Here is a 56,856-nt window from a genome sequence, read left to right on the forward strand (position 1 = left end):
TCGCTCGCCACCTTGGCTTCCCGCACGATCTTGCCGTTGGCGTCAACCACACACACGCTCGAGCATTCCAATGACACGTCGATTCCGGCATAGTGCTCCATGGTCGTCTCTCCTCGATGCTTGGAGCGAGGTCCATCCTCGACTCCGTCACACCATCAATGTGAGGGACGACCGCCCGCCCTCCAAGCAAGCCGCGCGCAGCGCGCCACCCATAGCGCCGTAGCAAGCGCGGCTTGCTTGGAGGGCAGACCGCGGCCCGTTACCCCATCTACGATTTCGAGCTACTCCGCCTTCAGGTCTTCCGGCCGCGGCATCGAGATCACGTTGTAGCCGGAATCGACGTAATGGATTTCGCCGGTGACACCGCCGGAGAGATCGGACAGCAGATAGAGCGCAGAACCGCCGAGCTCATCAAGCGTCACGCCGCGGCCGAGCGGCGAATGCTTCTGCTGGAACGCGAACATCGCACGCGCATCGCCGATGCCCGAGCCGGCGAGCGTGCGCACCGGACCCGCTGAAATCGCGTTGATGCGGATGGCGCGCGGGCCGAAATCGGCGGCGAGATAGCGCACGGAGGCTTCCAACGCCGCCTTCGCGATCCCCATCACGTTGTAATTGGGCATCACGCGCATCGAGCCGCCGAAGGTCAGTGTGATCATGGCGCCGCCGGTTTCCGGCATCAGCTCGGCTGCGCGCTTGGCAATCTCGGTGAACGAAAAGCAGGAGATCAGCATGGTGCGCGAGAAATTCTCGCGCGTGGTGTCCGCATAGCGGCCCTTGAGCTCGTTCTTGTCGGAGAAGGCAACGGCATGGACGAGAAAATCGAGCTGGCCCCATTTCTCGCGCAAGGCTGCGAACACCGCATCGACGCTGGCAAGATCCTCGACATCGCAGGGCAGCACCGTGTCGACGCCGAGCGACTGCGCCAGCGGCTTGACGCGCTTGCCGAGCGCCTCGCCCTGATAGGTGAAGGCGAGCTCGGCGCCCTGCGCGTGGAGCGTCCTGGCAATGCCCCAGGCGATCGAATGATCATTGGCGACGCCCATGATCAGTCCGCGCTTGCCTTTCATCAGGTCCTGCATCGTGCTCACCACTCTCTTTATTCGTCATGCCCGGGCCTGTCCCGGGCATCCACGCGCTTTCGGCGCCTATGGCAAAGACGTGGATGGCCGGGACAAAGCCCGGCCATGACGGTGAATCAGCCAGTCACCTGGCAAACAATCTCACGCATCCAGCCGCTTGAACACCAGCGTCGCGTTGGTGCCGCCGAAGCCGAACGAATTCGACAACACGGTGCCGAGCTTCGCATTGTCGATGCGCTTGCGCACGATCGGCATGTCGGCAAAAACAGGATCGAGCTCGGTGATATGCGCGCTCTCGCAGATGAAGCCGTTGTTCATCATCAAGAGCGAGTAGATCGCCTCCTGCACGCCGGTGGCGCCGAGCGAATGGCCGGTCAGCGCCTTGGTCGCCGAGATCGGCGGGCATTTCTCGCCGGTGCCGAACACTTTGCGGATCGCCTCGATCTCCGGCGGATCGCCGGCAGGCGTCGAGGTCGCGTGCGGATTGATGTAATCGATTGGAGTATTCACCGTCGACAGCGCCATGCGCATGCAGCGCTCGGCGCCTTCGCCCGAGGGCGCCACCATGTCGTAGCCGTCGGAGGTCGCGCCATAGCCGACGATCTCGGCATAGATACGTGCGCCGCGCGCCTTCGCGTGTTCAAGCTCTTCCAGCACCACGACGCCGGCGCCGCCGGCGATGACGAAACCGTCGCGGTTGATGTCGTAGGGGCGCGAGGCGGTGGCCGGCGTATCGTTATATTTCGACGACATGGCGCCCATGGCGTCGAACAGCACCGATAGCGTCCAGTCGAGTTCCTCGCAGCCGCCGGCGAAGATCACGTCCTGCTTGCCCATCTGGATGATCTCGGAGGCATTGCCGATGCAGTGGTTCGACGTCGCGCAGGCCGAGGAGATCGAATAGTTCACGCCCTTGATCTTGAACCAGGTCGCAAGCGTCGCGGAAGCGGTCGACGACATGCCCTTGGGAACCGCGAACGGACCCACCCGCTTCGGTCCCTTGGTGCGCGCGATGTCGGCGGCCTCCACCAGCGTGCGCGTCGACGGCCCGCCCGAACCCATGATGATCCCGGTGCGCTCGTTGGAGACTTCGTCCGCCTCGAGCCCGGCATCGCGGATCGCCTGCTCCATCGCGACGTGATTCCATGCCGCACCGTCGGCCAGAAACCGCATCGCGCGGCGATCGATCACCTCAGCCGGCTTGAGCGTCGGCGCGCCTTGCACCTGCGAACGGAAGCCGAGCTCGGCATATTTCTCCGCGCGGGAAATCCCGGACTTCGCCTCGTGAAGGCTCGCAAGCACTTCCTGAGTGTTGTTTCCGATGGACGAGACAATGCCCATCCCGGTGATGACAACCCGCCTCATGATCGCCTCGCCCTGCCGTTAGTTTTCTGTGCGATGGTTTCGGTCACGCCGGGGCCGTGCCCTGCTTGAACAGCCCAACCTTCAAATCCTTCGCGCGATAAATAATCTCGCCATCCATGGAAAGCCAGCCATCGGCAATGCCGAGCACCAGCCTCGAGCGCATCACGCGCTTAATATCTACGTTGTACACAACCTTGCGCACATTCGGCAGAACTTGGCCGCCGAATTTCAGCTCGCCAAGACCGAGCGCCCGCCCGCGTCCCTCGCCGCCGATCCAGCCGAGGTAAAAGCCGACCATCTGCCACATCGCATCCAGGCCAAGGCAGCCGGGCATGACGGGATCGTTCTTGAAGTGGCAGCCGAAGAACCAGAGATCCGGCTTCACATCGAGCTCGGCACGCACCAGTCCCTTGCCGAACTCGCCACCGGTCTCGGAGATCTCGCTGATGCGGTCGAACATCAGCATCGGCGGCAACGGCAACTGGGCATTACCAGGACCGAACATCTCGCCCCTGCCGCACGCCAGCAAATCCTCGTACTCATAACCGCTGCGCCGCTCCAGCATCGTCTTTCCACTCTCCTCAATGTCCCGGTGAAGCGCTCTCGAACGAACCGGACCGTTTCCCCGGCGGGACAAGATTTCCCGCAACGCGGCGCTACCTTGGGCGCGAACGGCGTCTCTACCGAATTCGCATATGTGGTCCGCGCGCTCTGTAACATAGGCATGAAGGCGCGGCAAAGTGTAGGAATGGGTTAAATTGCTGCATCCCCAGAGGGTTCCGGTCGAGCCGCGTTGGCCGGCACAGTTGCGAGAAACTTGCATCTGAAGGATTTCCTTCTTATAGTCTTTGGAATATTGCCCGAGTTAGGTGTCTAGAGTGCATATGAGCGACGAAGTTCCGCATGTGAGCGATGACGCTGGTCAGATCGCCCGCGGCCCCGGTCATCAGCCGGCGCTGACCGGTTGCCCATGGCATGACGTCAATGAGATGCTGCAGGCGGCAGGCCTTCGGCCGACCCGTCAGCGCATGGCGCTGGGCTGGCTCCTGTTCGGCAAGGGCGCTCGCCATCTGACCGCAGAAATGCTTTACGAGGAGGCGACCCTCGCGAAGGTTCCGGTGTCGCTGGCCACCGTCTACAACACACTGAACCAGCTTACCGACGCCGGTCTGCTGCGCCAGGTCAGCGTCGACGGCACCAAGACCTATTTCGACACCAACGTCACCGCGCACCACCATTTCTATCTCGAGAACAACCACGAGCTCGTCGACATTCCCGACCCGCATCTGGTGCTCTCCAAGATGCCGGATATCCCGGAAGGCTACGAGATCGCGCGCATCGACATGGTCGTGCGGCTGCGCAAGAAGCGCTGATCCTTGTCCCCGCGAAGGCGGGGACCCATAACCACAAATTTCGGTTTGTTGCGAAGGCGTCTGCCAGCGCGCCCTATCGTGAGATCACGCGGGATAGGTCCCGGCTCAAGGCCGGGATGACACCGTTAATCTGTCTTCCTGGCTAATCCACCTTCTCGTCGGCGTAGACGCCCCACAGGCGCTGCTGCTCGATCCAGCCATCGAAGCCGTTGCCGGTGACGCGGCACCAGCTATTGGCGCATTTCCTCACCTGCGCGATGACGCCGGCCTGCAGCCGCGCCGCCACCGCACTCGTCGGGTCTGGGCGATCGTAGAGCGAAGCCAGGTCGTCCTTGTGCTTCATCGTGACGACAGCAGTGCGGCGGCCCGACAGCAGCGAATGATAGACCCAGCCTTCGGCGCCTTCGGAATCGCGCACCCGGCGCCAGTTCTCGAACTCGGCAGTGATTTCGACCGGCAGGCCGGAGCGGGTATAGACCCAGGCGACGTCGTTGTCCTTGGTTGGGCCGGCGCGGACGTTCACATGATCGGACTTGAGGCTGACGTAACGGGGTATCGGCAGGCCGCTAGTGGTCGGGCTTGCATCCTTGGCCGAATGTCCTGGAGATACCGAGGTGCCGAGCATGCAACCTACCAGCATCGCCAACCAACTCAACCGCCCCAACGCCATCAACTCGTCTCCTACTGAGAACGCCAACTCAAGTTCTGCGAGTTGAACCCGTGAACGCCCAGAACCCCAGACCCTTGCGCCGCGCGTCGATGCCCCAGCCCGTCTTGCCGAGGGGTTCTTGTGTTGGCCCGGTCTTCTGCTAGAGAGGACGGAACGTTGAGAACCAGAACGCCCGACTTTTCCTTGGAAACCCGAGGCAATCATCGGGGAACCCAGGGAAACGTGAAGGAAACGCCGGGACCGCGCAGCAACCGCAGTTTCGAACAACCGGGTTAATGAGGCCTGAACGGCGAAGCCTTTGACGGGCCGAAGCCTCATGAGAGCAGGACATGTCGGTTAAGAAGAAGCCTCTCGTCGTCGTCACCCGCAAGCTGCCGGATTCGATCGAGACCCGGATGCGCGAATTGTTCGACGCAAGGCTCAATCTCGACGACACGCCGATGACGTCGGAGCAGCTCGCGGAGGCCGTGCGCACCGCTGACGTGCTGGTGCCAACTGTCACCGACCTGATCCGTGAGGACGTTCTCAACCAGAATGAAACCAAGCTGCGGCTGATCGCCAATTTCGGCAACGGCGTCGACAATATCGACGTCACGGCAGCGCATGCGCGCGGCATCACCGTGACCAACACGCCGAAGGTGCTGACCGAAGATACCGCTGACATGACCATGGCGCTGATCCTCGCCGTGCCGAGACGGATGATCGAGGGCGCCTCGATCCTGACCGAGGGCAAGCACTGGCCGGGCTGGTCGCCGACCTGGATGCTCGGCCATCGCATCGGGGGAAAACGGCTCGGCATCATCGGCATGGGCCGCATCGGCCAGGCGGTCGCGCGCCGCGCCCGCGCCTTCGGCCTGCAGATCCATTATCACAACCGCCGCCCGGTGGCGCCGCGCATCGCCGACGAGCTTGGCGCCACCTATTGGGAGAGCCTCGACCAGATGCTGGCGCGGATGGATATCCTCTCGGTGAATTGTCCGCATACGCCTGCGACCTTCCATCTGCTTTCTGCGCGGCGGCTGAAGTTGATCCGCAAGGACGCCTATATCGTCAACACCGCGCGCGGCGAGGTGATCGACGAGGACACGCTGATCAAGCTGATCGAAGCCGGAGAGATCGGCGGCGCCGGCCTCGACGTCTATGAGCACGAGCCCGCAGTCAATCCGAAGCTGGTGCGACTCGCCAAGGCAGGCAAGGTGACGCTGCTGCCGCATATGGGGTCGGCCACCATCGAGGGCCGCGTCGAGATGGGCGAGAAGGTGATCATCAACATCCGCACCTTCCTCGACAACCACAAGCCGCCGGATCGCGTGCTGCCGAGCATGTTGTAACGAATATCTGTGGTCGTCCCCGCGAAGGCGGGGACCCATAACCACAGGGAGTTGTTGTGGCGCGAGCAAGCGCTTGCAGCGGAGCACATCACGAAATCCTGTGGTTATGGGTCCCGGGTCAAGCCCCATAGGCGCTAAAATAGGGTTGAGAGGTAGGTTTGTTTGTGATTCCAACCTGGAATGACAGACGAATCGCTTGTGAATGAGGACTGGGCAACGGTTGTTGCCCGGCTTGGCGGAGCGGAGATGCTCAACGCTACGGCGCGCGAGACCAGGGCTTTCGTTCGCCCGCGCGAGATCAGCAATGCAGTGGATTTGCTGCGGCTGATCTTGGCCTATTGCCTTGGCGAACGGGGCCTGCGGTTGACGGCGGCATGGGCGACGTCGGTCGGCCTTGCCGATGTGTCCAACGTCGCTCTTTTGTACCGCCTGCGTCAGTGCGGAGATTGGCTGGCACTGCTGGTGGGTCAGGCGCTGGCCGCCGCGGCCCCGAAGGCCAGCCAGGGTCGGCTGATCCGCATCGTCGATGCCACCACCGTGCGGAAGAAAGGACGAGGTGCGAAGAATGGGTTATGGCGCATTCACAGCGCATTCGATCTTCCGCAGGAGCGCTTTGGGCACTTCGAGCTGACCGATCAGCAGGGCGGCGAGAGGCTTGACCGCATCCCGGTGGTCAGAGGCGAGATCCGCATTGGTGATCGCGCTTATCTCCGACCGGACCGTATGGCGACACTGAACGAGGCCGGCGCGGACTTTGTCATCCGGGCGGGCTGGAAAAGCGCCTGCTGGCGTGATGCTGAAGGCCGTCCGGTCGATCTTGTGGCGGTGCTGCGAGAGGCGCGAAGCGATCAAATCGACCGCCCGATCTGGATCAAGCTCAAGCGTCGTCCTCCGCTTGCCGTGCGTCTGGTGGCCATCAAGAAACCGTCGGAGGCGGCTAGCGTCGCGCGGCGCAAAGCGCGCCAAGAGGCACAGCGGGGAGGTCATCAGCTCTGCGGACAAACGCTCGATGCTGCCGATTGGGTCATCCTGGTGACGTCACTGCGGCCGACCGACTTTGCGACCGCTGATGTTCTGGCGCTCTATCGACTGCGATGGCGCATTGAACTCGGCTTCAAGCGGTTGAAAAGCCTGATCGGCTTGAAGGGACCGCCAGCAACCAGCGAGCGTTCCGCCAGGCCGCATATCCTCGCCCATTTGCTGGTTACTCTCTTGCTCGAGCCGTTCGTCGACGAACTCGAGGACTCTCCCCGCTTGGCGAACGCCGCCTGACCCGACCCGGCGCCTGGCGGCTGCTTCAGCAACTGATCGCCTCACTCCTGCAGGCGATCATCCCTCAACCGACAATCGCCTGCCTCCGCCAAACCCGCCGCGTACTCTGGCGGCACCTTCGAGAGCCGCCAAGACGCGCGCGCCGATATCAAACCATGATCCAGCTAATTTAGCGCCTATGGGGTCAAGCCCGGGACGACGGAGATGCCTCCTTCGATCTCCGCCGCTCCCGCTTGCGCCACTCCGCGACGAACGCCACGAAGGCGGCGAGTGCCGGCGGCGGTTGGCGCCGGCTCGGGTAGTAGAGAAACGGGCCTGGGAATGGCCCACACCAATCATCGAGCACGCTGACCAGCGCGCCGGATTTGACGCCATAACGCACATATCCCTCGAACGTGGCCCAATAGCCGACGCCGTCATGGACGGCGCGGAGCGCAAGCCCGAGATAGGTTGCGATCAGCTTGGCCGGCGGCGACACCTTGACCACGCGTCCTGCTTTTTCGAACTCCCAATCGTACATCGCGCCGCTGCCGAAGCGGGTGCGGATACAGGGATGGTCGAGCAGGTCCCTTGGCTGCGTCGGCCGGCCATGCTGCGCGACATAGTCGCGCGAGGCCACGACCGCGTAGCGCTGCGGCGGCCCAAGCGATACCGCGATCATGTCCTGCGCGAGATGCTCGCCATAGCGCACGCCGGCATCGAACCCTTCCGCGACGATGTCGACGAACGCGCTCTCGGCGATGATCTCCAGATCGACTTGCGGATATTTTGCCAGGAACGGCGCCACCATCGGTGCCAGCACCAGGTCAATGGCCGGCGGCGGCGCATTGATGCGCAGGCGACCTGACGGCACGCCGCGCAAGCCGCGCACCTGATCGAGCGCCGCGCCGACGTCGCGCATCGCAGGGCCCACGCGCGCAAGCAACAATTCGCCGGCCTCGGTCAGCGCCACGCTGCGCGTGGTGCGGTTCATCAGGCGGACGCCGAGCCGCTCCTCCATGTCGCGCAGCCGCTGGCTGAGGCTGGAAACCGAGACGCGCTGCTCCAGCGCCGCGCGCCGAAAATTCTGCGTGCGGGCTACGGCAAGGAAGGCTTTGAGGTCACGAAGGTCGAAATCCTGCATTGTTCGATATAGTGAACAAGCTATTCTCAATTGTCCAGCTTATCGAAATAATCAACGTGGCGCATATCAGCCTCGTCACGTGCGGCCTCCCGTCCCGCCGCCATTTCGAGGAGAAACTGCCATGGAAAAACGCAAACTCGGCTCAACTGGCCCGGAGGTCTCGGCGATCGGTCTCGGCTGCATGGGCATGTCCGACTTCTACGGCCCCGCCGATCGCAGCGAGAGCATTGCCACCATCCACGCCGCGCTCGATGCCGGGATCACCTTGCTCGACACCGGCGACTTCTATGGCATCGGCCACAATGAGATGCTGATCGCCGAAGCGCTTGCCGGCCGCAGCCGCGACAATCTGCAGATCTCGGTCAAGTTCAGCGCGCTGCGCGATCCCAACCGGGGTTTTCTCGGCTACGATAGCCGGCCAGTCGCGGTGAAGAACTTTGCCGCCTATTCGCTGCAGCGGCTCCGCACCGACCATATCGACATCTATCGGCCGGCGCGGCTCGATCCCAGCGTGCCGATCGAGGAGACCGTCGGCGCGATCGCCGACCTGATCAAGGCCGGGCACGTCAGGCATATCGGCCTTTCGGAGGTCGGCTCGGAGACTATCCGCCGTGCGCACGCCGTGCATCCGATCGCCGATCTGCAGATCGAATATTCGCTTGTAGCGCGCGGCATCGAGGACGACATCCTGAAGACCTGCCGCGAGCTTGGCATCAGCATCACGGCTTACGGCGTCCTGGCGCGCGGATTGATCAGCGGCCACTGGTCGAAAGAGCATTCCGGCGCGCAGGATTTCCGGCTGATGAGCCCGCGTTTCCAGGCCGGCAATATCGACACCAACCTGGCGTTGGTGGATTCACTTCGCACCATCGCCAAGGAGGTCGGCGCATCTCCGGCGCAGGTCGCGATCGCCTGGGTTGCCGCGCAGGGCAAGGATATCGTGCCGCTGGTCGGCGCCCGCCGTCGCGACCGTCTCACCGAGGCGCTCGGCGCGCTTGAGGTGAAACTGACGGATGCCCATCTTGCCGCGCTGGCAAAAGCCTTCCCGCCCGGCATCGCCGCCGGCGGCCGCTATCCGGAGGAGCACCTCAGGCACATGGGCAGCGAGAAGCGCGCTTCCTGACACTCAAAGATGCCCGCTCAGATCGGTGATGACGGGGTTGTCACCGTTGAGCGGATTGGCCGGATCGCGCGCGTAACGCAGGGTCTCGAAGCGCATCGCGCGCGCATCCACCATTAACAAACGCCCGACCAGGCCCTCGCCGAAGCCGACGATCTCGCGGATCGCCTCCAGCGCCATCATCGAGCCCAGCATGCCCGCGAGCGCGCCCATCACGCCGGCTTCCGCGCAGGCCGGCACCGTGCCCGGCGGCGGCGGTTCGGGAAACAGGCAGCGATAGGTCGGATTGAACTCGCCGGCAGCGTTCTTCTCATGCGCGCGGATCGTGGTCAGCGAGCCGTCGAACACGCCGAGCGCGGCCGTGATCAGCGTCTTGCCGGCGAGGAAGCAGGCATCGGAGACGAGGTAGCGCGTTTCGAAATTGTCGGAGCCGTCGAGCACGAGATCGTAGCCGCCGACCAACGACATCACGTTGTTTGCGTCGAGCCGCGCCGCATGCGCCTCGAAATTGACATGCGGATTGAGCGCATGGATTTGCTCGGCGGCGCTGTCCACCTTGCGTTTGCCGATGTCCGGCGTCGCATGGATGATCTGACGCTGCAGATTGGAGAGCGACACGATATCGTCATCGACGACGCCGAGCGTGCCGACGCCAGCCGCCGCCAGATACATCAGCGCCGGCGCGCCAAGGCCGCCGGCACCGATCACCAGCACGGAAGCTTCTTTCAGCGCCGCCTGTCCAGGCCCGCCGACCTCGCGCAGCACGATGTGACGGGCGTAGCGTTCGAGTTCGTCAGCAGTCAGCATTGTTGCTTACATCCTTATCGCCACCGCCAAACCCTCATGGTGAGGAGCCGCGAAGCGGCGTCTCCTGACGATGCTATCGCATCGCCGGGCGAACCATGAGGCCCGGACCTCGCCCGTGGCCCATCCTTCGAGACGGCCGCTTCGCGTCCTCCTCAGGATGAGGTCGGAGTCGTGAACCCAGGTGTGGTTGTTGCCGACCAAGCAGATGTGCATAATCGACCCACCGCGCAATAACCTCCCGGATTTGTCATGAGATCGGTGCTTTCGGCAACATTGATGGTCGTGACAATGGGGAGCGCACAGGCGCAGGTGACCCCGCCGTCCACCGCCGGCGCCAAACCGAAGACAGTCGCGGCCGTGCCGGTCCGCCCCGCGCTGCAGAAGCCCGAGGAGACGGCCAACGGGATGGCGCAGGCCGAGCGGCTCGCGCTGCAATCCGATCTCGCCTGGGTCGGCCAGTATAATGGCGCGATCACGGGCGATGTCAGCGAGCGCATGGTCAACGCGATCAAGGAATTCCAGAAATCGCGCGGCGGCAAGCCGACCGGCGTGCTCAACCCGCAGGAGCGTGGCGTGCTGGCCGAGACCGCGCGGCGCAAACAGGAGAGCGTCGGCTGGCGGATTGTCACCGAGCCCGGCACCGGAGCGCGGCTCGGCATTCCCTCAAAACTGGTTCCGCAACTCGCAAGCGGTGTCGACGGCGCCAAATGGACGTCACCGACGGGGACGATCCAGGTCGTGCTGGCGCGCCGCAAGGAGGCGAGCCCGACCACCGCAAAACTTGCCGAGCGCGAGAAGAAGGAGCCGGGGCGGACCGTCGACTATACCGTCGTCAAGCCGGATTTCTTCGTGCTGTCGGGCCTGCAGGGGCTGAAGAAATTCTACATCCGCGGCACGTTCAAGGGCGACGAAGTTCGCATCCTCACCATCCTCTACGACCAGGCAACTGAAAATACCGTCGAGCCGGTGGTGATCGCGATGTCGAGCGCGTTCAACCCGTTCCCATCAGGTCCCCAGGTTGCAGGCCCCCCGCCGCGCAAGACGGTGGAATATGGCACTGGCGTTGTCGTCAGCGACGACGGCGCGATCGTGACCGACCGCTTGGCCACCGACGAATGCATCGCGATCACGATTGCCGGTTACGGCAATGCCGACCGGATCGCCGAAGACAAGGAACACGATCTCGCGCTGCTGCACGTCTATGGCGCGCCCGGATTGAAGCCGCTGAATATCGGCGCCACTGGCGCAAAGCCGGCGCTCGACCTTACCGGGATCGCCGATCCGCAGAATCAGGGCGGCGGCAACGCCGTGAGCAGTGCCAAGGCGACGGCGATGGCTGTCGGCAACGATGTCACGCTGACGCCGGCACCTGCGATCGGCTTCTCCGGCGCGGCGGCGCTCGATACCGACGGCAAGTTCGCCGGTCTCGCTTTGCTGAAGCCGGTGGTCGTCGCCGGTGCGGCGAATGCGGCACCCGCATCGCAGGCGATGCTGGCGCCGGCCGAGACGGTGCGCGGCTTCCTGAAAGCCCATGGTGTGACCGCGAATGGCACAGCGACCGACGCAAAGGCCGCCGTGGTGCGCGTGATCTGCGTGCGGAAATAGCGCTCGCTCCTCGCCTCGCCCCGCTTGCGGGGAGAGGCCGGATGCATCGGCAGATGCAATCCGGGTGAGGGGCTGCCTCCGCGAACTCATCTCTTACCGAATTTGCGGAGACAGCCCCTCACCCCAACCCTCTCAGGGCGAGCTCTGCTCGTCCCTCCCCCGCAAGAGCGGGGAGAGGGAGCCGACGTCACGCCAATCTGAACCTTACCCCCGCACGCGCCAGCCCACCGGCGATCCCGATCGGCGTGCCGTCGGCGCGCCAGCAGGCGGCGCCCAGCATGCGGCCATCCTCATCAAATTCGATCGCGTTCATGCCGCCGGCGACGGAAGATACCGGCGCGACCGTATGGCCCATCGCGGCAAGTTTCTCGCGCACGCTCTCGGGAACGGCGAGTTCGACTTCGAGCGCATTGCCCTCGGTCCATACCCGCGGCGCCTCGACCGCTTCCTGCAGGCTCATGCCGTGATCGATCAGGTTGATCAGCGCCTGCATTGCGCTGGGGAAGATGCGTTTTCCTCCGGGCAGGCCGAGCGCATATCTCAGTTTGCCATCGCGCAGCGCCATCATCGGCGACATCGAGGTGGTGACGCGCTTGCCGGCCGCCAGCGACAGCGCGTGGCCGGGACGCGGATCGAACAGATGCATGTAATTGTTCGCGATGGCACCAAGGCCGGGGATCAGGATCTTGGCGCCGAACAGATTGTTGATGGTTTGCGTGGTCGCAACCACATTGCCGAACGCATCCGCCGCCGTCAGATGCGTGGTATGCGCGCCTTCGAGCTGCGCAACGCCCGCGCCCCAGGCCTGCGCCCGATCGGCATCGATCGCATGGCGGCGCTCTTCGGCATAGGCTTTCGACGTCAGCCGCTCGACGGGCACGTTGACATAGGCGGGATCGCCGCTTGCCGCTGCGCGATCGGCGAAGGCGATCTTCAGCACTTCGGCGAGATAATGAATCGTCTCGGCGCTGCCGAAACCGAGGCTCGCGATGTCGTAGCCTTCGAGGATGTTCAGCATCTCCGCGATGTGTACGCCTGATGCGGCCGGCGGCGGCGGTCCCAGGATGGCCCAGCCGCGATAATCGGCGCGGATCGGTTGGCGCTCGACGGTCTTGTAGGCCGCGAGATCGGCGCGGCGAATGTATCCGCCATTCTTCTCCATGTAGTCGACGAGGATATCGCCGAGCGAGCCCTGATACAGCGCGGCCTCGCCGTGCTCGGCGATATGGCGCAACGTCTCCGCATATTCGGCCTGCATCAGGCGTTCGCCGATCTTCAGCGGCTCGCCGTCCGGAAGATAGATCGCCGAAATCGGCTTGTCCTTGCGCATATCGGCAGCGCTCTCGCGGATGCATTCGTGCAAGTAAGGCGTCACCGCATAGCCGCGGGCGGCATGCCTGATCGCGGGCTGCATGACATCGGCAAGGCTCATGGTGCCGAATCGCCGCAGCGTCTCGCACCAGGCCATCAGCGTACCCGGCACCGCCACCGCCTTCGCACCCACGCAATTCTCATTGTCGATGGTGTCGAACACGTCATGCGCCGAACCCGGCTTCGAACTGTAGGTGTCGGGACGGACCGCGAGCGGCACGGTGCTCTGGCCGTCGATGAAGCGATGCGTGCCGTCAGCGAGACGGATATGCGCCATGCCGCCGCCGATGATGCCGACCATCATCGGCTCGACCACGGTCAGCGTGAACAATGTCGCGATCGCCGCATCGATGGCATTGCCGCCAGCGGCCAGCATCTCGGCGCCCGCGCTTGAGGCCAGCGGATGATTGCTGACCACCATACCGCGGCTGGAGATGGCTGGTTGCTTCTCGCACTCGAAATGTGTCGCCGCGCGATCTCGCCAATTCTCGCTCATGACGTCGCTCCCATTATTGTCGGTTATTTTTGGCATTTCGGGCACCAGAACGTCGAACGACCATTCTGGGTGAAGCGTTTCACGGTGCCGTCGCAGCCCGGAGTCGGGCACTTCTCGCCTTCGCGGTCGTAGACCTGGAACGAATGCTGGAAATAGCCGAGTTCGCCATTGGTCTGGCGATGGTCGCGCAACGATGAGCCGCCGGCCTTGATCGCCTGGTTCAACACATCGTGGATCGCAGTGACCAGTCGTTCTGCGTGCTCCGTCGGCTCCTCCGTCTTCTTCCTGGCAAGCGTGGCCGCCAGCCGGCGCGGCGACAGGCGTGCGCGAAACAGCGCTTCGCAGACGTAGATATTGCCGAGCCCTGCGACCACGCGCTGGTCGAGCAGCGCCGCCTTCAGGCTGGTTTTCTTGTTGGCGCAGGAGTGCGCCAGCATCGCGGCATCGAATTCGTTGCCGAGCGGTTCGGGGCCGAGGCCCTTCAACAGCGGCTCGTCCTCGATCGCGTTGCGCGCGATCACTTTCATGTAGCCGAAGCGGCGCGGGTCGTTGAAGATGATCGCAGCCCCCGACGACATGTGGAAGATCACATGATCGTGCGCGCGGTCCTGATTGCGCTCGTAATGGAAATGTCCCGGCGCGTCCTTGTCATCGTCCTTGAGCACGCGGAACGAGCCGGACATGCCCAGATGCATCAAGAGCACGTCGCCCGAGGTCAGGTCCGCCATCAGATATTTCGCGCGACGGCCGAGACCCGCGACAGTTTGCCCTTCCAGCCGCGCGACAAAGTCTTTTTGAAAGGGAAACCGCAGGTCCTTGCGGCGGGCTTCCGCTTTCAGGATTTTCGCACCCTCCATGGACGGCTGCAGGCCGCGGCGGACGGTCTCGACTTCGGGGAGCTCGGGCATGGAAATGTCATTCACACGGGACGGGATCGGCAAAAGTGTAAGCGGTTTTGCGCCCCTTCGCCCGCCAAATTAACAATTTGCCAACAATCCGCCAGATCACAGCCGGTTTGGCGGATTGTGCGCGGAGGTGCTGACGTGATAGCGCCATTGCGGCGGGCGCGCTATGGTCGCGCTCCTTAAGGTAATGCGTTGATGGATCGGCGGGACCAAACCACCCATTTCGGCTACAGGGACGTTCCCCTGGGCGAAAAACAGACGCTGGTGAACGAGGTGTTCCACAGCGTGGCGTCGCGTTATGACTTGATGAACGATCTGATGTCGATCGGCCTGCACCGGGTCTGGAAGGACATCATGATCACCCAGCTCAATCCGCCGAAGAGCGAAGCGCCGTTCGCGCTGCTCGACGTCGCGGGCGGCACCGGCGATATCTCTTTCCGGGCGGCGAAGGCGGGCGGTCCCGGTTTCCGCGCCACTGTCTGTGACATCAATGCCGACATGCTCGAGGTCGGCCGCAACCGTGCTCGCGCCCAGCATCTCGATGACCGGGTCTCGTTCGTCGCCGGCAATGCCGAGGCGCTCAGCTTTCCGGACCGCTCGTTCGACGCCTACACGATCGCGTTCGGCATCCGCAACGTGCCGCGGATCGATGTCGCGCTGCGCGAGGCCTATCGCGTGCTGCGACCCGGCAGCCGCTTCCTCTGTCTTGAATTTTCCACTGTCGACGTGCCCGGCCTCGACCGGCTCTACGACATGTTCTCGTTCAGGGTGATCCCGCCGCTCGGCCGCGCCGTGACCGGCGACGCCGAGTCCTATCAGTATCTCGTCGAATCGATCCGCAAGTTTCCACGGCCCAGCGCCTTTGCCGAGATGATCACTGCCGCCGGCTTTGCGCGGGTGAAATGGGAAATCCTCTCGGGCGGCATCGTGGCGCTGCATTCGGGCTGGCGTTTGTGATCTCTGCAACAACACACATCGCGCGCCTCGCCCGCGCCGCCTACGTCTTCGCGCGCGAGGGCGTGTTCGGCGTCGTCGATCCGGCCCTGGTGCCGCCGCCGGCACAACTCCTGGTGAAGCTCGCCCGCTTGGTCGAACGGCGCGGCGCCAAGTCCGGCCCGCGATTGTCGCGCGCGCTGACGCGGCTCGGGCCGGCCTATCTCAAGCTCGGCCAGTTCCTGGCCACACGGCCCGACGTGGTCGGCGTAGTGTTGGCCAAGGATCTGGAGAGCCTGCAGGACCGGCTGCCGCCGTTCCCGCAGGCCGAAGCCGAAGCTGTGATCGTGCAGTCGCTGGAACGCCCGCTGGCGCAGAGTTTCGTACGGCTCGGCCCCGCAGTCGCCGCCGCCTCGATCGCGCAGGTGCATCGCGGCGAGATCGAGCGCAACGGCGTGCGCCAGCAGGTAGCCGTGAAGGTGCTGCGGCCGAACGTCGCCTCCCGCTTCCGCCGCGATCTCTCCGATTTCTTCTTTGTCGCGCACAAGGCGGAAGCCCATTCGGCCGAAGCGCGGCGCTTGCGGCTGGTCGAGGTCATCAACACGATGTCGCGCTCGGTCGCGATGGAGATGGACCTCCGCCTGGAGGCTGCCGCCCTCTCCGAGATGGCGGAAAACATCAAGGACGATCCGGATTTCCGTGTGCCGGCGGTGGACTGGGACCGCACCACCCACAACGTGCTGACGATGGAATGGGTCGACGGCATCCCGCTGAACGACCGTACCAGGCTGGAGCAAGCCGAGGTCGATCTGCCCGATCTCGGCCGCAAGGTGATCCAGAGCTTCCTGCGTCACGCGCTGCGCGACGGCTTCTTCCATGCCGACATGCATCCCGGCAATCTCTTCCTCGACGATAACGGCCGGCTGGTGGCGGTCGATTTCGGCATCATGGGCCGGCTCGGGCAGAAGGAGCGGCGCTTCCTCGCCGAGATCCTGCTCGGCTTCATCACCCGCGACTATCGCCGCGTCGCCGAGGTGCATTTCGAGGCCGGCTATGTGCCGGGGCATCACTCGGTGGAGAATTTCGCGCAGGCCATCCGCGCCATCGGCGAGCCGATCCACAATCGCACCGCCGAGGAGATCTCGATGGCGCGGCTGTTGACGCTGCTGCTCGAGGTCACCGGCCTGTTCGACATGCAGACGCGTCCCGAATTGATCCTGCTGCAGAAGACCATGGTGGTGGTCGAAGGCGTGGCGCGCGGCTTCGACCCCAAGCTCGACATCTGGAAAATTGCTGACCCCGTGGTGCGCGAATGGATCGAGCGCAATCTCGGCCCCGTGGGGCGCATCCAGGGCGCGATGTCGGGGGCGGGCGAGTTCGCCCGCGTGTTGGCGCATCTGCCCGATATCGCCTCGCGCGTGGTCGCGGTGCTGGGCAATCTGGAGAGGATGACGCGCGAAGGCGTCACGCTGTCGCCGGAAACGATCGCGGCGATGGGACAGACCGAGGGCCGCAAGAACCGCTGGCGGACGATCGCGCTCTGGATCATCGCGGCCACTTTCATCGGAATCCTGATTGCAGTTCGGAATCTTTGATTGCAATGACAGCGTACGACGCTAGCATTGCTGTCGAATCGATGGTGCGGCCATGGCCAATCTGACTATTCGCAAGCTCGATGACGCCGTCCGAGATGAATTGCGCCTACGCGCAGCCCGTAACGGGCGCTCGGTCGAGGACGAGGTCCGGGTGATCCTGGGCGAGGTGGTTGCTGGGCAGCCCTCCGAGGTCCCGCCGGCAGCTCCCGCGTCGCGCCCGCAGGCCGCTGTAGCATCGGCCAACGGCCTGGCCCGCGTCACCCTGATCATCGGCGGCGGCATCGCCGCCTACAAGGCGCTGGACCTGATTCGGCGGCTCAAGGAGCGCCAGATTCACGTCCGCTGCGTGCTGACCAAGGCGGCGCAGCAGTTCGTCACGCCGCTTGCGGCCAGCGCCCTGTCGCATGAGCGCGTCTATGCCGACCTGTTCGATCCCCAGAGCGAATTCGATGCCGGCCACATCCGCCTGGCGCGCGAGTGCGACCTGATCGTGGTGGCGCCGGCGACCGCGGACCTGATCGCCAAAATGGCGCATGGCCATGCCGACGATCTCGCCTCCGCGATCCTGCTCGCCGCCAACCGCCCGATCCTGCTGGCGCCGGCAATGAATCCGCTGATGTGGAACAACGCCGCCACCCGCCGCAACGTGCTGCAGCTCCGCCGCGACGGCATCCTGACCGTCGGCCCCAACGCCGGCGAGATGGCGGAGGCGGGCGAAGCCGGCGTCGGGCGGATGGCCGAGCCGACGGAAATCGCCGCCGCTGCCGAACATATCCTGCGCCCGCCGCATCGGCGCCCGCTTCAGGGCAAGCGCGTGCTGATTACCGCAGGGCCAACGCATGAGGCGATCGATCCGGTGCGCTATATCGCCAACCGCTCCTCTGGCAAGCAGGGCTTTGCCATCGCCGCCGCCGCGCGAGATGCCGGCGCCGAGGTCGTCCTGGTCTCAGGGCCGGTCGATCTCGCCGATCCCCCCGGCGTGTCGGTAATCTCTGTGGAATCCGCGCGCGACATGCTGCACCGGGTGGAAGCGGCGCTGCCGGTGGATGTCGCGATCTTCGCGGCCGCGGTCGCCGACTGGCGGGTCGCCAATGAAGGCGAGCAGAAATTGAAGAAGACCACAGCCGGCGTGCCGTCGCTGCAACTGATCGAGAACCCCGACATCCTCGCCACCATCGCCAAGCTGCAGGACAAGCGCCCGCCGCTGGTGATCGGTTTCGCGGCCGAGACCGAGCATCTGATCGACAATGCGAAGGCAAAGATCGCCCGCAAGGGCTGCGACTGGATCGTGGCCAATGATGTTTCGCCGGCCACCGGCGTGATGGGCGGGGACCGCAACACCGTCCATCTGCTGACGCGCGAGGGCGAGGATATCAGCGTCGATTCCTGGCCGGTCATGACCAAGGAACAGGTCGCCACCGAACTGGTGGCGCGGATCGCGAAGGCTGTGGAGGCGAAATCGTGAGTGCGACAATCAAGGTCGATGTCAGGCAATTGCCGCATGGCGAAGGCCTTCCGCTGCCGACCTACCAGACCGCCGATGCCGCCGGGCTCGATCTGCTCGCCGCAGTGCCCGAAGAAACGCCGCTGGTGCTCGCATCAGGCAAGTACGCGACGGTTCCGACCGGGCTGACGATCGCGCTGCCGCCGGGCTATGAGGCGCAGGTGCGGCCACGCTCGGGACTTGCCGCCAAGCACGGCGTGACCGTGTTGAATTCGCCTGGTACCATCGACGCCGACTATCGCGGCGAGATCAATGTGCTCCTGATCAATCACGGCGAGGCGCCATTTTCGATCCGACGCGGCGAGCGCATCGCGCAGATGGTGATCGCACCGGTCGTGCAGGCGGAACTGGTTCCCGTGACCGTGCTGTCCAGTACCGAACGAGGCAGCGGCGGCTTCGGCTCGACCGGGCGTTAAGCCATTCGAATGCGGATAAAATTTGCGCTGGCGCATGAATTGAGCCCCGCATTTTTCACAGCGCGTCTTGCGTTCACGATCTGGACTCTTACTCGCTGAGTCAGCTTGAGGATATGCTTCCTCGATTCGTGAGCACGGCGGGGGTCTAACGCCGGGCTGAAGTCGTGCGTTCTGGGGCAAATTATGTCAGGCGTGGTCGCCGCAATGCGTCGAAGCCTGCTGTCGTGCACCTCACTGGCGCGCGACGGCCTGATGGGGCTCGCCGCTACATTGGCGCTGCCCACGGGATCGGCGCGCGCCGGTGACTGGCTGTTCGAGCCGGCGATCTCGGCGTGGTTCGACCTCGATCACCAGGAATTCGTTCTTTTCACCGCCGCGGTTGCGTTGCTCGGCTTTTCCGTGGTCGCCGCGATCCTCTTGATGCGCACGCGCGCTCGCGCCAGCCGGAGCGAGGGGCGCCTGCGCGCCGAGATCGCCGATCTGCAGGCCCAATCCGATCGTCTGCGCGCGCTGCTGTTTGCCGAACCGCAGGTCCTGATTTCCTGGGCGGCCGGCAACAATCGCCCCGAGATCAGCGGCGACATCGCATTGCTGACGTCGCAGGAGGCGACCCAGAACTCGCCCCAGCGCGTGCTGGCATTCGGAACCTGGCTGCCGCCGGAACCAGCGCTGCAGATGGACCACGCCGTCGACGCGCTGCGCGAGGCCGGCCAGGGCTTTCTGCTCAACCTCACGACCGCGAACGGCCGCGCGATCGAGGCCATGGGTCGCGCCATCGGCGGCCAGGCGATCGTGCGGATGCGCGAGCTCGGCGGCTTGCGCCGCGAATTGGCCGAGGCCAATCTGCGCTACAAGATGCTGCAGGAGGAAACCGAGCTGCTGCGCGATTTCGCCGCCGCCGCACCCTGGCCGATCTGGGCCAAGAATGCGCAGGACGATCTGCGCTATGCCAATACGGCCTATCTGCGGGCGACCGAGGGCGCGAGCATCGCGGATGCAATCACCCGCAATCTCGAGCTCCTGGAGAACGATCAGCGGGTCGAGATGGCCAAGGCGCTGCACGAATATGCAACCTATGCCGCGCGACTGCCGATCGTGGTCGGCGGCGAGCGCCGGATCTACGACGTGCAGGCGATGAAGCTTGCCGGCGGCAGCGCCGGCATCGCCATCGACGCCAGCGAGGTTGCCGCCCTTCGCGCCGCGCTCACCCGGATGGCGGAAGCGCATCGCCGCACCCTCGACCAGCTCTCTTCCGGCGTCGCCGTGTTCGACGCCGACCGGCGGCTCGCCTTCTACAACGAATCCTATCGCCGCCTCTGGGATCTCGATCAGGCATTCCTCGATAGCAACCCGGACGATTCCAGCGTCCTCGATCGGCTGCGCGCCGCGCGCAAGCTGCCGGAGCAGCCGGACTTCCGCGCCTGGAAGGCCAAGCTGCACGAAGCCTATCGCGCGGTCGAATCGGAGAGCTACACCTGGTTCCTGCCGGACGGCCGCGCGGTCAGTGTCGTCACCACGCCGAATCTCGAAGGTGGCGTCACCTATCTCTTCGACAACGTCACCGAAAGCCTTGATCTGGCGCGTCGCTTCGACGGCCTGATCCGGGTCCAGCACGAGACCCTCGACAACCTCAACGAAGCAGTCGCGGTGTTCGGCAGCAATGGCCGGGTGCAGTTGTTCAACCCGGCATTTGAGAAGATGTGGCGGCTGGCGGCGGATGCGCTGCGCGAGCAGCCGCATATCGAGACCGTGGAAGCGCTGTGCAGGCCGCTGTTCGACGATCCGATCGTCTGGCGCGCGCTGCGCGAGGCGATCACCGCGATCGAGAACCGGGCCCAGGTTGCGCTGAAGCTCGAGCGCAAGGACGGCAGCGTGCTGCATTGCATGACCATGCCGCTGCCCGACGGCGCGACCATGCTGACGTTCCAGGACATCACCGACACCGAGAATGTCGAACGCGCGCTGCGCGAGCGCAACGAGGCGCTGGAAGCGGCCGACCAGATGAAGGTCGATTTCGTCCACCACGTATCCTACGAATTGCGCGCGCCGCTCACCACCATCATCGGCTTTGCGCATTTCCTGTCTGATCCCTCGACCGGACCGCTCAACGCGAAGCAGGCCGAATATCTCGACTACGTCACCAAATCGACCAACGCGTTGCTCGCGCTCACCAACAACATCCTCGATCTCGCCACCATCGATGCCGGCGCGATGACGCTCGAGCTCGGCTCCGTCGATATCGGCAAGACGATCGAGGCCGCGGCCGAAGGCATCCAGGACCGGCTCGCGACCGACCGCATCACGCTCAAGGTCGACATCGAGCCCAATATCGGCGAATTCATCGGCGACGAACGGCGCGTGGTGCAGGTGCTCTATAACCTGCTCGCCAACGCCGTCGGCTTCTCCCCGCATGACGGGACGGTCACGATCTCTGCGCGACGTGCCGACCACAGCGTCGTATTCGCGGTGACCGACACCGGCCCGGGCATCGCGCCTGAGGTCAAGGACAAGGTATTCAACTGGTTCGAGAGCCATTCCCATGGCTCGCGGCACCGTGGCGCCGGCCTCGGCCTGTCGCTGGTGCGCTCCTTCGTCGAGTTGCATGGCGGCAAGGTCCGCGTCGATTCGACTGTCGGCAACGGCACGACCGTGACCTGCATCTTCCCGGTCGACCAGAACGCGCATCGCAACGCCGCCGAATGATTGTCATCAGCACATTCTCGGTCGCACTCGCCAATGAGGCGGCGACCGCGCATCTGATGGCGGATCTCGCGCTCTTGATCGGCCCCGGCGAAGTCATCGCGCTCTCCGGCGATCTCGGCGCCGGCAAGACCGCCGCGGCCCGCGCGCTGATCCGCTATCTCGCCACCGATGATACGCTGGAAGTGCCGAGCCCGACCTTCACGCTGGCGCAAACCTACGAGTTGCCGGCGTTCCCGCTTGTTCATGCCGATCTCTACCGCATCAATGACGCGAGCGAACTCGAGGAGATCGGGCTGTCGCCCTTGCCTGACGGCGCGGTAGCGCTGATCGAATGGCCGGAGCGCGCACCGGATGCCTTGCCGCCGGATCGTATCGACATCGCGCTGAGCCACCGGCCGGCGCTGGGATCGAACGCGCGGGCGGCCGAGATCACCGGCCACGGCAAGGCCGCCGTCGTCGTCACGCGGCTGAAGGCGCTGCGCCAATTCCTCGACAATGCCGGCTACATCGACGCGCGGCGCGAGCGCATGCCGGGCGATGCCTCGACCCGCTCCTACGCCCGGCTGTTCGACGACAATGGCAGCGTCATCCTGATGAACTCGCCGCGCCGCCCCGACGGGCCGCCGATCTATGACGGCAAGTCCTACAGCGCCGCCGTCCATCTCGCCGAGGACGTCAAGCCGTTCGTCGCCATCGACAACGGACTGCGCGAGCGCGGCTTCTCGGCACCCGCGATCCGCCACTCCGACATCGATCTGGGATTCCTGATCACCGAGGATTTCGGCAAGGACGGCGTCGTCGAAGGCAACCCGCCGGCGCCGATCACCGAGCGCTATGAAGCCGCGACCGACATGCTGGCAGCCCTGCATCGCGAGAAGCTGCCAGAGGAGCTGCCACTGTCGCCGCAGCTCACCTACGACATCCCCGTCTTCGACATCGATGCATGGCTGGTCGAGCTGGGCTTGATGATCGAGTGGTACTTGCCGCAGCGCGGCGTCACCCTCGCATCGGATTTACGCAATGAATTTCTTGCGATGTGGCGAACGCTCCTGGAAAAGCCGGCCGCGGCGCCGCGGACCTGGGTGCTCCGCGACTTCCACTCGCCCAACCTGATCTGGCTCGGCGAGCGCACCGGCATCCTGCGGGTCGGCCTGATCGACTTCCAGGACGCGGTGCTGGGACCTGCCACTTACGACCTGGTGTCGCTGCTCCAGGACGCGCGGATCGACGTGCCCGAGCAGCTCGAGCTCACACTGCTCTCCCGCTACATCAAGGCGCGGCGAGCCACCGAGGAGCATTTCGACGCGGCCAGCTTCGCCGAGCTCTACGCGATCATGTCGGCCCAGCGTAACACGCGTCTGCTGGGCACGTTTGCGCGGCTCAACGGGCGGGATGGCAAGCCGCATTATCTCAAGCACCAGCCGCGGATCTGGACCTACCTCACTCGTTCACTGGCCCACCCGGCGCTGGCCGGCCTTCGCGAATGGTACGCGGCCCACGTTCCGCCGCCGGTTTCCTGATTTACCCCCTGTTAGCCCGAGCCGCCCTAGTGTGACACACGCTCGGGATGCAGAGCGGCTGGATCATGTTCAGGATCATGATCGAGGTTAAGGATTGAGTCGGCCATGAAAGCAGAACGGCGCCGCGGCGAGCGTGTCACCTTCGAACGCGGCATTCCCGCGCACATGATGGGGATCGACGGCACGTGGCGGCGCGACTGCACCATGGAAGACGTTTCCGAGACGGGCGCCAAACTGACGGTCGAGGGCTCCGTGGAGGGCCTGCACCTGAAGGAGTTCTTCCTGCTGCTGTCATCGACCGGGCTTGCCTATCGCCGCTGCGAATTGTCCTGGGTCAACGGCGATCAGATCGGGGTCAATTTCCTCAAGCAAGGCGACAAGAAAAAGAAGGCGGGCAAGCGCGGCTCGCAACCCGCCGAGGTCTGAAGACTGCTGTTTTAGAGCACGATCCGGAAAAGTGGAGACCGGTTTTCCGAAAAGATCATGCTCAAACAAGGAGATGAGATCATGATCCCGATTTTGTCGAATCGGATCATGATCCAGGACGTTTTCCTTCCCGTCGCACGGGCGTCATGTCCGGCGACTATCGCGTCGACCTTATGCGCGCCCCAAATCGGCGTGATAGGATAGCGCGCGTCACGATTTGAACGGTTCGAGAGCCCGGAAGAATGTCCGTCACCCCCCGTAGAGCCATGGTCCTCGCCGCCGGTCTCGGCCTGCGCATGCGGCCTTTGACCGACCATATGCCGAAGCCGCTGGTGAGCGTGGCGGGGCAGCCGCTGCTCGATCATGTCCTGGACAAGCTTGCCGCTGCCGGCGTGAGCGAGGCCGTGGTCAACGTGCACTATCTGCCCGACCAGATCATCGAGCACGTCAAGACGCGGAAGCAGCCGCGCGTGATCATCTCGGACGAGCGTGACAACGTGCTGGGCACCGGCGGCGCGGTGGTGAAGGCGTTGCCGCTGCTCGGGCGTGAGCCGTTCTTCCACGTCAACTCCGACACCATGTGGATCGATGGCGTGCGGCCGAACCTGGCGCGGCTCGCGGAGACCTTCGATCCTGCGAAAATGGATATCCTGCTGCTGATGGCGCCAACCGCGAGCAGCATCGGCTATGGCGGCCGCGGCGACTATTCCATGCTGCCGGACGGCGCCTTGCGCAAGCGGCGGGAACAGCAGGTGGTGCCGTTCGTCTATGCCGGCGCCGCCATCATGTCGCCGTCGATCTTTGCGGACGCCCCCGCGGGCGAGTTCTCGCTGACCAGGCTTTTTGACCGTGCCAACGAGCAGGAACGGCTGTTCGGGCTCAGGCTCGACGGTGTCTGGATGCATGTCGGAACCCCCGACGCCGTGCAAGCCGCGGAAGAAGCGTTTTTGGAAAGCGTGGCCTAGGCTAAGCCAACCCCAGCAATCGTCATGCCCCGCGCAGGCGGGGCATCCAGTACGCCGCAGCCTCTCGACTTATTCACTGGTGTCTGTGGAATACTGGCTCACTCGCCTTCGCGGGTGATGACCGGTGAACGGCGGTTCGACCGCGCGGCGATGGCCGCCTATATTATTGCCTGATTCCGAATCAGGCTCCTCATGCGCGTTTTCAGCGTTCCCCTCTCCGTCCCGTTCCTGCGTACCGTCATCGCCGCGCTGGTTGACGGTCGCCTAGTCAGGGGATTCGACGCGCGCGGCAATCCCGAACGGCTGGCTGACGCGACGCTCTATCTGCCGACCCGGCGCGCGGGCCGGCTTGCGCGGGAGATCTTCCTCGATGTCCTGGATACGGATGCCGCTGTGCTGCCGCGCATCATTGCGCTTGGCGACATCGACGAGGATGAACTCGCTTTCGCGGAAGAGGCGGAACAATTCAGCGGCGCAGCGCCGCTGGAGATTCCGCCCAAGCTTGGCGAGCTCGAGCGGCGGCTGACATTGGCGAGGCTGGTCGCGGCCTGGGCCAAGAGCCCGGTGACCGCGCCGCAGGTGGTCGGCGGCCCCGCATCGACGCTGCAGCTCGCCGGCGATCTCGCGCGGCTGATGGACGACATGGTGACGCGCGGCGTCGAGTGGAGCGCGCTCGACAGGCTGGTGCCCGATCAGCTTGACCAATATTGGCAGCATTCGCTGGATTTCCTGCGGATCGCGCGCGTGGCTTGGCCAGCCTATCTCGCCGAGGTCGGCCGTATCGAGCCGGCGGCGCGGCGCGACCTCTTGATCTCGGCCGAAACCGCGCGACTGACCGCACAATCCGGTGGTCCCGTGATCGCGGCGGGCTCGACCGGTTCGATGCCGACGACCGCCAAGTTTCTCCACGCGGTCGCCAAGCTGCCGCACGGCGCGGTCGTGCTGCCCGGGCTCGATACCGATCTTGATGAAGAGTCCTGGGACATGATCGGCGGCATGCGCGACGCCAAGGGCAAATTCACCACGCCGCCCGCATCGAACCATCCGCAATTCGCCATGCACGCGCTGCTCGATCGCTTCGCGATCAAGCGCGACGAGGTGGAGATTCTGGGCGCGCCGGCACCACGCGGGCGCGAGATGCTGATGTCGGAAACGATGCGGCCGTCCAGTGCCACGGCGCAATGGCACGACCGGCTGGAGCAGCCCGAGATCGCCGAGAAGATTTCCGCCGGCATGAACGCCATCGCCGTGGTGGAGGCGCCGAATCCGGAGATGGAAGCGCTCGCCATCGCCATTGCCATGCGCGAGGCGAGGCATCTCAATAAATCCGCCGCACTGGTCACGCCGGACCGCGCGTTGGCGCGGCGGGTGATGGCGGCACTGACGCGCTGGAATCTCGAATTCGACGATTCCGGCGGTGAAGCGCTGATGGACACGCCATCGGGCGTTTTCGCCCGCCTCACCGCGGAAGCCGCGACCAAAGGATTGGAGCCACCGACGCTGCTCGCGCTCTTGAAACATCCGCTGTTCCGGCTCGGCGCCGCGCCGGGCGCCTACCTTCGCGCGACCGAAGTCTTGGAGCTGGCGCTCTTGCGCGGCACGCGGCCGCAAGCCGGCAGCGAAGGCCTTGCCCGCGACTTCGAACGCTTCCGCAGCGAACTCGCCAAGCTGCGCCGCGGCGAGACCTCATCGCTTCATGCCCTCGAACAACGGACCCGGCTCCGCGACGTCGAGCTCGACCAGGCGCAGTCGCTGATATCAAAGCTGAGGGCCGCGCTTGCACCGCTTGAAAGTCTCAGCGCATCCAAGCCGTACGATTTTGCCGAGTTGGCGCTCCGTCATCGCGAGGCTCTCACTGCGTTGTCCTGCGATCAGCACGGCATCGCCGTCGCCTTCGAAGAGCAGGCCGGTTCCGTGCTCGCATCCGCATTCGATGATCTCGTGGGCGCCAAGAAGCTGAGCGGCGTGATGGTCCCGCTCTCCGATTATCCCGACGTCTTCCAGACTGCGTTTGCCGACCGCATGGTGCGTCGCCCGGAATCGCCGCGCGCGCAACTGCACATCTTCGGCCAGCTCGAAGCGCGACTGACGGAGACCGATCGCGTGATCCTTGGCGGGCTCGTCGAAGGCGTCTGGCCGCCGGCGCCGCGGATCGATCCCTGGCTCAGCCGGCCGATGCGGCACGAGCTCGGTCTCGACCTGCCGGAACGGCGTATCGGCCTTTCCGCCCACGACTTTGCGCAACTGCTCGGCACTGACGATGTGATCCTCACCCATTCGGCCAAGGTCGGCGGCGCGCCGGCGGTGGCCTCGCGCTTCCTGCACCGGTTTGAGGCGGTCGCGGGCGAGGCGCGCTGGAAGGCTGCGAAAGCAGCGGGCGAGACATACGTCCATTACGCCGCCGAGCTCGACCGGCCGGACAAGGTCGAGCCGATCGCACAGCCCGCGCCGAAGCCGCCGCTTGCGACTAGGCCGCTCAAGATGTCGGTGACCGCGATCGAGGACTGGCTACGCGATCCCTATACGATCTACGCAAGATATATCCTGCGGCTCGATCCGCTCGATCCCGTCGACATGCCGCTGTCGGCGGCCGATCGCGGCTCGGCAATCCACGCTGCGCTCGGCGAATTCACGCAAAGCTTCGCCGCCGCGCTGCCGGACGATCCGCTTCGCGCCCTGCGCGAGATCGGCGGCAAGCATTTTGCGCCGTTGATGGAGCGGCCGGAAGCACGGGCGCTGTGGTGGCCGCGCTTCCAGCGCATCGCGGCATGGTTTGCCGAATGGGAGACCGCGCGGCGCGGCGCTATCGCGGCGATCAATGCCGAGATCCGTGGCGAGATCGGCATCCCCCTCGACAATGCGCGCACCTTCACGCTTTCGGCGCGCGCCGACCGGATCGAGCACCACGATGACGGCTCGTTTGCGATCCTCGACTACAAGACCGGGCAGCCGCCGACCGGCAAGCAGGTGCGCATGGGACTGTCGCCGCAGCTCACGCTGGAAGCCGCGATCCTGCGCGAGGGCGGCTTTGAGGGAATTCCGGCCGGTGCATCCGTCGGCGAGCTCACCTATGTCAGGCTCAGCGGCAACAACCCGCCGGGCGAGCAGCGGACCTTGGAATTGAAGATCAGGCAGGGCGATACGCCGCAATCGCCCGACGATGCCGCCGACCACGCGCGGAAGGAGCTGGAAAAACTGATCCGTCAATTCGAGGACGAGAACCAGGCCTACACCTCGCTGAATCTCTCGATGTGGGCCAACCGCTACGGCACCTATGACGACCTCGCCCGCATCAAGGAATGGTCTGCGGCCGGCGGCCTGGGAGTAGAGGAATGGTGAAAGCGCCGCGCCCCATTCCCGACGCGGTGCGCGCCACGCAGGCGCGCGCGTCCGATCCCAAGGCGTCCGCCTTCGTGTCCGCCAATGCCGGTTCGGGCAAGACCCATGTGCTGGTGCAGCGCGTGATCCGGCTGTTGCTGGAGGGCACCCCGCCGGAAAAGATCCTCTGCATCACCTTCACCAAGGCGGCCGCGGCCAACATGGCCGAGCGGGTGTTCTCCACGCTCGGCCATTGGGTCACCCTCGACGATACGGCGCTGGACGCGGCGATCCGCGAAGCCGGCATTGCCCATCCCAATGTGAGGCTCCGACGGGAAGCGCGAAAACTGTTCGCCTGCGCGCTGGAGACGCCGGGCGGGCTGAAGGTGCAGACCATCCATGCGCTATGCACCCGCCTGCTGCAGCAATTCCCGTTCGAAGCCAACGTGCCGGCGCGGTTCGCCGTGCTCGACGAGCGCGACCAGAACGAGATGATGGAGCGCGCCAATCTCGCGGTGCTGCTGGAAGCCTCGCGCAATCCCGACAGCGCCACCGGGCGTGCGTTGATGGTGGCGATGGCGAGCGCGGCCGACGTCACCTTCAAGGACGTGGTGCGCGAAGCCTGCCTCAGCCGCGATCATTTCATGGCCTGGACCGATGCCGCGGGCAGCGCGGTGGCCGCCGCCGGCCAGATGTCGGCAGCACTTGGCGTCGCCGCTGATGATTCGATCGAGGACGTCGAGCGCGCGATCCTGGATGGTCCCTATCTGCCACGCGCGCGCTGGGAGGACATTGCGCTCGTCCTCGACACCGGCAACAAGTCCGACCAGGATCAGGCGTCACGCCTGCGTGAGGCGCTGGTCTTCACCGGCAGCGCGCAGGTCGACGCCTATCTTGGCGTCTTCCTTACCGACGCCGACCGCACGCCGCGCAAGTCGGTGGTGACGAAGAAATTCTTCGACAACAATCCCGCCATCGGTCGACTGTTCGAAGCAGAAAGCCAGCGCATCCGTCCGCTGATCGAGCGCCGCCGCGCCGTAACGATCCGCGACCGCACCGAGGCGCTGCTGCATATCGCGACTGCGGCGGCCGCGAACTACCGCCGCGAAAAGCTGGAGCGCGGGCTGCTCGATTATGACGACCTCATCGACAAGACGCTCGAGATGCTCGACCGCGTCTCCTCAGGTTGGGTGCACTACAAGCTCGACCGCGGCGTCGATCATGTGCTGATCGACGAGGCGCAGGATACCAGTCCCAAGCAATGGGACATCGTCGCGCACATCATCTCCGAATTCACCTCCGGCGCCGGCGCGCGCGACGGTGTGGTCCGCACCGTGTTCGCGGTCGGCGACGAGAAGCAGTCGATTTTCTCGTTCCAGGGCGCGGCCCCGCATGAATTCGATCTGCGCCGCCGGGAGCTGAAGAAGAAGTTCGAGGATGCCGGGCTGAAATTCGATCCTGTTTCCTTCACCTATTCGTTCCGTTCGGGACCCGCGATCCTGCACTCGGTCGACCACGTGTTCCGTGAGCAGGAGATCTATCGCAGCATCCATGCGGTCGAGAACGGCTATCCGCTCCACAATGCGCTCGCCGACGCCGGTCCCAGCATGATCGAACTCTGGGAGCTCGCGGAAGCCGACGACAGGCAGGACATCGAGGGCTGGCGCGCGCCGTTCGACGGCGTCTCCGTCACCAGCCCCGAAGTGAAGCTTGCGAAGCGCGTCCAGGCCGAGATCAGGCGGCTGGTGGAAAGCGGCACCATGACCGGCAGCCGCGGCAACCGCCGGCCGCTCACCTACGGCGATGTGCTGGTGCTGGTGCGAAGACGCGGCAACGCGTTTGACGCCGTGATCCAGGCGCTGAAACACGCCAATATCCCGGTCGCCGGCGCCGACCGGCTGAAGTTGACCGAGCACATCGCGATCATCGATTTGATGAACCTCGCGGACGCGCTGCTGCTGCCGCAGGACGATCTGGCACTGGCGGTCGCGCTGAAGAGCCCGCTGTTCGGCCTCGACGACGACGATCTGTTCAAGCTGGCCTGGGAGCGCAACGGATCGCTGCGCCACGCGCTGGCGCTGCATGCGGCGACCGATGAGCGCCTCGCGGCCGCGCTGAAACGGCTCGAACGATGCGAGCGACGCTTTGCCGATTCGACCCCGTTCGCCTTCTATGCCTGGCTGCTTGGCGGCGAAGGCGGGCGGGCGCGCATCCTGCGCCGGCTCGGCCATGAGGCGAACGATGCGCTCGACGAATTCCTCGAACTCGCACTCGCCCACGAGCGCAAGGCGCCCAGCTCGCTGCAGGGCTTTGCGGCCTGGCTGCGCGCGGCCGACACCGAGGTGAAGCGCGACATGGAAATTTCGCGCGACGAGGTTCGCGTGATGACGGTGCACGGCGCCAAGGGGCTGGAAGCCTCCGTCGTGTTCCTGGTGGACACCACCACCTCGCCCGCGGACACGCAACGGCTGCGGCTGATCCATCTGCCACAGGGCAACAGCGCGCCGCACGGGCCCGGCGTCGTGGTCTGGGCCGGCCGCAAGGCCGAAGATCCCGGTCCCGTCGCCAAGGCACGCGAGGCGATGCTGGAGGAGACGGAAGACGAATATCGCCGCCTGCTCTACGTCGCGATGACCCGGGCCGCCGATCGATTGATCGTTGGCGGCTGCCTGCCCGGCAACATGAAAAAGGTCCGGACCTCCTCCTGGTATGACCTGATCGACAAGGGCCTCGCCCATTCCGACCTCAGCTTGCAGGAGATCGAGGCCCCGGCGGGCCTGGTGAAGCGTTATTTCCGGCCCGATGATGCCGATGCGACGACCGGCGTCACGGTGTCGGGGGCGCCGCAGCCGATCGAACTGCCGTCCTGGCTGCAGCGGCCGGCGCCGACTGAACTCGCCGCCGACAGCCGGCTGCGGCCATCCGACCCCAGCGACGACAGCCGCCGCGTCCGGAGCGGCGAGCAGCTCGTGCTGCGTGCCCGCGCCATCCAGCGCGGCACGCTGGTGCACCGGCTGTTGCAGTCGCTGCCGGATATCGCACCCCAGCGCCGACGCGGTGCGGCGCTGGCCTATCTCGAACGCAATGCCGAGGATTGGACCGCCGAGGAGCGCGCGGCGCTGGCCGAAAGCGTGCTGGCCTTGATCGGCGATCCGCGTTTTGCCGCGGTGTTCGCCGCCGGAAGCCGGGCGGAAGTCTCCGTTGTCGGCCGGCTCGAACGGCTCGGACAATCGCCGGCGCTGGTATCCGGCCAGATCGACCGGCTGGTGGTGACGCCGAACGACATCCTGATCGTCGATTTCAAGACCAACCACGCCCCGCCGACAACTGCGGCCGAGGCCCCAAGGGGCTACATCCGGCAGCTCGCGCTCTACCGGGCCGTGCTGCACAAGCTTTATCCCGGACGTCCTGTCCGTGCCGCCCTGCTCTGGACCGAAAGTACTGAAATGATGGAGATTTCTGCCTCCTCGCTGGACAGGGAGCTGGCATCCCATCATGCTGGCGTGACCGAGCTTGACCCGGCAGGGGTGCGTTCATAGGTTTGTCGTACGATCCCGGCGCGACTCAAATCCCGCCTTTTTCTTCCAACCGAACGAGGTACCCCATGGCCGTTGGCAAGGTTTCTGACGCCAATTTCGAAGCCGAAGTGCTCAACGCGACCGGACCTGTCGTGGTCGATTTCTGGGCCGAATGGTGCGGCCCCTGCCGCATGATCGCGCCCGCGCTGGACGAGATCGCGGGCTCGATGGGCGACAAGGTCAAGATCGTGAAGCTCAACGTCGACGAGAGCCCGAAGACGGCTTCCAAATATGGCGTGATGTCGATCCCGACCCTGATGATCTTCAAGGGCGGCGAGATGGCCTCGCGCCAGGTCGGCGCGGCGCCGAAGGCGAAGCTGCAGCAGTGGATTTCCGCTGCGGTCTGATCCGTCTCCTTAGAATAATTTTCGACAACGGCCGGCGGATAGCCGGCCGTTTGCGTTGAGGGGGGGTGTGTTGCGTTTGAGCATGATCCGGAAAAGTGGAAACCGGTTTTCCGAAAAGATCATGCTCAAACAAAAGGATCTAAAGGCCCTCGCCCGTGCCGTCTCCCCGCCGAAAGACCGCTTCCGATTCCGCCGCGCTGGTCGCGATGGAGGCCCGTTCGGTCGATGCCATCCCGCGCGGGGACGAATGGCAATATGAGCCGAAATGGGATGGCTTCCGCTGCCTGCTCGCGCGCCAGGGTGCGAAGGTCGACCTGCGCTCGAAGTCCGGGGAAGATCTCGGCCGCTATTTTCCGGAGCTGATCGCCGCAGCGCTCAAGTTGAAGGCAAGCTCTTTCCTGCTCGACGGCGAAATTGTCGTGCCGCATGGCAAGACGTTCTCGTTCGACGATCTGCTGCAGCGGATTCATCCCGCTGCCAGCCGCATCAAGAAGCTGGCGCACGAAACACCGGCGCTGTTCATCGCCTTCGACCTGCTCGCGACGGCCACAGAGAAGAAGCTTTCCGCCGAGCCGTTGAGCCAACGACGACCAACGCTCGAAACCTTCGCCAAAGCGCACTTCAAGTCCACTCCAACATTTCGGCTATCGCCCGTCACCACAAGCTACGCCACGGCGGTGAAGTGGCTGAAGCAATCGGGCGGCGGGTTCGACGGTGTGATCGCCAAGCGCATCGACCTGCCCTATCAGGCCGGCAAGCGCGAGGGCATGCAGAAGATCAAGAAATTCCGCAGCGCCGATTGCGTCGTCGGCGGCTTTCGCTACGCGACCAACAAGATAGGCGGCCGGAACGTCGTCGGCTCGCTCCTACTCGGCCTCTATGACGATGACGGCCTGTTGCACCATGTCGGCTTCACCTCCGCGATCAAGCGCGAGGAGAAGCCGGCGTTGACGTCAAAGCTGGAGACGCTGATCGCAAAGCCCGGCTTCACCGGGAATGCGCCTGGTGGCCCGAGCCGCTGGTCGACCGAACGCTCCGCGCAATGGTGTCCGCTGAAGCCGAAACTGGTGATCGAGGTCTGCTACGATCATTTCAGCGGCGAGCGCTTCCGCCACGGCACCTCGATCCTGCGCTGGCGCCCGGACAAGGCACCGCGGCAATGCACCTTCGAGCAGCTGAAGCAGAAGGCCGTCGATCCGATGAAGCTGTTGAAGACGTAGCGGCCGTAGCCCGGACAGAGCGGAGTTAACGAATCCAGCCGGTCGCCAGGGCAGATGCCAGTTCCAACTGGCGGTGCTCGCGCGCCAGCGCCGCCATCGCGTCGTGGTCATAGGGCACATGACGGAAAGTGACCCGCCAGGCACCCTCGGCCAATTCCAGGATCGCGTAGCGCGCGTCGGGCGTGCCCGCCTCCACGACATGCTTGTACGGATGGACGTCCCGATAGCCAGGCGAGCCGACGCTGCCGGGATTGACGATCAGGCGCCCGTCGCGCAGCCGCACCGCGCGTGCCAGATGACTGTGGCCGCAGAGGATCAGCGGCTGCGTGACGCCACTCGCGGCCTGCTCGATCGCCTCCAGCGCCGCCATCCGCACGGTGCCGTCGGGCAGCACCGTTTCCAGCCAATAGACCTCGTCGCTTGCCGGCGTCGCATGGCAGAGAAAGACCTGATCGCGAAACACACGCGTTGCCGGCACCGCGCGCAGCCAGTCGAGATGGCTTTGATCGAGTTGCGCGTACGCCGGCCGGTCCCACGAACCCATCTTCTCCGGCGGCCGATCGATGAGATAGCGATCGTGATTGCCAAGTACGTGAACGGCACCGAGCGCCATCAGCGTGTCCATCGTCCGCCGCGCGTCCAGCGGACCGCTCGCCATGTCGCCGAGATTGACGATCTCGGCAATCCCCTGCGCGCGGATATCAGCAACCACAGCTTCCAGCGCCAGATAGTTGCCGTGCACGTCGGCGATGGCGGCAAAGCGCAGCGTCATGCCGGCGGCGTGCCGTTCACGTCGAGCACATGGCCGGCGAGATAGAGCGAGCCGGTGATCAGGATGCGCGGCGGCACCTCGTAAGCAAACTGCGAAAGCGCATGCAGCGCGGCCTCCACGCTCGCTGCGATCTCGACGCGCATGCCGAACGCGCGCGCCGCATCCGCCAGCCGGTCCGGCGGCATCGCGCCCGCACGGCCCGGAATCTCGACCGCGATGATGTGGCGCGTCAGACCGGCGAAATTGGCCAGGAAGCCGGATGCATCCTTGTTCGCCATCATGCCGGCGATCACCACCAGCGGACGCGACACGCGCTCTTCGAGATCGCCGACCGCAGTGGCCGCCACGCGCCCGCCTTCGGCATTGTGTCCGCCATCGAGCCAGATCTCGGAGCCCGGCGGCGCCAGATTGACCAGCGCGCCCGAGGCCAGACGCTGCATTCGCGCCGGCCATTCGGCATTGACGATGCCGGCCTCGAACGAAGCGATCCCGATCTTGAACGCGTCGATCGCACGCAGCGTCGCGATCGCCAGCCCCGCATTGTCGAACTGATGACGGCCGAACAGTTTTGGCGCTGCCAGATCCATCAGGCCGCGGTCATCCTGATAGACCAGCCGGCCGCGCTCGACCCCGACATGCCATTGCTGTCCGGCCACGTGCAGCGGCGCGCGCCGGCGCGCCGCCTGAGCCTCGACGACGGTCATCGCATCAGGCGACTGCTCGGCACAGATCACCGGCACGCCACGCTTGATGATCGCGGCCTTCTCGCCTGCGATCGCGGTCAGCGTGTCGCCGAGGAATTCGGTGTGATCCATGCTGATCGGCGCGATGACGGAGGCGAGCGGCGTCTCGACCACATTGGTCGAATCCAGCCTGCCGCCGAGACCGACCTCCAGCAGGGTGACGTCGGCCGCATGCTGGGCGAACAGGCAGAACGCCGCCGCGGTCTCGATCTCGAAGATCGTGATCGGCTGGCCGTCATTGACGCGTTCGCAATGCTCGAGCACCGCGCGCAATTCATCATCGCTAACAAGCACGCCGCCACCGATGCGGCCGAGCCGATAGCATTCATTCAGCCGCACCAGATAGGGCGAGGTGAAGACATGCACACGCAGGCCGGCCGCTTCCAGGATCGCACGCAAATAAGCAATCGTGGAGCCCTTGCCGTTGGTGCCGGCAACATGGATCACCGGCGGCAGCTTGCGCTCGGGATGATCGAGCCGCGCGAGCAGCCCATGCATGCGATCAAGGCTGAGGTCGATCGTCTTCGGATGCAGCGCCGACAGGCGCGCAACCAGCTCGCCGAGCGGCGGCGATGGCTGGGCGGCCGGTACGCTCACGCGTGCGGCGCTGCCGGCACGGTTTCCGGTGCCGAGACGATCTGGGTGGGTGCCGTGACCTCGGGCGCAGGTTTCGAGGGCACCTGCAACGGCGGTGATTTGGTGAGCAGGCGGCACAGCCGTGCCAGCGTCGCGCGCATGTCGTGGCGATGCACGACCATGTCGACCATGCCGTGGTCGCGCAGATATTCGGCGCGCTGGAATCCGTCCGGCAGTTTCTCGCGGATGGTCTGCTCGATCACGCGCGCGCCGGCAAAGCCGATCAGCGCGCCGGGCTCGGCGATATGCACGTCTCCCAGCATCGCATAGGAGGCGGTGACGCCGCCGGTGGTCGGATTGGTCAATACGACGATGTAGGGCTGCTTGGCTTCGCGCAACATCTGCACGCCCACGGTCGTGCGCGGCATCTGCATCAGCGACAGAATGCCTTCCTGCATCCGCGCGCCGCCCGAGGCGGCGAACACGATGAAGGGCGACTTCTTCTCGACCGCGAGCTCGAGCCCGCGCACCATCGCCTCCCCGGCAGCCATGCCGAGCGAGCCGCCCATGAAGTCGAAATCCTGCACCGCGATCACGACGCCCGCGCCCTCGAGCTTGCCGTATCCGACCTTGATCGCGTCATTGAGACTGGTCTTGGCCCGCGCATCCTTGATGCGGTCGACATATTTGCGCTCGTCGCGGAACTTCAGCGGATCGGGTGTTACGTCCGGCAGCGCCACGTCGAACCAGGTCTCATTGTCGAAGATCGACTTCAGCCGCGCCACCGCGCCCATGCGCATGTGGTAGTTCGAGCCGGGAATGACGAACTGGTTGGCTTCGACGTCCTTGTAGAACACGAGCTGCCCGGAATCCGGGCACTTGATCCAAAGATTCTCCGGCGTCTCGCGCCGCAGGATGCTGCGGATCTTCGGCCGGACGACATTGGTGAGCCAGTTCATGCTTCGCTCCGAAATGCGGTCGGTTCCGCATTGGCTGAATATATGGCGGGCCGGGTAACGCCCGGCAAGCCGCCTGCAACGACGGTAGCGGCCTATTCGGCCGCTTGTTTGGCGCCCCGTACGCCCTGTGACAGCGCGGCGGCAAGGTCGGCCACGGCGGTCACAGTCTTGGCGGTAGCCCGCCCCTCCGCGTCGAGGCTGCCGCGCAAGGCATCGACCAGCGCGGTGCCGACCACCGCACCATTGGCGCTTTCGGCAATGGCCCGCGCGGCTTCCGGGGTGCGGATGCCGAAACCGACGCAAACCGGCAACTTGGTATGCCGCTTGATGCGCGCCACCGCTTCGCCGACCGCCGTAGCGTCCGCCGCCGCGGCGCCGGTGATGCCGGTGATCGAGACATAATAGACAAAGCCCGAGGTGTTCGCGAGCACCGCCGGCAGACGCTTGTCGTCAGTGGTCGGCGTCGCCAGGCGGATGAAATTGAGCCCGGCCTTCATCGCCGGCAGGCACAGCTCGGTGTCCTCCTCCGGCGGCAGGTCGACGATGATCAGACCATCGACGCCCGCGGCCTTGGCATCGGCGAGGAACTTGTCGACGCCGTAGATGTAGATCGGATTGTAATAGCCCATCAGCACCAGCGGCGTGGCGTTATCATCCTTGCGGAAGCTGCGCACCATTTCGAGCGTCTTCTTCAGCGTCATGCCGCCCTTGAGCGCGCGCAGCCCCGCTGCCTGGATCGACGGCCCATCCGCCATCGGATCGGTGAAGGGCATGCCGATCTCGATGATATCAGCACCGGCATTCGGCAGAGCCTTGAGGATGTCGAGCGATGTCGCAGGGTCGGGATCGCCGGCCATCACGAAGGTCACAAACGCGGAGCGGCCCTGCTTCGCGAGCTCGGCAAAACGTGCATCGATACGGGTGGTCATGGCGCGGCATTCGCTGTGCTATACCTCTCCCCTCCGGGGAGAGGTCGGCTGCGCAGCAGCCGGGTGAGGGGGATGGAGAGGTTCAAGGCAAGAGCACGAAGCCTCCGCGCGTCGCAAACCAGCGCCGAGGCCAAACTTTGGCAGGCATTGCGCAACAGGAAGCTGGCGCGATGGAAATTCCGCCGCCAGCATCCAATCGATCGGTACATCGTCGATTTCGTCACGCTCGATGGGAAATTGATCGTCGAGGTCGACGGAGCGACCCATTCCAGGGACTCAGAGATCAAGTACGACGAGGCGCGAACAGAGCTTCTCGAAGCCTGCGGCTTCCTCGTCGTGCGCGTCTCGAATACGGACGTATATGAGAATCTCGACGGGGTGCTTGAGACGATCGAAACCTCACTTCGGTTCGAGTGAGCGGAGAGACCCCTCACCCGGCTGCTGCGCAGCCGACCTCTCCCCTGCGGGGAGAGGTCAGAAAGGGAGCGGCGGCGAGAGGTCACTTGTTTCGGCCCTTCAAGATGTCGCCGACTTGCGGCACGTCCTTGTCGCCGCGGCCGGAGAGGTTGACCACCATCATGTGATCCCTGGGCCGCTTCGGTGCGAGCTCCATTACCTTGGCGATGGCATGTGCGGGCTCGAGCGCCGGGATGATGCCTTCGAGCCGCGACAGCAGCTGGAAGGCTTCCAGCGCTTCCTCATCGGTCGCCGAGAGATAGTTGACGCGGCCGGTCTCGTGCAGCCAGGCGTGCTCCGGCCCAATGCCGGGATAGTCCAACCCGGCCGAGATCGAATGTGCCTCCTGGATCTGGCCGTCTTCGTCCATCAACAGATAGGTGCGGTTGCCATGCAGCACGCCGGGCCGGCCCCCCGCGATCGACGCCGCATGCAATTGCGTCAGTCCGTGGCCGGCAGCTTCGACGCCAAAGATCTCGACCGAGGGATCGTCGAGGAACGGATGGAACAGCCCCATAGCATTGGAGCCGCCGCCGATGCAGGCGACGAGCGAATCTGGCAGGCGGCCCTCGACCTCCTGCAATTGCTGGCGCGTTTCGATGCCGATGATCGACTGGAAGTCGCGCACCATCATCGGATAGGGATGCGGGCCAGCCACCGTGCCGATGCAGTAGAATGTGTCCTGCACATTGGTGACCCAATCGCGCAGCGCATCGTTCATCGCATCCTTCAGGGTGCGCGCGCCCGACTGCACCGGGACCACGTTGGCGCCCAGCATCTCCATGCGGATCACGTTGGGCTGCTGCCGCGCGACATCGACCGCGCCCATATAGACCACGCATTCGAGCCCGAACCGCGCGCACAGCGTCGCGGTGGCGACGCCGTGCTGGCCGGCGCCGGTCTCGGCGATGATGCGCTTCTTGCCCATGCGGCGCGCCAGCATGATCTGGCCGAGCACATTGTTGACCTTGTGCGAGCCGGTGTGGTTGAGCTCCTCGCGCTTGAAGTAGATTTTTGCACCGCCGAGATGCTCGGTCAGCCGCTCGGCGAAATAGAGCGGCGACGGCCGGCCGACATAATGCTTCAGATGGCCGTCCATCTCCCTTTGGAAAGCCGGATCGGCCTTGGCCTCGGCATAGGCCTTTTCGAGGTCGAGGATCAGCGGCATCAGCGTTTCCGCGACGAAACGCCCGCCGAAAATGCCGAAATGCCCGCGCTCGTCGGGACCGCTGCGGAAAGAGTTGGGTAGTGCTGGGCTCATCGAACCATCAATTCTTCTGTGGCGCGCGCGGGCGCGCTGTCTCTACTCCCTCGCCCCGCTCTTGCGGGGAGAGGGTCGGGGTGAGGGGCTCTCGCCGCAAATTCGCTAGCAGTTGTGATCGCGGAGACTCCCCCTCACCCGGATCGCTAACGCGATCCGACCTCTCCCCGTGAACGGGGAGAGGTGAAGGGACGCCACGCGCGGCGCGGATGAAAGCGCGGATCAGCTCGGGATCCTTGATGCCGGGCGACCGTTCGACGCCGGACGAAATATCGACGCCGCCGGCACGGGTGACACGGACGGCCTCAGCGACATTGTCGGCATTGAGCCCGCCTGAGACCATGAAGGGCAATGCAAGCTCGAGCTGTTCCAGCACGTGCCAATCGAACACCGCCCCGAGCCCGCCCGGCCGGGTCGCGCCCTTCGGGGCCCGCGCGTCGAACAGGATGCGGTCGGCGACGGCGGCATAGCCTGCGAGCGGCGCGAGATCGGCCGCCGTTTCGACGGCGAGCACCTTCATCACTTGCAGGCCGAACCTCTGCTTGATGTCGCGCACGCGCGCCACCGTCTCCTTGCCGTGCAGTTGCAGGATGTCGGGCTGCAGCGTCTCGACGATGTTTTCGAGGGTGGCGTCATCCGCATCGACGGTGAGCGCCACCTTCACGGCGCGGCCTTTCGCCTGCCGGCCGAGCTCCCGCGCGGTCTCGAGCGAGAGATGCCGCGGCGAGGGCGGAAAGAACACGAAGCCCACCATGTCGGCACCGGCCTCGAGCGCGACGTCGAGCGTCTCGCGCGTGGACAGGCCGCAGATTTTGACGAGCAGGGACATGGTCTCTCAGGAGCGCTGCAACGGCCGAAACTGGCAGCTCCGGCACGGGGCGGGTTCTACAACGTCGCGCCCTGCTTGTCTCGCCCGACGACCCCCGCTGAACCGCCATTTGACGGGGCTGTGAGGCGACGCCGTTCGGCTTGAGCTGCGGCCAAGGTCGCCCGCAGATCGGCCAGCTCCGCCCGGGCCTGCCGGGCGTCAGCCTCATGCTGTCGCGCCGCGCGGCGCCAGCGATGCTGCTGGAACCAGGTCGCCACCCCGCCCGCGAGCACGCCCAGGATCGCCACGATAATGAGCACGAGGAATAACGGCAGCGTTATCGCCACCGTCGGAGTGGTCGAATTGAACGGATCGAATGAAACCGTCACCAGGTGACGGTTCGCAACAGCGAAGATGATGAAGAACAGGCCAAGCAGGATGACGAGCAGCGTCGTGAAGAACTTTCGCATCACCATCCCTCGCATCGGCCGACAATCGCGTGCCGATCTATAGCAACCGGAGACGCCGATGCGCCAGCGAACTCCGCGAGATCAGGCGCTCGATTCCGGCGAGCTGCCGCCGCTGGCATCGGTGTCGCGGTTCAGGCGCTCGCGCATTTCCTTGCCGGTCTTGAAGAACGGAACGCTCTTCTGATCGACCGGCACATGCGCGCCCGTTCGCGGATTGCGGCCGGCCCGCGCCGGACGATGCTTCACCGAGAACGCGCCGAATCCACGCAGCTCAACCCGATCGCCGCGCGCCAGCGCAGCCACGATCTCATCGAGGATCGCATTGACGATGTTCTCGACATCCCGCTGGTAGAGATGCGGGTTGTGCTCGGCGATACGCTGAACAAGTTCGGATTTGATCATCGAGAGTGTGACCCGGGACCTTGCGGATATCCATTTCCGTGAAAATGCCTTGAACTGTCAAGACGCTAAATCACTTTTGGCGCCGATGAAAAGCCGTGACAAATGGCCCGGGACCGGCTTTTCGCGATTCCCGCAATACGGGAGTGCGGCCAGAGACCGATTGTGCGCATCTCAATTGCTCCCCGACGGCTGCCAAAGCGCCAGCAAGCCATCCATGCCGAACCGATCGACTGCCTGGACCAGGCCGGCCTGCTCAATGCGGCGCGCAATCGCGCTCAAACCAAATGCATCAAGCGTGACCGAAGCGGCCGTGCGCAGGAATGTCAGATCACCGAAGCGCGGATTGAGCTTGTAGTCGCGGACCGGCAATTCGCTCTTGATCTTCTTCTCCTGAACCAGCCAGGCGACCGCAGCCCTCTCATCGCCGAGCTGATCGATGAGCTTCAATTCCACCGCCTGCCGGCCGGTGAAGACACGCCCGTCCGCGACCTTTTCAAGCAGGGCATCATCCATGCCGCGTCGCTCCTTCACGAGGCCGCGGAACCAGGCATAGGAATCCTTCACCAGCGCATCGATCGCGGCGCGTGCTTCCGGGCTGGTTGGCTCGAAGCCGTTGGGCGCGGCTTTCAGCGGCGAGGACTTTATCTCCTCGACCTTCACGCCCACGGTTTTCAGGAGTTCGCTGACATTCGGAAACTGGAACAACACGCCGATCGAGCCGACCAGCGAGCTCTGCTGCGCGACGATGTGGTCCGCGGCAATCGCGGTAATGTAACCGCCGGACGCCGCCAATCCCTCGACCACGACGACCAACGGCTTCTTCGCCTTCAGCCGCGTCAGCGCGTCGTAAAGCTGCTCGGAACCGGCGGTGGTGCCGCCGGGCGAATTGATATGGACGATGACGGCCGCAGCTTGCGACTTCTCGAGCCGCTCCAGCGCCTCGACACGATCCTGGTCGCTGCGGATCAGGCCCTCGATATTGATGCGCGCGATCGATCCCGCCGCCGTCAGCGAGCCGCGCCCACCCGCGACGATCACGCCGACGCCTACAAGGGCCGCGACCGCAACCACCGCAGCCGCGACGCGCCAGAAGGTCAGCTTGCGGCGAATCCGACGACGATCGACGATCACGTCTGAATCAAGCGACATCGAAAATCTCCAAAAGAGCTCAGCGCGTTCTTGCAATCACGGGATGACGGAGAGGTTATCAAAATACATCAATTGCGGTGCAATATGAAGAAAGCAAGGCTGGCACAGAGTTACAAGCGTAGCATGGCTGGAATATGCCGAGCTACGCAGCCGTAGTCCGTAGCCCGGCGTATTCCATCCGGGCTACGAGGAAACCGCAAACAAAAAAGCCCCGGCTAAAGCCGGGGCTTGATGATGCGACGAAGAAAGCAAGTGCTCACTTCTCGTTGGCACGATTCTTGAGCGCGGTGCCGAGAATGTCGCCGAGCGTCGCGCCCGAATCCGAGGAGCCGTACTGCGCGATGGCTTCCTTCTCTTCGGCCACTTCCAGCGCCTTGATCGAGACCTGCACCTTGCGGGCCTTCTTATCGAACTGGATCACCCGCGCATCGACCTTCTCGCCGACGGCGAAACGTTCGGCGCGCTGATCGTTGCGGTCGCGGGCGAGTTCCGAGCGCTTGATGAAGGTGGTGAAGTCGGTACCGGAGATCTTCACCTCGACGCCGCTCTCCTTCACTTCGAGCACTTCGCAGGTCACGACCGCGCCCTTCTTGACGTCGCCCGGCTCGGCGAAGGGATCGCCCTCGAGCTGCTTGACGCCGAGCGAGATGCGCTCCTTCTCGACATCGACGTCGAGCACGACAGCCTTCACCAGGTCACCCTTCTTGAAGTTGTCGATCACCTGCTCGCCCGGAAGCTTCCAGTCGAGATCGGACAGGTGCACCATGCCGTCGACATCGCCTTCGAGACCCAGGAACAGGCCGAACTCGGTCTTGTTCTTGACCTCGCCCTCGACCACCGAACCGACCGGATGCTTCTCGACGAAGACTTCCCAGGGGTTGCGCATGGTCTGCTTGAGGCCGAGCGAGATGCGGCGCTTGACCGAATCGACTTCGAGCACCTGCACCTCGACTTCCTGCGAGGTGGAGACGATCTTGCCGGGATGCATGTTCTTCTTGGTCCACGACATCTCGGAGACGTGGATCAGGCCTTCGATACCAGGCTCGAGCTCGACGAATGCACCGTAGTCGGTGATGTTGGTGACGCGGCCGGTGAAGCGGGCACCAAGCGGATACTTCGCCTCGATGCCCTGCCACGGATCGTCCAGGAGCTGCTTCATGCCCAGCGAGATGCGGTGCGTCTCGTGGTTGATCTTGATGATCTTGACCTTCACGGTCTGGCCGATGGAGAGCACCTCGGTCGGGTGATTGACGCGGCGCCATGCGATATCGGTGACGTGCAGCAGGCCGTCGATGCCGCCGAGGTCCACGAACGCACCGTAATCGGTGATGTTCTTGACCACGCCGTCAATCACCTGACCCTCTTCGAGGTTCTGCACCAGCTCCTGGCGCTGCTCGGCGCGGGTCTCTTCCAGCACGGTGCGGCGGGACACCACGATGTTGCCGCGGCGGCGATCCATCTTGAGGATCTGGAACGGCTGCGAATTGTTCATCAACGGCGCGACGTCGCGGATCGGACGGATATCGACCTGCGAGCGCGGCAGGAAGGCCACCGCACCGTCGAGATCGACCGTGAAGCCGCCCTTGACCTGGTTGAAGATGACGCCGGTGACCTTCTCGTTGTTCTGGAACGCCTTCTCGAGCTTGCCCCAGCTCTCCTCACGCCGCGCCTTGTCGCGGGACAGCACCGCTTCGCCCAGCGCATTCTCGATGCGGTCGAGGAACACCTCGACCTCGTCGCCAACCTTGAGATCGCTTTCGCGGCCGGAGCCGGCGAATTCGCGCAGCGCCACGCGGCCTTCGGTCTTCAGGCCGACATCGATGACGGCCATGTCCTTTTCGATGGCAACCACCTTGCCCTTGACGACCGAGCTCTCCTGCAGATTGCCGCCGGCAAAGGATTCATCGAGCATCGCGGCGAAATCGTCGCGGGTAGGACTATAGGAAGCAGCAGTATTCGAAGCCATATGTTCTCCAGATGCGGGTGTCTTGCCGGCCGTTCGGGTTAAGGGCGCACCGCGCATGTGGTGTCAGGTCCGCAAATCCTGACGACCGCTCCTTGCGCGAGGGCGCAAAAGCGGGCCGGCAGCAAGCCACATGTTCGATACGTTGATGGCGCGCATTCCGCAAAAGTGGAAACCGGTTTTGCGAAAGAATGCGCGTGACGTAGATGTCCGAGCCCGGAAACGAAGGATCGACATCAGGAACCGATGGAGCGGGCGCTCCTCCAATATCGGCCGGGGCTCATACCCCGCTGCCGGCCCGCTCGGGCGGCCCCGACATAGTCGATGGCGGCACGGACGCTGTTGATATAATATCCACCGCTATTTTCGGCAAGCCAGAAATGCCCGATTTGCGGGGCTTTTAAGGCTGACACAAGCCTTAACAATGCCGGACTGCATTTGAACAATTGTTGACCGTGTCGCGCGAAAGGCATCTGGCAGGGCGTGTGGTGGAACCCGGGCTTAAGTGAGCCCGCGCAGAGTGGGGCCCACCCAAGAGACAGGGAAACAACCATGAAAAGCCTGATCGCCCTGGCCGTCGTCGCTGCGTTCGCACTCGGCCATGCCATCGCCGCGATGCCTGGCGCGGCGGCGTCGATGCGGACCTTTTCGGCTGCACAGTCTTCCTCCGGCCTGGCTGACCAGGAATCCTCGACGCGCTAGACCAGTCCACGCGCCGCGCGCACCGCTTCGACAATGTCGATCGCGGCGCGCACGCCGGCCTCGATATCGAGATCGGAATTATCCAGCGTATGCGCATCTGGCGCCGCCTTCAGTGGGGCCACCGGGCGGTTCTTGTCGCGCTCGTCGCGCTTGAGAATATCGGCCAGCACCGCGGCCTCGTCAGCGTCCTCGCCGCGCGCGCGGGCCTCCAGCGTCCGCCGCCGCGCCCGCACACGCGGATCGGCGACGACAAAGATCTTCACATCGGCATGCGGGCAGATCACGGTCCCGATGTCGCGCCCGTCAAGCACCGCGCCGGGCGGATCGGCGGCGAACTGGCGCTGGAAATTGACCAGCGCCTCGCGCACTTTCGGGATCGCCGAGACCACGGAAGCCGCATCGCCGATCCGCTGAGTCTTCAACTCGGGATGGCCGAATTTCTCGGGGTCCAGTTCCATCGCCGCCTTGATCGCGCGCGCTTCATCGGTGAGGTCGACGCCGGCGTCGAGCAGCGCCTTCGCCACCGCGCGATAGATCACGCCGGTGTCGAGATGGCGGTAGCCATAGTGGGCGGCGAGCCTCTTTCCCAGCGTACCCTTGCCGGATGCGGCCGGCCCGTCGATAGCGATGATCATGAAAACTCCGCGCCGAGCGAGCGCATCATCGGAATGAAATCCGGGAAACTGGTGGCGATGAAGGCGGTGTCGTCGATCGTCACCGGCCGGTCGGCGGCGAGCCCCATCACCAGGGCCGACATCGCGATGCGATGATCCATGTGGGTGGCGACCACGCCGCCGCCGGGCACATGGCCCTTGCCCTCGACGATCAAATCGTCGCCTGAGATCTCGACCTTGACGCCGTTGACACGCAGCATGTCGGCGGTGGCTTCGAGGCGATCGGATTCCTTGACGCGCAATTCCTGCAGGCCGCGCATGATGGTGGTGCCCTCGGCGTAAGCGGCCGCCACCGCGAGCACCAGATATTCGTCGATCATCGACGGCGCGCGTTCCGGCGGCACCTCGACCCCGCGCAATTTGGAAGCACGTACGCGCAGGCGCGCCATCGGCTCGCCGCCGTCCATGCGCAACTCGTCCTCCTCGATCGCGGCGCCCATCTCGCGCAGCGTGGTGAACAGTCCGGTGCGCAGCGGATTGGTCATGACGTCGGGCAGCACGATATCGGAGCCGCCAACGACCAGCGCCGCCACGACCGGGAACGCGGCCGAGGAGGGATCGGCGGGAACGACGACCTCGGCGCCGTGCAGTTCCGCTTGGCCGGTCAGCGCGATCCGGCGGCCGTGGCTGCCTTCCTTGCTCGAGGTGAGCGCGGCGCCAAAATGCTTCAGCATCAGCTCGGTGTGATCGCGGCTGGCCTCCTGCTCGATCACAGTGGTGACACCGGGCGCTGCCAGCCCCGCCAGCAGCACCGCGGATTTGATCTGGGCCGAGGCGACAGGGGTCTTGTAGACGATCGGCACCGGGTTGCGGGCGCCATGCAGCGTTAATGGCAGCCGGCCGCCCTCTCTCATGTCCCCTGCCCTCGCGCCCATCAGTTCCAAGGGATCGAGGATCCGCCGCATCGGCCGCGAGCGGAGCGAGGCATCGCCGTCGAAGATCGCCGCGATCGGACAGCCGGCAACCGCTCCCATCACCAGCCGGCAGCCGGTGCCGGAATTGCCGAAATCGAGCGGCCCGGCAGGCTCCGCGAAGCCCCCGACACCGACGCCCCGGACTGACCAGGCAAACGGGCCGGTACGCTCGACCTCGGCTCCGAGCGCCCGCATCGATTTGGCGGTATTGAGCACGTCCTCGCCCTCAAGCAGCCCGGAAATCCGGCTTTGGCCGACCGCCAGCGCGCCCAGGATCAGGGCCCGGTGGGAGATCGACTTGTCGCCGGGGACGCGGGCCTTGCCGCTCAGGGGACCGCTCGCGCGGGCCTCCAGGGGGGTCTTGGAGGGGGTCTTTTCGGGGTTCTGGTGGTCGGAATGGGCCAAGATCACGTCCTCTCGCGGCGCGGCAGGTAACATATCGAACCCCCGGCGTCACCCGGTGACAAATGCCCGCAAACCGCTATTGACAGCGGCCCCTCAACTAGCCAAGTGAAGCACCGCTTTTCAGAAAATTCCTGGGATCACCACGTGGCCAAGTCCGACCTCGGAACCAAACGCATTTGCCCGACCACGGGCAAGAAGTTCTATGATCTGAACAAGAACCCGGTTATCTCGCCTTACACCGGCGAAGTCGTGCCGATCGCCCCCGTGGCGCCGCCGCGCACAACCCGTGGCGCCAGCGCCGCTGCGGCCACCACCGCTGCGGATATGCCGGAGCCCGCGGAGGCCGAAGAATTGGTCTCGCTCGAGGAGGCCGACGCCGAGGAGAACACCGGCAAGGTCAAGGCCGTCGTTCCCGAATCCGAGGACGACATCGAGATCGACGAGACCCTCGAAGACGATGACGATGATGATTCCACCTTCATTGCCGACGAAGAAGAAGGCGATGAGGACGTCACGGACATCATTGGCGACGTCGGAGGCGATGAAGAGACTTGAGATCGATCCAGAACTGTGTTCTGGGTCTCTCCGCGCGAGTCGGATGCGGCTCGCGATCCCTTAAGGGGCCATAGCTCAGCTGGGAGAGCGCTTGCATGGCATGCAAGAGGTCGGCGGTTCGATCCCGCCTGGCTCCACCACGCTTCGCCCTTCGGGCTACGCGTGGCGCAGCCGCGCGGAGCTCGAAGGGCGAAGCGTGGTGCCCGGCGAAGCCCGAAGGGCGAAGACGGGCTGCCCAGGACGCCGCTCGTAAACCCCTACCAGACATTCCTGATGTGGTACGTCTACATCATCCGCAGCATCAATTTCCCGGACCAGGAATACGTCGGCGCCACTGCGGATTTGAAACGGCGCTTTCCGGAACACAATGCCGGCAGGTCCGCGCACACCGCCAAGTTCAAGCCATGGCAACTGATCTGGTACTGCGCCTTCCCCGATAAGTACAAAGCGCTCGCCTTCGAGAAATATCTCAAGTCCCACTCCGGCCGAGCCTTCGCCAAGAAGCGCCTCTGATCTGCCCCTCACTCCCCCACCGCCGCATTCAGCCTGTCCCGCAGCGCGACGATCTCGTTCTTCATCGCCGAGAGTTCGGGGATCGAGCAGGCCGAAGCAACTAGGACCTGCTGCGGCACTGCTCTCGCCTTTTCCTTCAGCGCCTGCCCCTGCGGCGTGAGCGCGATCAGCACCTGCCGCTCGTCCTCCTTGCTACGTGTGCGCCGGACGAGCTGCGCCGCTTCCAGCCGCTTGAGCAGCGGCGTCAGCGTGCCGGAATCCAGGAACAGCCGCTCGCCGATATCCTTGACCGGAACACCGTCCTTCTCCCACAGCACCAGCATCACCAGGTATTGCGGATAGGTCAGGCCGAGCCGGTCCAGTAGCGGCTTGTAGACGCGGTTGAACGCGTGCGCGGCCGAATAGATCGCAAAGCAGATTTGATTGTCGAGCCGTAGCGGCTCGTCCGCGACCGCCAATTGTTTCCGTGCCATTTCTCAGCCTCGTCAGAATCTCAGTTCATTGTGGGCCGGTGCGGCCGCACATTCAATTGCGAACAATTAAATGTGAGGCCATGCGTTTTATATTGTGCGCAATATAATTGTCTGCAATATAAGTGGCGTCGAAACCATTGATGAGGGAGACACCCCATGTCCGTGAACGTGCTCTACAAGACCAGCGCAAAGGCCACCGGCGGCCGCGACGGCCATGCCGCAACGCTCGACGGCGCGCTCGACGTCAAGCTCACCACCCCGAAGGAGCTCGGCGGTGGCGGCGGCGCCGGCAACAATCCCGAGCAGCTCTTTGCGGCCGGCTACGCCGCCTGCTTCATCGGCGCGATGAAGTTCGTGGCCTCGCAGGGCGGCCCGAAGGTGCCCGCCGACGCTTCGGTGACCTCGACGGTCGGTATCGGACCGCGCTCCGAAGGCGGCTTCGGCCTCGATATCGCGCTCGACATCTCCCTGCCCGGGCTCCCGCGCGCGGATGCAGAGGCGCTGGTGGAGAAGGCCCACCAGGTGTGCCCCTATTCCAACGCCACGCGCGGCAATGTCGATGTACGCCTGAACCTGGTGTAATCCGTATGGCGGAATAGCCCGCTGATTTTTCGCGGCGGGCTATTCGCGTTGCGATCGGTGACGGCATGCCCCCACGCGCGATAAGGCATTGCCGCCGCGTTCGAAGACCGCTAGCTCTGGCGAGCCCTCCATCTGTTTGACTTGAGCGAAGGTTTCCCATGAGTTCAGAAGCGGTCGCAGGCGCGATGGCCGGCCTGCGCGTGATCGATCTGACGCGCGTGCTCGGCGGTCCCTATTGCACCCAGATTCTCGCCGACCACGGCGCCGACGTGATCAAGGTCGAGCCGCCCGCCGGCGACGAAGTGCGCGACTGGGGCCCTCCCTTTCATGAGGAGGATGCGGCCTATTTCGTCGGCATCAACCGCAACAAGCGCTCGATCGGGCTCGACCTTGCCTCCGAAGGCGGCCGTGCCGTGCTGATGAAGCTGCTCGAAGGCGCCGACGTCCTGATCGAGAATTTCAAGCCGGGCACGCTCGACAAATGGGGCATCGGCAACGACGTGCTACGCGCGAAATTCCCACGCCTGGTGCATTGCCGGATTTCCGGCTTCGGCGCCGACGGCCCGCGCGGCGGCAATCCCGGCTATGATGCGATCATCCAGGCCATGACCGGCATGATTGCCGCCACCGGCTCGCCGGAAAGCGGCCCGATGCGGATCGGCGTGCCGCTGGTCGACATCACCACCGGGCTCTATGCGGCGATCGGCATCCTGATGGCGCTGTCGGAGCGGCAGCGCTCCGGCCTCGGCCAGTTCCTCGAGACCACGCTGTATGAAACCGGCCTTGCGATCATGCATCCGCACACGGCCAACTATTTCATGCACGGCAAGCCGCCTGGCCTCACCGGCAACGAGCATCCCAATCTCGTTCCTTACGCGATCTTCCCGACCAAGACCGACAACATCTTCATCGGCGTCGGCAATGACGGCACCTTCCGCAAACTGGCCAAGGAGATCGGCAAGCCCGAGCTCGGCACTGATCCGCGCTTTGCCCGCAATAAGGATCGCATCGCCAACCGCGACGCGTTGCGTGCCGAGCTTGCCGCGGTGTTCAGCCAGTATGAGGCCGAGCCGCTGTGCAACCGCCTGCTCGCGGCCGGCCTGCCGGCGGGCGCGGTGCAGAAGATCGACCAGGCGCTGACCAACCCGCACACGATCTATCGCGGCGATATCATCGAGAAGGATTGGTACAAGGGCGTCGCCTCGCCGGTCCGGCTGGAACGCACCAAACCCAGCCTGCGCCGCACTCCGCCGAAGTTCAGCCAGCACGCCGCCGAGGTGCTCGGCGAGTTCGGCTATTCGCAGGCAGAAGTCGAGGAGCTCATCGCCAAGGGCGTGATCTGCGGGCCCGAGCGGAAGCGCTGATCCTTTGGCCCGCTCTGCGGCAACAGGTCGCTACGCGGTGACGGGCCCCGACCTTCGGGGCGCCGTCATCGGCGCTGTTAGTGGTTTCTACCTTTCGCCGGCTTCCCCGGTACCCTGATCTTCGCTTATAGGTCATTTGCACGTCATTCCGCGCTGTTAGCGCAACCGGCGGAGATGGCGGCCTAATGGGAGGGGTTTTGATGGCTTTTCGACAGTTCGGCGCTGCAGCGGCAATCGCGGTCGCACTGGCATTCGGCGCTTCGCCGGCATTTGCGGTGACCGAGATCCAGTGGTGGCACGCCATGACCGGCGGCAACAACGACGTCGTGGTCAAGCTCGCCAATGACTTCAACGCATCGCAAAGCGAGTACAAGGTCGTTCCGACCTACAAGGGCGGCTATGCCGATACAATGAATGCCGGCATTGCCGCGTTCCGCGCCGGCAACGCGCCCCACATCATGCAGGTCTTCGAGGTCGGCACCGCCACCATGATGGCGGCCACCGGCGCGATCAAGCCGGTCTATAAGCTGATGCAGGAGGCCGGCGAGAAATTCGATACGAGCAGCTACCTGCCTGCGATCACCGGCTACTACTCGACCTCGAAAGGCGAGATGCTGTCCTTCCCCTTCAACTCGTCCTCGACGGTGATGTGGGTCAATCTCGACGCCCTGAAGAAGGCTGATATCGCCGAGATTCCGAAGACCTGGCCCGACGTGTTCGCCGCGGCAAAAAAATTGAAGGCCGCCGGCTACAGCAATTGCGGCTTCTCCAACGCCTGGGCGACCTGGGTCAATCTCGAGCAGCTCTCGGCCTGGCACAACGTGCCGCTGGCCAGCAAGGCCAACGGGCTCGACGGCTTTGACACCGTGCTGCAGTTCAACGGACCGCTGCAGGTCAAGCATCTCGAAAATCTGGTCGAGCTGCAGAAGGACAAGACCTACGACTATTCTGGCCGCACCAACGCCGGCGAGGGCCGCTTCACGTCGGGCGAGTGCCCAATCTTCCTGACCTCGTCGGCCTTCTTCGGCAATGTGAAGTCGCAGGCCAAGTTCAACTGGACCAACGCACCGATGCCCTACTATCCCGACGCCAAGGGCGCGCCGCAAAATTCGATCATTGGCGGGGCCTCGCTGTGGGTGATGGGCGGCAAGACGCCTGCGGAATACAAGGGCGTCGCCAAGTTCCTTGCCTTCCTCTCCGGTACCGACCGCCAAATCGAGATCCACAAGGCCTCCGGTTATCTGCCGATCACCAAGGCCGCCTACGAGAAAGCGAAGGCAGAGGGCTTCTACAAGGATCAGCCTTATCTGGAGACCCCGCTGAAGGAGCTCACCAACAAGGAGCCGACCGAGAACTCGCGCGGCCTGCGCCTTGGCAACATGGTCCAGCTTCGTGACCTCTGGGCCGAAGAGATCGAGCAGGCGCTGGCCGGCAAGAAGACGGCCAAGCAGGCGCTCGATGCCGCCGTTGAGCGCGGCAACCAGATGCTCCGGCAGTTTGAAAAAACCGCCGTACGCTGAACTCTCGTCGTCCCGGCCTTGCGCCGGGACCCATAACCACCGAACCCTGTTGTTGAACCGAACTTTAGCTCCGAGTCTTCGCCACCACAGCCGCCTGTGGTTATGGGTCCCGGGTCAAGCCCGGGACGACGGCTGATTTCGGAGCTACCATCGTGCGATGAGGATCAGGCGGACCGCATGATGCGGCCTGCCTCGCTTGGGATGTCATGCAGAAGCAGTCGGTTTTCCAGTCGAAGCTGTTGCCTTTTGCGCTGGTCGCGCCGCAGCTCGCGATCGTCCTGATCTTCTTCTATTGGCCGGCCGCGCAGGCCGTGGTGCAATCCTTCCTGCTGCAGGATGCGTTCGGGCTCTCGACCAGTTTCGTCTGGTTCGAGAACTACCAGGACATCCTGAGCCAGCCGGATTATTGGGCGGCGATCGTCAGGACTTTCGTTTTCTCCTTCGCCATCGCGTTCTCATCGCTGTCGTTTGCGCTGCTGCTGGCTGTGATGGCCGACAAGCCGCTGCGCGGCGGAACGCTGTATCGCACGCTCCTGATCTGGCCCTATGCGGTCGCTCCGCCGGTGGTCGGCGTGCTCTGGGTGTTCATGCTGCACCCCTCGCTCGGGATCCTGGCGCGCGGATTGCGCGGCATGGGCATCGACTGGAATCCGCTGCTCGACGGCAATCAGGCCGCGCTCCTGATCATTCTCGCCGCCGCCTGGAAGCAGATTTCCTACAATTTTCTGTTCTTCCTCGCTGGCCTGCAGAGCATTCCGAGAAGCGTGCTTGAGGCGGCCGCGATCGACGGCGCGCGGCCGATGCGGCGGTTCTGGACGGTGACGTTCCCGCTGCTGTCGCCGACCATCTTCTTCCTCCTGGTCGTCAACATCGTCTACGCCTTCTTCGACACGTTCGGCATCATCGACACCATGACGCGCGGCGGACCGGCGAAGGCCACCGAGACGATGGTGTACAAGGTCTATGTCGACGGCCTGCTCGGCGGCAACCTCGGCGGCTCCGCGGCGCAGTCGGTGATCCTCATGATCATCGTCATCGGCCTCACGGCAGTGCAGTTCCGCTTCGTCGAGCGCAAGGTGACCTACTGATGGTCGAGCAGGAAGGCATCCAGCGCTACGTCGCGCATGCGATCCTGTGGATCGGCATCGCGATCGTCGCGTTTCCGGTCTATCTCGCCATCGTTGCGTCCACCCAGGACAACGCCGCGATCGCCAACGGCCAGATGTCGCTCCTGCCCGGCGGACATTTCCTTCAGACCTACTACCAGACCATCTTCGTCGGAACGAGCGGCTCGACCCGCGAGCCGGTCGGCACCATGCTGCTCAACTCGCTGGTGATGGCGCTCTTGATCGCATTCGGCAAGATCGCGGTCTCGATCATCTCGGCCTATGCCATCGTCTATTTCCGCTTTCCGTTCCGGATGACGATGTTCTGGCTGATCTTCATCACGCTGATGCTGCCGGTCGAGGTGCGGATCTATCCGACCTACAAGACCGTCGCCGACCTGCATCTGCTCGACAGCTATGCCGGCCTCGCGCTGCCGCTGATCGCATCCGCCACCGCGACCCTGCTGTTCCGCCAGTTCTTCATGACCGTCCCCGAGGAGTTGCTCGAGGCGTCGCGGATCGACGGCGCAGGGCCGCTCAGGTTCTTCTGGGATACGCTGTTGCCGCTGTCGCGCACCAACATGGCGGCGCTGTTCGTCATCCTCTTCATCCTCGGCTGGAATCAGTATCTCTGGCCGCTGTTGATCACCACGCGCGACGACATGCAGACGATCCAGATCGGCATCCGCAAGATGATCACCACCAGCGACGCGCTGACCGAATGGCCCGTGGTGATGGCGACTGCCGTGCTCGCGATGCTGCCGCCGGTGTTCGTGGTCGTGGTGATGCAGAAGCTGTTCGTACGCGGACTGGTGGAGACGGAAAAGTGAGACATGGCTAACGTCACCCTCCGCAGCGTCCGCAAGACCTATCCGGGCGGCTTCGAAGCGATCAAGGGCATCGATTTCGAGGTCGGCGACGGCCAGTTCTGCGTGCTGGTCGGCCCGTCCGGCTGCGGCAAGTCGACGCTGCTGCGCATGGTGGCGGGACTGGAGACCATCACCGGCGGCGAGATCGACATCGGCGGCCGCGTGGTCAACCGGGTCGAGCCCGCCGATCGCGACATCGCCATGGTGTTCCAGAACTACGCGCTCTATCCGCATATGAGCGTCTACAACAACATGGCCTATGGCCTGCGCAACCGCCGCATGCCGGAGGCGGAGATCAGGACGCGCGTCGAGGAAGCCGCGCGCATCCTCGAGCTTGCCGCGATGCTCGACCGCAAACCGCGGCAGCTCTCCGGCGGCCAGCGGCAGCGGGTTGCGATGGGGCGCGCAATCGTGCGGCAGCCGAAGGTGTTCCTGTTCGACGAGCCGTTGTCGAACTTAGATGCCAAGCTGCGCATCGCGATGCGTGTCGAGATCCGCAAATTGCAGCGCCGGCTGAACACGACCTCGATCTACGTCACCCATGACCAGCTTGAGGCGATGACGCTCGCCGACATCCTCGTCGTGATGAACGGCGGCTTGGTCGAGCAGATCGGCAATCCGCTCGAAATCTACCAGAAGCCGGCAACGACCTTCGTGGCCGCCTTCATCGGCGCGCCGCCGATGAACCTGATGCCGCTGGCTTCCGAAGAGCTCAGGTCGCAGCTCGCCGGCGATATCAGTGCCGGCAAGGCCGGCATTCTCGGGATCCGGCCCGAAGACTTCGTGATCGCGAACGAATCGGTCGCCGGCGGCATCGCGCTTGGCCTCACCGTGGAGGCGATCGAGCATGTCGGCGCCGAGACCTTCGTCTACGGCATCCGCCAGCGCGAGGAACAGGGCGTGGCCGCCAACCCCGGCGAACTGCCGCCCGGCGAGGTCATCGTCCGGGTTCCCGGCGCGACCGGCCCGGCGATCGGCGAGCGCATTCGGGCGGTCGCCCCCCGCGACAAATTGCACCTGTTCACGGCCGATGGCCGGAAACGGATCGGCTGAGGCTTGGGCCGAGGTCCCCTTCCGCCGTCATTCCGGGGCCCGCGGAGCGGGAACCCGGAATCCATTGAGCCACGAGCCTCGCGGTGAAATGGATTCCGGGTTCATCGCTTCGCGATGCCCCGGAATGACGGCGTTTGAGGTTGGCACTGGCCCGATTAACCCCGATTCCACAGGTGCTTGAACCCACCGCGAATCGCCCCCATATTCGCTCATGACCGGAGGGCAAGAGGCCCATCGGTTGCATGGGGTGCCGCAAGGGCCCCTCAAAGTCGCTTCGAGAGGACTTTGGATGTCTCGTGTTCCAACGTTGTCCAGTCCGTTCCTTTTGGGATTCGACGAGATCGAGCGTGCGCTCGATCGGGTCGTGAAAGGCGCCGACGGCTATCCTCCATACAACATCGAGCGGTTTGACCGGTCCAACGGCCAGCCCGAACGCCTGCGCATCACGCTGGCGGTGGCGGGGTTTACCCGCGACCAACTCGATGTGACGGTTGAGGAAAACCAGCTCGTGATTCGGGGCCGCCAACAGGAGGACAAGGCTCGGCAATACATCCATCGCGGCATTGCCGCGCGCCACTTCCAGCGCACTTTCGTGCTGGCGGAGGGGATGCAGGTGCTGGGCGCCGATCTGAAGAACGGGCTGTTGTCGGTCGATCTGGCCAGGCCGGAACCTGAAAGGGTCATTAAGACAATCGCCATCAACGAACACGAATAATGGAACGAGGAGCGGACTCGACCGCTTATTCGACAGAGGAGTCGAGACCATGAGTGAAGTGAGTACGACGTTAGAACGCGATAGCGTGTCCCCGGAGGCGCTGGCCCATCTGGGCGAGGGTCATATTGCCTATGTGAAGCAGGTCCGTTCCGAGGATGTACCGGATCTCTTTCCCCAGGCGCCGAAGATTGCGCCGGGACTCAAACTCTTCGCGCTCCATGCGGCCGACGGCACGCCGATGATGCTGACCGATAGCCGGGAAGCCGCGGTCGCCAACGCCTGGAGCAACGAGCTGCAGGCCGTCAGCGTGCACTGACGCGTTGATGTCATGGCTGACTGAACGCGGCAAAATGCGAATTCAAATGCGCGGGCTGTCTTCGATCGAAGATGGCCCGCGTATTTTTTTGTCTCGTGGAGAATGCGTGCGAGCGCTAAGCCGCGCTTGCCGGTGGCAGCGCGAGCACCGAGTAGATTGCCTGCGCGTCGCGGGAGGCACGCAGCTTCTTGGCGACGTCCTGATCGCGTAACAGGCGGGCGATGCGCGCCAGGGCCTTGAGGTGATCGGCGCCGGCGCCTTCGGGGGCGAGCAGGAGGAAGATGAGGTCGACCGGCTGACCATCCATCGCCTCGAAATCGATCGGGCGCTCCAGGCGCGCGAACAGGCCGAACAGCTTTTCCAGCTTCGGCAATTTACCGTGGGGAATGGCGACGCCGTAACCGACTGCGGTGGTGCCCAGCTTCTCGCGCTGCAGCAATACCTCGAAGATCGAGCGTTCGTTCTGCCCCGTAAGAGTTGCGGCCCGCGCGGCGAGCTCCTGCAGCGCCTGCTTCTTGCTGATAACTTTCAACGCCGGGAGAATCGCCTCGGGTGCGACCAGATCGGTAATCGTCATGGGGCGTTCCGAGGGTGAAGTGAACCGTCAAGTTGCGAAATAGGTTGTCAGGCGCAGGCGTCAAGAAGATGAATCGGGAAGCGGCTTTTTGGCCCAGATCCCGATCGGGCGGCTTCTACTCCAAGGCATGAGCCGTGCCAACTCCCGCCGGCTAGTTCCCTTGAGCCTATGCTTAAGGGCGGCGGACCATAGGGACGGCCACGGGGCGCGTCAATGCGGAACGGCATAACCATCATGGATTAACCATGGGGGGATCGACCCAGCCCACATTGCCGTCCGCCCGGCGGTAAATGATGTTCACACGGCCGCTCCCACCGTGCTGGAAGACCAGGCAGGCTGCGCCGGTCAGGTCCAATTCCAGCACCGCCTCGCTGACCGACAGCCGCTTCAGCGAAGTGGTCGCCTCGGCGATGATCACGGGACTGTATTCGGTGACTTCCCCTTCGCCTTCCGCCGGCGCCTCGATCACATAGCTTGGCGCATCCAGGGGGACGCCGTTGAGCTCGGCAAGGGCGGCGGAGGCCGCGTAGGCCTTGCGGGCCGAGCGGTCCTTGAGCCGGCTCTTATAGCGGCGCAGGCGCTTCTCGATCATCAGGAGCGCGGCGTCGGCGCTGGCATAGGCGTCGGGGGCGTTCGAATCCGCCTCCAGCGTGATCCCGGAATCCAGGTGCAGCGCACAGTCGGTGCGGAAGCCGAAGCCGTCCTTGCTCAGCGTGATATGGCCGGAATAGTTGCCGTCGAAATATTTCTTCAGAACCTCATCGGTGCGCTCGTTCACGCGTGCGCGAAGCGCCTCGCCGATTGAGATGCTCTTTCCCGAGATTCGAAGGGTCATTGCGTGCCTCTATGCCTATGAACCCCCCGATCGCTTCGGAGGGGTGCCAAGACTAGCGCGATTTAACGCGAACGCAATTACACCGGTGCGGTATCGCGCGACCGGTCAGGAGAGGAAGCAGGTGCTGAAAGGGCGTTTCCAAGCATGCTC

52 protein-coding genes, 1 tRNA gene and 1 pseudogene (1 of these 54 only partly in view) are annotated in these 56,856 nt (G+C 64.5%); 30 read left to right on the plus strand and 24 right to left on the minus strand.

All coding sequences use genetic code 11. The features are described from left to right. Positions 1-281: 281 nt before the first annotated feature. From fabI to fabA, 3 genes are all read right to left on the minus strand, one after another. Complete coding sequence (fabI, locus tag AC5ZG5_RS25090) at positions 282-1,082, minus strand: enoyl-ACP reductase FabI (RefSeq protein WP_456644485.1); 801 nt, start codon at positions 1,080-1,082, stop codon at positions 282-284. Positions 1,083-1,223: 141 nt separating this feature from the next. Further along, positions 1,224-2,447, minus strand: coding sequence for a beta-ketoacyl-ACP synthase I (gene fabB, locus AC5ZG5_RS25095; protein WP_130227506.1), 1,224 nt, complete (start codon positions 2,445-2,447; stop codon positions 1,224-1,226). Between the two features lie 43 nt (positions 2,448-2,490). Then, entirely contained in the window at positions 2,491-3,012 is a 522-nt protein-coding gene (fabA, locus tag AC5ZG5_RS25100; protein WP_027580962.1) for a 3-hydroxyacyl-[acyl-carrier-protein] dehydratase FabA, read from the minus strand. Positions 3,013-3,331: 319 nt separating this feature from the next. Between fabA and irrA the strand changes: the two genes are divergently transcribed. Next, a complete protein-coding gene (irrA, locus tag AC5ZG5_RS25105) occupies positions 3,332-3,820 on the plus strand; it encodes an iron response transcriptional regulator IrrA (protein WP_456644486.1) in 489 nt (162 codons plus the stop codon). A gap of 142 nt (positions 3,821-3,962) precedes the next feature. Here the strand turns inward: irrA and AC5ZG5_RS25110 are convergent, their stop codons facing one another. Beyond that, a complete protein-coding gene (locus AC5ZG5_RS25110; RefSeq protein ID WP_456644487.1) occupies positions 3,963-4,490 on the minus strand; it encodes an SH3 domain-containing protein in 528 nt (175 codons plus the stop codon). Positions 4,491-4,819: 329 nt separating this feature from the next. On the opposite strand from AC5ZG5_RS25110, the gene AC5ZG5_RS25115 reads away from it, so the two are divergent. Together AC5ZG5_RS25115 and AC5ZG5_RS25120 are read left to right on the plus strand one after the other, a co-directional pair. Next, positions 4,820-5,821 (plus strand): 2-hydroxyacid dehydrogenase, encoded by a 1,002-nt coding sequence (locus tag AC5ZG5_RS25115; protein WP_456644488.1) that lies wholly within the window; start codon positions 4,820-4,822, stop codon positions 5,819-5,821. Between the two features lie 246 nt (positions 5,822-6,067). After that, positions 6,068-7,093, plus strand: a complete 1,026-nt coding sequence (locus tag AC5ZG5_RS25120) for a transposase (RefSeq protein WP_456644489.1) — start codon at positions 6,068-6,070, stop codon at positions 7,091-7,093. 184 nt (positions 7,094-7,277) lie between these two features. On the opposite strand, the gene AC5ZG5_RS25125 is transcribed toward AC5ZG5_RS25120, so the two are convergent. Further along, positions 7,278-8,216 (minus strand): LysR family transcriptional regulator, encoded by a 939-nt coding sequence (locus tag AC5ZG5_RS25125; RefSeq protein ID WP_456644490.1) that lies wholly within the window; start codon positions 8,214-8,216, stop codon positions 7,278-7,280. Between the two features lie 121 nt (positions 8,217-8,337). Here AC5ZG5_RS25125 and AC5ZG5_RS25130 point away from each other — a divergent pair, with 121 nt between their 5' ends. After that, complete coding sequence (locus AC5ZG5_RS25130) at positions 8,338-9,339, plus strand: aldo/keto reductase (protein WP_456644491.1); 1,002 nt, start codon at positions 8,338-8,340, stop codon at positions 9,337-9,339. Positions 9,340-9,342: 3 nt separating this feature from the next. Here AC5ZG5_RS25130 and AC5ZG5_RS25135 read toward each other — a convergent pair whose 3' ends face one another. Further along, positions 9,343-10,143, minus strand: a complete 801-nt coding sequence (locus tag AC5ZG5_RS25135; RefSeq protein WP_456644492.1) for a HesA/MoeB/ThiF family protein — start codon at positions 10,141-10,143, stop codon at positions 9,343-9,345. 249 nt (positions 10,144-10,392) lie between these two features. On the opposite strand from AC5ZG5_RS25135, the gene AC5ZG5_RS25140 reads away from it, so the two are divergent. Further along, on the plus strand, positions 10,393-11,748 hold the full coding sequence (locus AC5ZG5_RS25140) for a serine protease (RefSeq protein ID WP_456644493.1): 1,356 nt from the start codon (positions 10,393-10,395) through the stop codon (positions 11,746-11,748). 187 nt (positions 11,749-11,935) lie between these two features. Here AC5ZG5_RS25140 and ggt read toward each other — a convergent pair whose 3' ends face one another. Both ggt and mutM read right to left on the minus strand, forming a co-directional pair. Continuing rightward, on the minus strand, positions 11,936-13,615 hold the full coding sequence (gene ggt / locus AC5ZG5_RS25145; RefSeq protein WP_456644494.1) for a gamma-glutamyltransferase: 1,680 nt from the start codon (positions 13,613-13,615) through the stop codon (positions 11,936-11,938). A 23-nt stretch (positions 13,616-13,638) separates the two neighbouring features. After that, on the minus strand, positions 13,639-14,523 hold the full coding sequence (gene mutM / locus AC5ZG5_RS25150; RefSeq protein WP_456644495.1) for a bifunctional DNA-formamidopyrimidine glycosylase/DNA-(apurinic or apyrimidinic site) lyase: 885 nt from the start codon (positions 14,521-14,523) through the stop codon (positions 13,639-13,641). Positions 14,524-14,715: 192 nt separating this feature from the next. Between mutM and ubiE the strand changes: the two genes are divergently transcribed. The 12 genes from ubiE (at position 14,716) to AC5ZG5_RS25210 (ending at position 33,045) form a co-directional block, all read left to right on the plus strand. Beyond that, positions 14,716-15,477, plus strand: a complete 762-nt coding sequence (gene ubiE / locus AC5ZG5_RS25155) for a bifunctional demethylmenaquinone methyltransferase/2-methoxy-6-polyprenyl-1,4-benzoquinol methylase UbiE (RefSeq protein WP_208823402.1) — start codon at positions 14,716-14,718, stop codon at positions 15,475-15,477. After that, a complete protein-coding gene (gene ubiB, locus AC5ZG5_RS25160; RefSeq protein ID WP_456644496.1) occupies positions 15,474-17,048 on the plus strand; it encodes a 2-polyprenylphenol 6-hydroxylase in 1,575 nt (524 codons plus the stop codon). Before ubiE ends, ubiB begins: the two co-directional genes overlap by 4 nt. Positions 17,049-17,100: 52 nt before the next feature. Further along, entirely contained in the window at positions 17,101-18,513 is a 1,413-nt protein-coding gene (coaBC, locus tag AC5ZG5_RS25165; protein ID WP_456644497.1) for a bifunctional phosphopantothenoylcysteine decarboxylase/phosphopantothenate--cysteine ligase CoaBC, read from the plus strand. Beyond that, positions 18,510-18,968: a dUTP diphosphatase gene (dut, locus tag AC5ZG5_RS25170; protein WP_456644498.1), complete on the plus strand. Its 459-nt coding sequence runs from the start codon at positions 18,510-18,512 to the stop codon at positions 18,966-18,968. The genes coaBC and dut overlap by 4 nt, the downstream gene beginning before the upstream one ends. Positions 18,969-19,151: 183 nt before the next feature. Further along, positions 19,152-21,671, plus strand: coding sequence for a PAS domain-containing sensor histidine kinase (locus AC5ZG5_RS25175; RefSeq protein ID WP_456644499.1), 2,520 nt, complete (start codon positions 19,152-19,154; stop codon positions 21,669-21,671). Further along, the gene (gene tsaE / locus AC5ZG5_RS25180; protein ID WP_456644500.1) at positions 21,668-23,191 is read left to right on the plus strand and encodes a tRNA (adenosine(37)-N6)-threonylcarbamoyltransferase complex ATPase subunit type 1 TsaE; all 1,524 of its coding nucleotides are present in this window, start codon (positions 21,668-21,670) and stop codon (positions 23,189-23,191) included. The genes AC5ZG5_RS25175 and tsaE overlap by 4 nt, the downstream gene beginning before the upstream one ends. Before the next feature lie 105 nt (positions 23,192-23,296). Beyond that, positions 23,297-23,617, plus strand: coding sequence for a PilZ domain-containing protein (locus tag AC5ZG5_RS25185; protein ID WP_028167294.1), 321 nt, complete (start codon positions 23,297-23,299; stop codon positions 23,615-23,617). Between the two features lie 242 nt (positions 23,618-23,859). Further along, positions 23,860-24,582, plus strand: a complete 723-nt coding sequence (locus tag AC5ZG5_RS25190) for a nucleotidyltransferase family protein (protein ID WP_456644501.1) — start codon at positions 23,860-23,862, stop codon at positions 24,580-24,582. 192 nt (positions 24,583-24,774) lie between these two features. Then, positions 24,775-27,921: a double-strand break repair protein AddB gene (gene addB, locus AC5ZG5_RS25195; RefSeq protein ID WP_456644502.1), complete on the plus strand. Its 3,147-nt coding sequence runs from the start codon at positions 24,775-24,777 to the stop codon at positions 27,919-27,921. Then, positions 27,915-31,439: a double-strand break repair helicase AddA gene (gene addA, locus AC5ZG5_RS25200; RefSeq protein WP_456644503.1), complete on the plus strand. Its 3,525-nt coding sequence runs from the start codon at positions 27,915-27,917 to the stop codon at positions 31,437-31,439. Before addB ends, addA begins: the two co-directional genes overlap by 7 nt. Positions 31,440-31,504: 65 nt before the next feature. After that, entirely contained in the window at positions 31,505-31,825 is a 321-nt protein-coding gene (gene trxA, locus AC5ZG5_RS25205; RefSeq protein WP_027580982.1) for a thioredoxin, read from the plus strand. 206 nt (positions 31,826-32,031) lie between these two features. Further along, entirely contained in the window at positions 32,032-33,045 is a 1,014-nt protein-coding gene (locus tag AC5ZG5_RS25210) for an ATP-dependent DNA ligase (RefSeq protein WP_456644558.1), read from the plus strand. A gap of 25 nt (positions 33,046-33,070) precedes the next feature. Here the strand turns inward: AC5ZG5_RS25210 and AC5ZG5_RS25215 are convergent, their stop codons facing one another. The 4 genes from AC5ZG5_RS25215 to trpA form a co-directional block, all read right to left on the minus strand. Then, positions 33,071-33,811, minus strand: a complete 741-nt coding sequence (locus AC5ZG5_RS25215; RefSeq protein ID WP_456644559.1) for a metallophosphoesterase family protein — start codon at positions 33,809-33,811, stop codon at positions 33,071-33,073. A gap of 2 nt (positions 33,812-33,813) precedes the next feature. Then, positions 33,814-35,157: a bifunctional folylpolyglutamate synthase/dihydrofolate synthase gene (locus AC5ZG5_RS25220; RefSeq protein ID WP_456644504.1), complete on the minus strand. Its 1,344-nt coding sequence runs from the start codon at positions 35,155-35,157 to the stop codon at positions 33,814-33,816. After that, positions 35,154-36,095 carry an acetyl-CoA carboxylase, carboxyltransferase subunit beta gene (accD, locus tag AC5ZG5_RS25225; RefSeq protein WP_130226699.1) on the minus strand — a complete coding sequence of 314 codons (942 nt, stop codon included), beginning with the start codon at positions 36,093-36,095 and terminating at the stop codon, positions 35,154-35,156. The genes AC5ZG5_RS25220 and accD overlap by 4 nt, the downstream gene beginning before the upstream one ends. Positions 36,096-36,187: 92 nt before the next feature. Then, positions 36,188-37,024: a tryptophan synthase subunit alpha gene (gene trpA / locus AC5ZG5_RS25230; RefSeq protein ID WP_456644505.1), complete on the minus strand. Its 837-nt coding sequence runs from the start codon at positions 37,022-37,024 to the stop codon at positions 36,188-36,190. A gap of 72 nt (positions 37,025-37,096) precedes the next feature. Here trpA and AC5ZG5_RS25235 point away from each other — a divergent pair, with 72 nt between their 5' ends. Continuing rightward, the gene (locus tag AC5ZG5_RS25235; protein ID WP_456644506.1) at positions 37,097-37,441 is read left to right on the plus strand and encodes an endonuclease domain-containing protein; all 345 of its coding nucleotides are present in this window, start codon (positions 37,097-37,099) and stop codon (positions 37,439-37,441) included. A gap of 82 nt (positions 37,442-37,523) precedes the next feature. On the opposite strand, the gene trpB is transcribed toward AC5ZG5_RS25235, so the two are convergent. The 6 genes and pseudogenes from trpB to rpsA all read right to left on the minus strand — a co-directional run bounded on the left by trpB (position 37,524) and on the right by rpsA (position 43,536). Beyond that, a complete protein-coding gene (trpB, locus tag AC5ZG5_RS25240; protein WP_456644507.1) occupies positions 37,524-38,741 on the minus strand; it encodes a tryptophan synthase subunit beta in 1,218 nt (405 codons plus the stop codon). Between the two features lie 196 nt (positions 38,742-38,937). Continuing rightward, positions 38,938-39,570 (minus strand): annotated as a pseudogene (locus tag AC5ZG5_RS25245) (phosphoribosylanthranilate isomerase); the annotation flags it as partial. A 56-nt stretch (positions 39,571-39,626) separates the two neighbouring features. Continuing rightward, on the minus strand, positions 39,627-40,019 hold the full coding sequence (locus AC5ZG5_RS25250; RefSeq protein WP_130226703.1) for a LapA family protein: 393 nt from the start codon (positions 40,017-40,019) through the stop codon (positions 39,627-39,629). Positions 40,020-40,100: 81 nt separating this feature from the next. Then, on the minus strand, positions 40,101-40,451 hold the full coding sequence (locus AC5ZG5_RS25255) for an integration host factor subunit beta (protein WP_456644560.1): 351 nt from the start codon (positions 40,449-40,451) through the stop codon (positions 40,101-40,103). 141 nt (positions 40,452-40,592) lie between these two features. Beyond that, on the minus strand, positions 40,593-41,570 hold the full coding sequence (sppA, locus tag AC5ZG5_RS25260) for a signal peptide peptidase SppA (RefSeq protein ID WP_028167308.1): 978 nt from the start codon (positions 41,568-41,570) through the stop codon (positions 40,593-40,595). A gap of 256 nt (positions 41,571-41,826) precedes the next feature. Then, complete coding sequence (gene rpsA, locus AC5ZG5_RS25265) at positions 41,827-43,536, minus strand: 30S ribosomal protein S1 (protein WP_456644508.1); 1,710 nt, start codon at positions 43,534-43,536, stop codon at positions 41,827-41,829. A 549-nt stretch (positions 43,537-44,085) separates the two neighbouring features. Here rpsA and AC5ZG5_RS25270 point away from each other — a divergent pair. Next, entirely contained in the window at positions 44,086-44,235 is a 150-nt protein-coding gene (locus AC5ZG5_RS25270; RefSeq protein WP_155255439.1) for a hypothetical protein, read from the plus strand. On the opposite strand, the gene cmk is transcribed toward AC5ZG5_RS25270, so the two are convergent. Then, on the minus strand, positions 44,232-44,870 hold the full coding sequence (cmk, locus tag AC5ZG5_RS25275) for a (d)CMP kinase (protein ID WP_028167310.1): 639 nt from the start codon (positions 44,868-44,870) through the stop codon (positions 44,232-44,234). The two genes, AC5ZG5_RS25270 and cmk, sit on opposite strands and share 4 nt — an antisense overlap. Then, positions 44,867-46,261 (minus strand): 3-phosphoshikimate 1-carboxyvinyltransferase, encoded by a 1,395-nt coding sequence (gene aroA, locus AC5ZG5_RS25280; protein WP_456644509.1) that lies wholly within the window; start codon positions 46,259-46,261, stop codon positions 44,867-44,869. The genes cmk and aroA overlap by 4 nt, the downstream gene beginning before the upstream one ends. Positions 46,262-46,372: 111 nt before the next feature. Here aroA and AC5ZG5_RS25285 point away from each other — a divergent pair, with 111 nt between their 5' ends. The 3 genes from AC5ZG5_RS25285 to AC5ZG5_RS25295 all read left to right on the plus strand — a co-directional run bounded on the left by AC5ZG5_RS25285 (position 46,373) and on the right by AC5ZG5_RS25295 (position 47,296). Further along, a complete protein-coding gene (locus tag AC5ZG5_RS25285; protein WP_028167312.1) occupies positions 46,373-46,783 on the plus strand; it encodes a TIGR02300 family protein in 411 nt (136 codons plus the stop codon). Between the two features lie 64 nt (positions 46,784-46,847). After that, positions 46,848-46,923 (plus strand) — tRNA-Ala (locus tag AC5ZG5_RS25290). Between the two features lie 133 nt (positions 46,924-47,056). Next, positions 47,057-47,296 (plus strand): GIY-YIG nuclease family protein, encoded by a 240-nt coding sequence (locus AC5ZG5_RS25295; protein WP_496138705.1) that lies wholly within the window; start codon positions 47,057-47,059, stop codon positions 47,294-47,296. 8 nt (positions 47,297-47,304) lie between these two features. Here AC5ZG5_RS25295 and AC5ZG5_RS25300 read toward each other — a convergent pair whose 3' ends face one another. Continuing rightward, a complete protein-coding gene (locus tag AC5ZG5_RS25300) occupies positions 47,305-47,769 on the minus strand; it encodes a MarR family winged helix-turn-helix transcriptional regulator (RefSeq protein ID WP_456644511.1) in 465 nt (154 codons plus the stop codon). Between the two features lie 156 nt (positions 47,770-47,925). Between AC5ZG5_RS25300 and AC5ZG5_RS25305 the strand changes: the two genes are divergently transcribed. The 8 genes from AC5ZG5_RS25305 (at position 47,926) to AC5ZG5_RS25340 (ending at position 55,294) form a co-directional block, all read left to right on the plus strand. Beyond that, positions 47,926-48,351, plus strand: a complete 426-nt coding sequence (locus tag AC5ZG5_RS25305; RefSeq protein ID WP_456644512.1) for an organic hydroperoxide resistance protein — start codon at positions 47,926-47,928, stop codon at positions 48,349-48,351. Between the two features lie 158 nt (positions 48,352-48,509). Further along, positions 48,510-49,715: a CaiB/BaiF CoA transferase family protein gene (locus tag AC5ZG5_RS25310; protein WP_456644513.1), complete on the plus strand. Its 1,206-nt coding sequence runs from the start codon at positions 48,510-48,512 to the stop codon at positions 49,713-49,715. A gap of 200 nt (positions 49,716-49,915) precedes the next feature. Continuing rightward, positions 49,916-51,235, plus strand: a complete 1,320-nt coding sequence (gene ugpB / locus AC5ZG5_RS25315; protein ID WP_456644514.1) for a sn-glycerol-3-phosphate ABC transporter substrate-binding protein UgpB — start codon at positions 49,916-49,918, stop codon at positions 51,233-51,235. A gap of 206 nt (positions 51,236-51,441) precedes the next feature. Then, positions 51,442-52,323 (plus strand): sn-glycerol-3-phosphate ABC transporter permease UgpA, encoded by an 882-nt coding sequence (ugpA, locus tag AC5ZG5_RS25320; RefSeq protein ID WP_208823343.1) that lies wholly within the window; start codon positions 51,442-51,444, stop codon positions 52,321-52,323. Further along, entirely contained in the window at positions 52,323-53,171 is an 849-nt protein-coding gene (ugpE, locus tag AC5ZG5_RS25325; protein ID WP_456644515.1) for a sn-glycerol-3-phosphate ABC transporter permease UgpE, read from the plus strand. The genes ugpA and ugpE overlap by 1 nt, the downstream gene beginning before the upstream one ends. 3 nt (positions 53,172-53,174) lie before the next feature. After that, positions 53,175-54,263: a sn-glycerol-3-phosphate import ATP-binding protein UgpC gene (locus tag AC5ZG5_RS25330; RefSeq protein ID WP_456644516.1), complete on the plus strand. Its 1,089-nt coding sequence runs from the start codon at positions 53,175-53,177 to the stop codon at positions 54,261-54,263. A gap of 289 nt (positions 54,264-54,552) precedes the next feature. After that, positions 54,553-54,978 (plus strand): Hsp20 family protein, encoded by a 426-nt coding sequence (locus AC5ZG5_RS25335; protein WP_130229228.1) that lies wholly within the window; start codon positions 54,553-54,555, stop codon positions 54,976-54,978. A gap of 49 nt (positions 54,979-55,027) precedes the next feature. Beyond that, the gene (locus AC5ZG5_RS25340; RefSeq protein WP_028164846.1) at positions 55,028-55,294 is read left to right on the plus strand and encodes a BQ00720 family protein; all 267 of its coding nucleotides are present in this window, start codon (positions 55,028-55,030) and stop codon (positions 55,292-55,294) included. A 115-nt stretch (positions 55,295-55,409) separates the two neighbouring features. Here the strand turns inward: AC5ZG5_RS25340 and ptsN are convergent, their stop codons facing one another. From ptsN to rpoN, 3 genes are all read right to left on the minus strand, one after another. Further along, entirely contained in the window at positions 55,410-55,871 is a 462-nt protein-coding gene (gene ptsN / locus AC5ZG5_RS25345) for a PTS IIA-like nitrogen regulatory protein PtsN (protein WP_027581007.1), read from the minus strand. A gap of 232 nt (positions 55,872-56,103) precedes the next feature. After that, positions 56,104-56,706: a ribosome hibernation-promoting factor, HPF/YfiA family gene (gene hpf, locus AC5ZG5_RS25350; protein WP_130229229.1), complete on the minus strand. Its 603-nt coding sequence runs from the start codon at positions 56,704-56,706 to the stop codon at positions 56,104-56,106. 77 nt (positions 56,707-56,783) lie between these two features. Then, positions 56,784-56,856 carry the end of an RNA polymerase factor sigma-54 gene (gene rpoN, locus AC5ZG5_RS25355; protein ID WP_456644517.1) on the minus strand. The gene runs 1,565 nt beyond the window's last position, so the window shows 73 of its 1,638 coding nt (coding positions 1,566-1,638); its start codon lies beyond the right edge, outside the window; the stop codon is at positions 56,784-56,786.

It is taken from the genome of Bradyrhizobium sp. Ses1 (genome assembly GCF_059512365.1).

Bases quoted from the DNA above. Each gene is read 5' to 3' on its own strand.
- trpA (WP_456644505.1), bottom strand. From the start codon at position 37,024: ATGACCACCCGTATCGATGCACGTTTTGCCGAGCTCGCGAAGCAGGGC.
- AC5ZG5_RS25110 (WP_456644487.1), bottom strand. From the start codon at position 4,490: ATGGCGTTGGGGCGGTTGAGTTGGTTGGCGATGCTGGTAGGTTGCATG.
- fabA (WP_027580962.1), bottom strand. From the start codon at position 3,012: ATGCTGGAGCGGCGCAGCGGTTATGAGTACGAGGATTTGCTGGCGTGC.
- trpB (WP_456644507.1), bottom strand. From the start codon at position 38,741: ATGAGCCCAGCACTACCCAACTCTTTCCGCAGCGGTCCCGACGAGCGC.
- hpf (WP_130229229.1), bottom strand. From the start codon at position 56,706: ATGACCCTTCGAATCTCGGGAAAGAGCATCTCAATCGGCGAGGCGCTT.
- tsaE (WP_456644500.1), top strand. From the start codon at position 21,668: ATGATTGTCATCAGCACATTCTCGGTCGCACTCGCCAATGAGGCGGCG.
- aroA (WP_456644509.1), bottom strand. From the start codon at position 46,261: ATGTTACCTGCCGCGCCGCGAGAGGACGTGATCTTGGCCCATTCCGAC.
- AC5ZG5_RS25135 (WP_456644492.1), bottom strand. From the start codon at position 10,143: ATGCTGACTGCTGACGAACTCGAACGCTACGCCCGTCACATCGTGCTG.
- AC5ZG5_RS25210 (WP_456644558.1), top strand. From the start codon at position 32,032: ATGGAGGCCCGTTCGGTCGATGCCATCCCGCGCGGGGACGAATGGCAA.
- addA (WP_456644503.1), top strand. From the start codon at position 27,915: ATGGTGAAAGCGCCGCGCCCCATTCCCGACGCGGTGCGCGCCACGCAG.
- AC5ZG5_RS25190 (WP_456644501.1), top strand. From the start codon at position 23,860: ATGTCCGTCACCCCCCGTAGAGCCATGGTCCTCGCCGCCGGTCTCGGC.
- AC5ZG5_RS25185 (WP_028167294.1), top strand. From the start codon at position 23,297: ATGAAAGCAGAACGGCGCCGCGGCGAGCGTGTCACCTTCGAACGCGGC.
- addB (WP_456644502.1), top strand. From the start codon at position 24,775: ATGCGCGTTTTCAGCGTTCCCCTCTCCGTCCCGTTCCTGCGTACCGTC.
- AC5ZG5_RS25250 (WP_130226703.1), bottom strand. From the start codon at position 40,019: ATGCGAAAGTTCTTCACGACGCTGCTCGTCATCCTGCTTGGCCTGTTC.
- AC5ZG5_RS25140 (WP_456644493.1), top strand. From the start codon at position 10,393: ATGAGATCGGTGCTTTCGGCAACATTGATGGTCGTGACAATGGGGAGC.
- fabB (WP_130227506.1), bottom strand. From the start codon at position 2,447: ATGAGGCGGGTTGTCATCACCGGGATGGGCATTGTCTCGTCCATCGGA.
- ugpA (WP_208823343.1), top strand. From the start codon at position 51,442: ATGCAGAAGCAGTCGGTTTTCCAGTCGAAGCTGTTGCCTTTTGCGCTG.
- AC5ZG5_RS25270 (WP_155255439.1), top strand. From the start codon at position 44,086: ATGAAAAGCCTGATCGCCCTGGCCGTCGTCGCTGCGTTCGCACTCGGC.
- ptsN (WP_027581007.1), bottom strand. From the start codon at position 55,871: ATGACGATTACCGATCTGGTCGCACCCGAGGCGATTCTCCCGGCGTTG.
- AC5ZG5_RS25125 (WP_456644490.1), bottom strand. From the start codon at position 8,216: ATGCAGGATTTCGACCTTCGTGACCTCAAAGCCTTCCTTGCCGTAGCC.
- ggt (WP_456644494.1), bottom strand. From the start codon at position 13,615: ATGAGCGAGAATTGGCGAGATCGCGCGGCGACACATTTCGAGTGCGAG.
- irrA (WP_456644486.1), top strand. From the start codon at position 3,332: ATGAGCGACGAAGTTCCGCATGTGAGCGATGACGCTGGTCAGATCGCC.
- mutM (WP_456644495.1), bottom strand. From the start codon at position 14,523: ATGCCCGAGCTCCCCGAAGTCGAGACCGTCCGCCGCGGCCTGCAGCCG.
- ugpB (WP_456644514.1), top strand. From the start codon at position 49,916: ATGGCTTTTCGACAGTTCGGCGCTGCAGCGGCAATCGCGGTCGCACTG.
- sppA (WP_028167308.1), bottom strand. From the start codon at position 41,570: ATGTCGCTTGATTCAGACGTGATCGTCGATCGTCGTCGGATTCGCCGC.
- ugpE (WP_456644515.1), top strand. From the start codon at position 52,323: ATGGTCGAGCAGGAAGGCATCCAGCGCTACGTCGCGCATGCGATCCTG.
- accD (WP_130226699.1), bottom strand. From the start codon at position 36,095: ATGAACTGGCTCACCAATGTCGTCCGGCCGAAGATCCGCAGCATCCTG.
- AC5ZG5_RS25235 (WP_456644506.1), top strand. From the start codon at position 37,097: ATGGAGAGGTTCAAGGCAAGAGCACGAAGCCTCCGCGCGTCGCAAACC.
- fabI (WP_456644485.1), bottom strand. From the start codon at position 1,082: ATGCAGGACCTGATGAAAGGCAAGCGCGGACTGATCATGGGCGTCGCC.
- AC5ZG5_RS25335 (WP_130229228.1), top strand. From the start codon at position 54,553: ATGTCTCGTGTTCCAACGTTGTCCAGTCCGTTCCTTTTGGGATTCGAC.
- AC5ZG5_RS25115 (WP_456644488.1), top strand. From the start codon at position 4,820: ATGTCGGTTAAGAAGAAGCCTCTCGTCGTCGTCACCCGCAAGCTGCCG.
- AC5ZG5_RS25175 (WP_456644499.1), top strand. From the start codon at position 19,152: ATGTCAGGCGTGGTCGCCGCAATGCGTCGAAGCCTGCTGTCGTGCACC.
- AC5ZG5_RS25340 (WP_028164846.1), top strand. From the start codon at position 55,028: ATGAGTGAAGTGAGTACGACGTTAGAACGCGATAGCGTGTCCCCGGAG.
- AC5ZG5_RS25130 (WP_456644491.1), top strand. From the start codon at position 8,338: ATGGAAAAACGCAAACTCGGCTCAACTGGCCCGGAGGTCTCGGCGATC.
- AC5ZG5_RS25120 (WP_456644489.1), top strand. From the start codon at position 6,068: ATGCTCAACGCTACGGCGCGCGAGACCAGGGCTTTCGTTCGCCCGCGC.
- cmk (WP_028167310.1), bottom strand. From the start codon at position 44,870: ATGATCATCGCTATCGACGGGCCGGCCGCATCCGGCAAGGGTACGCTG.
- AC5ZG5_RS25330 (WP_456644516.1), top strand. From the start codon at position 53,175: ATGGCTAACGTCACCCTCCGCAGCGTCCGCAAGACCTATCCGGGCGGC.
- AC5ZG5_RS25300 (WP_456644511.1), bottom strand. From the start codon at position 47,769: ATGGCACGGAAACAATTGGCGGTCGCGGACGAGCCGCTACGGCTCGAC.
- coaBC (WP_456644497.1), top strand. From the start codon at position 17,101: ATGGCCAATCTGACTATTCGCAAGCTCGATGACGCCGTCCGAGATGAA.
- AC5ZG5_RS25310 (WP_456644513.1), top strand. From the start codon at position 48,510: ATGAGTTCAGAAGCGGTCGCAGGCGCGATGGCCGGCCTGCGCGTGATC.
- AC5ZG5_RS25305 (WP_456644512.1), top strand. From the start codon at position 47,926: ATGTCCGTGAACGTGCTCTACAAGACCAGCGCAAAGGCCACCGGCGGC.
- trxA (WP_027580982.1), top strand. From the start codon at position 31,505: ATGGCCGTTGGCAAGGTTTCTGACGCCAATTTCGAAGCCGAAGTGCTC.
- rpsA (WP_456644508.1), bottom strand. From the start codon at position 43,536: ATGGCTTCGAATACTGCTGCTTCCTATAGTCCTACCCGCGACGATTTC.
- ubiE (WP_208823402.1), top strand. From the start codon at position 14,716: ATGGATCGGCGGGACCAAACCACCCATTTCGGCTACAGGGACGTTCCC.
- AC5ZG5_RS25295 (WP_496138705.1), top strand. From the start codon at position 47,057: ATGTGGTACGTCTACATCATCCGCAGCATCAATTTCCCGGACCAGGAA.